The following is a 57,671-nucleotide window of genomic DNA, read 5'->3' as shown; positions in this document are numbered from 1 at the left end:
CATCTTTACCAACATTTATATTTATAGAATAGAAATCTCCTTTTAAATAGCCTCCACCAGAATTCATAATATAGTAATATGCTCTACCATACTCGTCCAAATATATTGGCTGCGTTACTTTTAAGGCATCTTTATGATAAACCTTAATAGGTACGGTTTTATGTCTCTTTTCCATCACATCAATATTTAAGACACCTGTAGGGGATTTCATTTTTTCAATCCTTCTAACATAATGTTTTGTCGCATCCAATTTATTAATTCTTGTAAACCTTCCTCATCCTTCAAATTTGTAAAAAAGTATGGTTTATTATGTCGGTAATTTTTCGTATCCTGCTCCATAACTCCAAGATCAGCCCCTACATAAGGTGCCAAATCCGTTTTATTAATCACAAATACATCAGATTTGATCATTCCTTGTCCACCTTTACGCGGAATCTTTTCTCCCTGTGCCACATCAATAATATAAATTGAAAAATCCACTAGCTCCGGACTAAATGTGGCAGCTAAATTATCACCCCCACTTTCAATAAAAATAATATCTAAATTATTATGTCTCATCATAAGTTCTTCAATTGCTTCAAAATTCATAGAAGCGTCCTCTCGAATTGCTGTATGCGGGCACCCTCCTGTCTCTACACCAATAATTCTATCTTCTGGTAAAACACCTGTTTTCAATAAAATTTTTGCATCTTCTTTCGTATAAATATCGTTTGTAATTGCTGCAATTTCATAATCTGTATTTAGATGTTTTGTTAACTTTTCAACTAACATTGTTTTCCCAGCACCTACTGGGCCACCGATACCAATTCTAATAGGCTTTATCATTTTATTTTTTCCTCCCTATGACATGAAGACCCTTACATTTACATCTTCATGTTGCATTTGATTTATTTCGAATTCAGGATCATTCAATCCAAAATCCTCTAATGAAAGTATTTGAATTCTATCAATAGATTCACAGATTAATTCATGGCATTCTTGTAATAGTTTTTGACCATCTGTTTGTCCAAGAGGAATGGCTCTCACACCGTTTTGAATTATACTTCCAACACTTGAGTATAAGAAAACTAAGAGCGTTTCTTCTATTGTCATTTTCAATTCCGCCCCTAATATTCCGTATACGATACTCGGATGACCTTGTAATTTATTACCCATAATATTTTCTTTATATATATTTAAATTTACAAATGAGAACAATTCACACAATAATTTAGAAGTACTTTTACTAATCATTCTATTTGCTTTTCTACATTCAAAAGGCAGTGTTTGTGCTGTTATTAAATCATCTAAAAATGTAATTTGTTCTCTCTCATTAGTCTTAATTGCTTCGTAAGTATATTTGCAAATTAAGCCATCCGTGTATGTTAATTGGACTTTTATATATCGATTAACCCATTTGAAAAATTCGGCTTTATTTGTAACTTGTCCCTCTTGAATAAACGTTTCTAATCCAAAAGAGTGACTAAAACTTCCTGTTGGGAAGTTCGAATCACTAATTTGGAGTAGGTTAAGTAAGTTAAATATGTTTGTGTGAAGCATGCTTGAATGGTTTTGGTAATACTCTATTTTCTTTTTGATAAGGAACACCTTCCTTTTTAAGTAAATCTTCTACTAAGTAGTCATTTGCCAAAATCATGCACCCTTCATCGAATTGTGCCGGTAAATGTCTATTTCCTAAGTTATGAGCAATAATTCCCATTTCTTTTATTGATGTTGGAGTAATTACAATCACCTCTTCTGGTAATACTTCAATATATACAATTCGATTTTCATCTTCATATAAAATATCACCGTTCTTTAATGTTTCTCCACTATCTAAAGACACCCCAATTTCAAAACCAGATTCTGAATATAATTTCTGAACCCTCTTCAGTAAAAGCTCACTAGAAATCGATATTTTATCAAGATGCTTTTTTGTATTTGAGAAATCATTCATATTACATACGTTGTTATTAATTTTTTCAATAATCATTTTATCTCCCCCGTTATATCAAAATAAAAAATATCTTTGAGCCATAGGTAGTATATCTACTGCTTCACACGTGATTACTTGTCCATCAACTTTAACTTCATATGTCTGCGGATCTACTTCAATTTTTGGTGTTGCATTATTTAGTTTCATATCTCGCTTCGAAATCTCTCTCGTGTTTTTAACAGGTAATACAACTTTATTTAAACCTAATTTTTCTTTAATATTATTCTCATAAGCTACTTTCGATACAAATGTAATCGAACTTGACTGTACTGCTTTTCCATATGCACCAAACATCTTTTTTTCATAATATGGTTGTGGGGTAGGAATCGAAGCATTCTCGTCTCCCATTAATGCCATCACTACCATCCCGTTTTTCAAAACCATATCTGGCTTAACACCGAAAAATTGTGGATCCCATATTACAAGGTCTGCATACTTTCCTACTTCAATAGAGCCAACATATTCTGAAATCCCATGTGTAATAGCTGGATTAATTGTATACTTAGCTATATAACGTTGAATTCTATTATTATCGTTATATTCTTTATCTCCCTCTAAACTACCAATCTGCTTTTTCATTTTATCGGCGGTTTGCCAATTGCGAATAATAACCTCTCCAACCCTTCCCATCGCCTGTGAGTCAGAGCTAATCATGCTGAAAATCCCTAAATCTTGCAAAATATCCTCTGCCGCGATTGTTTCTTTTCGAATCCTTGAATCTGCAAACATTACATCTTCTGGAATATTCGCTTTTAAATGATGACATACCATGAGCATATCTAAATGTTCATCCAGCGTATTCACTGTATATGGCAAGGTCGGGTTCGTTGAAGATGGTAAAATATTATTCAGCGCAGCAATCTTTATAATATCTGGTGCATGCCCACCTCCAGCTCCTTCAGTGTGGTACGTATGAATAACACGATTATCAATAGCTTTTATCGTTTCTTCCACAAAACCACATTCATTTAAAGTATCCGTATGAATAGCGACTTGAATATCATATTTATCAGCAATCTGTAACGAGTGATTAATTGCTGAAGAAGTCGCTCCCCAATCTTCATGGATTTTCAATCCGATAGCCCCTGCAAATATTTGTTCTTCCAGGGCAGGTAGACTTGAACTATTTCCTTTCCCTAAAAACCCAAGGTTTACAGGAAAAGCTTCTGCCGCTTCTAGCATTTTTCTTAAGTTCCAAGATCCAGGTGTTATTGTAGTTGCCTTAGTCCCTTCTGCCGGTCCTGTTCCCCCACCAATTAAAGTTGTTATACCTGAAGCTAATGCTGTATCAATTTGTTGTGGGGATATGAAATGCACATGTGTATCAATACCTCCAGCTGTAACGATTTTCCGCTCACCCGAAATTACTTCCGTTGATGTTCCAATGATGATATCAATGTTATCCATAACTGAAGGATTACCACTCTTACCTATTGCTGAAATCTTTCCATCTTTTATACCAATATCCGCTTTATATACTCCTGTATAATCAATAATAATTGCATTGGTAATAACAACATCCACAACCCCCTGTTCTCTTGTAAGTTGTGAATTTTGTCCCATACCATCCCTAATTGATTTTCCACCACCAAAGACAGCTTCATCACCATATACAGTGGCATTTCGATCAACATGTGCGAATAATTGTGTATCCGCTAAACGTATAGAATCTCCTGTAGTTGGACCATATAAATCAGCATATTGTTTACGTGACATCTTAAAACTCATGCTATCTCCCTCTTTTTGTGTAAGATTGAATATCGCCATCCACTTTATTTTTAAATCCATATACTTCTTGTTCCCCTGAATATGGAACTAATTCAATCGTTTTTTCATCTCCAGGCTCAAATCTTACGGCTGTACCTGCTGGAATATTTAAATGTTGTCCAATTGCTACACTACGATTGAATTTTAACGCCTCATTCACTTCATAAAAGTGGTAATGAGATCCAATTTGAATAGGTCTATCTCCCTGATTTAGCACTTTGACTTTCGTTGCTTTTTTATTTTCATTACATACTATTTCTTCTTTCGCAAGGATATATTGCCCTGGAATCATAACATTCACTTCCTTTAATGAATTGGTTGATGAATAGTTACTAATTTTGTTCCATCAGGAAAAGTTGCCTCAACTTGAATGTCTGATATCATGTCTGCAATACCCTCCATAACATCTTCAGCACTTAAAATGTTTTTTCCAAGCTCCATTAATTCCGCTACATTTTTACCATCTCTTGCTCCTTCCAAAATTTCATACGTAATAATAGCGATACTTTCTGGATAGTTTAACTTAAGTCCCCTCTCCTTTCGTCGATAAGCTAAATCAGCCGCAACAACTACTAGCAGTTTATCAATTTCTCTTGGCGTTAATCTCATTACACTCTTCCTTTTTGAAGTATTTTAAAACTAAGAATATTCTAAAAATAAAAGGTGTATTTTCAATGTCCTTCCCGTGTTTTCTCCATGTTTTTTTGCTATCAATCAAATAAAAAAAAGAGCCCATCGGCTCTTTTTTTATTTTCCTTCATTCTTCTCTAGCACGTATAAATCTTCTTCGATATTCGTTAATTTCTCACTTACAAGCTTTCTTGCATCTCCAATTGCTTGATTGTATGCAAATGGTCCAACTAATTTAATCATTTCTTCTATTAAACGCTCTGCTTGGAAACGTCCAATTTCATCTAAATCTTCTTCCATAAAAAATTGCTGAATTTGTGCTACAAGCTCTTCTTTTTTATCATTTGGTATTTTTATATTCATCATCGTTGTTACTCCTCTATATTTAAGATAGTATCTTCCTTAACTCTATCATAGAAAAACGATTACCAGGACAGCTTTTTGTAACTCCTTCTAACTCCCTATGACCGAGTATATTTTCTTTCTTTACAGCAAATTGCTTCATAAACATTTTACATAAAGAATATAATGCATTCACTTGTGCAGGAGTTGGATCGTATTTATCAAAATTTCCCGTCATACATATTCCAATTGTATGACGGTTATGATTTTTCGCATGCGCTCCAATATGTAAACCTCGTCCTTCCACTACAATTCCGTCCTCTTCGATAAAATAGTTGTAACCAATCCCACTCCACCCTCTTACAGTTTGATGAAATTCATGCGTTTTATACACATCCCATCCATCTTCAGCTGTATGGTGAATAATAAGTTTATTTACTTTTTCTAAAGGAACTAATTCATCTTGAAATGTTAGATTGACACGTTTAATTTCCATTTGAACTGCCTCCTCTTAAAAATTAATCATAATAATCGTTTTATCATCTGGTCTTATTCTCTTTTCCCCTTCCAGCTCTTCGATGATTGCTACATATTCATTTATACTATTCTTTCTTATATATGCAACAGTTTGTTCTAATGACCAATCTGGGTGGAATAACCCGTCTGAACAAATAAAAATCCCACTCACTTCATCTGTATGTAATTCACCATGTTGTAAATAATGTATCGCTTCTTTCATTCCATTTGCAACTGAATAACCATTTGGCATATTTGCAAGATAACGATTGTACTTTAACTGTTCTCGAACATCTTGAAAAACATGTTCTTCTGGCACAGATAAACCTTTCTTACGATCTTCTTCCCTCTTCTTTTTTGCTCGTTTACTAATTCCTTTAACTGTGTCTTTCGTTACTACTTGCATCGTTCCATTTTGAAAAGTTACGACAATCATACAGTCCCCGAGTTGTGCATATTCAATTTTCTCACCATCTATTTGAATTGCCGCAATACATGTACACCACAAATGCTCTTTCTTTCCCGTATCTACTTTATATTCCAACATTTTGCTTTGCAGTGCTTCATTTGCTTTTGCAACTGAAGCTTGTAAACTATGATTTTCGCGTAATGAAGTAAAATAACTTGCAAATAAATGCGAAGCGATGTATGCTCCATTATGTCCCTTTTCATCACGAAACGGGACAAGTGGTGTTGCACCGTCACATACACCATAAATCTTTTTATCTTTATTACAAAAATAAGAATCCTCACATTCTTGCTTCAACGGGCTTTTCTGTTGATATGTTTTTATCTTCACAACTGTATCCCCTTTCAAATGATAAAATACTCAAATTCTTTTGATTAATCTAATTTACCAAAATAAACTGTTTTTACCCAAAACTTTCAATATCATATATAATCTTGAAATAATATGAATTTTTCAGTGAAGGACGGGAAAGAAATGGTCAGATTCCTTGGTGTTATTATCGGTTCTATTATTATTGCGGTTGCCTTTAATCTTTTCCTTATCCCCCACAAAATTTTAAGTAGTGGAATTGGCGGAATTGCTATTATTTTAGGGATTGTAACCCCTGTAAACACAGGTATTATTAACTTTGTATTAAACTTACCTATCCTTATTTTAGGGTACATAGGTCTTGGAAAAAAAGTAATTTTCAACACAGTTGTCTCTGTAGTTGTCTTATCTGTTGCCTTATACTACGTTCCAGTAAAAGTCGTAGCAACAGACCCACTTTTATCTTCTATCTTCGGAGGTGTCATCGCCGGAGCTGGTATTGGTCTTGTTTTTAACTGTAATGGATCCACTGGTGGATTTGATATTATCGGTATGCTATTATCCCGCAAGCGAGACATTAAACTTGGCGGATTTCTTATTGTTTTAAATACAGTCGTTGTAATAATCGCAGGATTCTTCTTCACTTGGGATGTTGCACTTACAAGCTTACTTTCTATTTATGTAACTGGTAAAGTAATTGATGCTGTTCATACAAAACATCGTAAAGTTACACTTATGATTGTAACAAATGAAGCAGAAAAAATGAAAAAACAGCTTCTTTCAACTGTTGTACGTGGAATCACATTACTTGATGGCGAAGGCGCTTATTCAAGCGAGAAAAAGCGTGTACTTATGACAGTCGTTTCTCGTGAAGAATTAGCAAGTATGAAACTAACAATTTCTGAAATCGACCCGAATGCATTCGTTAATATTACAGAAACTGTAGAAGTGTTAGGACTTTTCAGAAGAGGCTAAAGACTAGGTGGGAATCCACCTAGTCTTTATTTTGCATGAATTCAATTCGATTTCCAAATGGATCTGACACGTAAAATCGAATTACATCTGGCCGTGCATAATCATCAATCACTTCAACACCTTGCTCTATCAATGTTTGCTTAAATTCATTAATTTCATTCACATAAAAAGCTGGATGAGCCTTTTTAGCTGCTGTAAAGTTCTGCTCGACACCAATATGAATTTCTTGATTTCCACACTTAAACCAACATCCACCTCGTTTTTTCAGCTCTTCTGGCTTTGGAATTTCTTCCATACCTATTTTATTCCCATAAAAATCACGCGCCTCTTCTTCACACCCTACAGGCGCAGCTACTTGCACGTGATCAATCCCTTGAATATAATTTTTCATTTTCTCTCCCCCTCCTCTACCCTAATGTTATACGGAAAACAGCCGTCTGTAACTTACAAAAGGTTTATAAAACAATATAAGCTCTCCTTATTACCATCCTGCATTCACCTTGCAAAAAATAAAAAAAAACAAAATTTATTCTATAACTTCCATTTTTTATAGAAATACACATTACATCTATATTATAGTTATGAATAGACAAATCTTTTTAGATGCTATTTGTACGGAGGAACTATTATGAGTCGTAAAAAATATTCACCAACTCAAAAAAAACGTCATCCGAACATTTCTAGACGTTTGCAAAACCATATACAAGATCGTTCATTAACAGAAATGTACGCATCTCTGTTCGAACACAATCCTGATAGTATTATTTCATTAAATTTAGAAGGAGTTATTCTACATATAAATCCTTCTGCCGAAAGAATATTAGGTTACACTTCTTTAGAATTAGAACAGAAAAATATTACCTCTATTTTAGAAGCCCATATTTCTGAGCAAGTATTACAAAATATAAAGAATACTGAAGCGGATAATCAACAAGAGTATATCTTATCTATTTATCATAAAAATGGATTCTTATTAGATGTTGTGACAAAACTAGTTCCTATTTTTGTTCAAAATCGTCTTACTGGCGTATATGCTATTATGAAGCCGCTTGAAAAATCAGAAAGAATTGAGAATATGCTAAAAGAAAGTGAGAAGAGATTACGTACATTAGTAAACTCCATGCCTGCGTTTGTTATATTTAAAGATCATGAAGGGCGCTGGCTTGAGGCAAATGATTACGCACTTTCTTGCTTCAATTTCCATCATGTACCTTACCACGGGAAAAAAGATAGCGAACTCATTCAATATAATGAAGCATACCGAGAAGCTTTTTTACATTGTGAAGAAATCGATGAACTAGCATGGCAACAAAGACAAATTCTTCATGGCGAGGAATTTATTATACATAGAGATGATTTCGATCTAATCTTAAGTATATCAAAAGTTCCGCTTTATCATCCTGATGGTTCTCGCAAAGGTCTTATCGTGATGGGGAGAGATGTTACTGAGCTAAAAGAAACTGAAAAGTTACTACGAAAATCAGAGAAGCTCGCAGTAGTCGGACAACTGACAGCTGGAATTGCCCATGAAATTCGAAATCCACTCACTTCTCTAAAAGGTTTTCTAACGTTGCTCCTCCCTGAAATAAGTGAGGAGCAGAAATGGTATATCGATGTTATGTTAAGTGAGATTTCACAAATGGAATCCATCACGAGTCAATTTATGGCGATGTCTAAGCCACAAGTATTATCTATCCAAACTTGTAACATACAAACTTTAATTGAAGAGGTAGTTACATTTATTTTACCGACTGCAATTATGCATAGCGTTCATATCATCATGGATCATTTTGATTACGTATATGATATTCAATGTGACGGTAACCAATTAAAACAAGTGTTTATAAACATATTAAAAAATGCGATAGAAGCAATGCCAAATGGCGGAAATATTTTCATCCAAACAAAACCATTAGAGGATAATTTCATCTTAATACGAATTATCGATGAAGGTTGCGGCATTCCTGAAGATCGTATCTCCCGTCTAGGCGAACCTTTTTATAGTTTAAAAGAAAAAGGCACAGGACTAGGATTAATGATGTGTTACAAAATAATTGAAGAACATCATGGTAGATTACACATTTCAAGCGAATTAAATAAAGGTACGATTGTTGATATTGAGCTACCACTTTCTTCATCTCATCTTGCAATCCAGTCTTAAATAAAAAAGAAGCATCTGCTAATCGTTAGCAGATGCTTCTTTTTTTAAAATGCTTTGTCATACCACTCTTTTGCTTTTTCTACTTCACCCATCGTTAATTGATGCCCTCGATTTTCCCAATGCATTGTTACATTCGCATTTGCATTTTCTAATAGTACCTTCAATTCCTCTGACTCTGCTGATGAACAAATTGGGTCATTTGTCCCAGCAGCAATAAACACAGATTTCCCTGCTAAATTTGCTAATTGCATTCCTCTTCTTGGTACCATTGGGTGATGAAGCACAGCACCTTTTAATGCATTTTCGTAATGGAATAATAAGCTTGCTGCGATATTTGCCCCATTCGAATAACCGATAGCTACAATGTTATTTCTATCGAATTTATATTCTTTAGCCGCTTCATCTAAAAATTCATTTAATTCCTTCGTACGGAAAATTAAATCCTCTTCATCAAAAATGCCCTCTGCTAATCGGCGGAAGAAACGCGGCATCCCATTCTCTAACACATTTCCCCTAACGCTTAATACCGACGCTTCCGGATCAATTATTTCTGCAAGTGGTAGTAAATCTACTTCATTACCACCTGTGCCATGAAGTAATAACAACACTGGTTTTGACGTATCTTTTCCTTTTTGAAAAACATGTTTCATCATAATCCTGTTCCCCCTTCAATCACTTTAATCTAAATTTCTCACTTCAAATGGTAAAAGCGTTTGTTCAATCTGTTTTCTATGTTGTTCATATTGTTCCGGTAACTTTAATTCCTCACCCATCGTCTCTAACGATTCATCATGAGCGAAACCAGGAGGATCTGTTGCAATTTCAAATAAGATTTCACCATGTTCTCTAAAATAAATCGCGTTAAAATAATTTCGATCTTGTACAGGAGTTACGTGATATCCAAAACGCGACACATGCTCTTTCCAGTCTAGCTGATCAGCATCGTCAATCGCTCTCCAAGCTATATGATGAACTGTACCAACGCCCATTTGGCCACGACCGATTGTTGATAATTTCAAATCAATAATATTTCCAATATCAGCAGAAGAACGGAATCGAACAAATTCACCCTCTTCTCCAATTTTCTCAAGACCCATAATATGTTCTAACAATTCAGCTGTTTTTTGAGGCTGTGCAGATAAAAGAACAGCACCTCCAAACCCTTTAATTGCTACTTCTGGTGTAACTTCTCCAAAACTCCAATTATTTAATTCGCCTGCTTCTCTTTCAACTAATTCTATATGCAAACCATGCGGATCATCAAATTCTAAATACTGCTCTCCAAAACGAGTCATTTTCGTATACGAAACATCGAATTTTTCTAATCTATTTTCCCAAAACTCCATTGCACCTTTTGGTACAACGTAAGACGTAATTCCTACTTGACCATCACCAATAATACCTTGACGAGCACCTGCCCATGGGAAAAACGTAATAATTGTTCCAGGTTTTCCTCCTTCATTTCCAAAATAAAGATGGTACGTACCTGGATCATCAAAATTCACTGTTTGTTTCACTAAACGTAACCCTAATACACCAGCATAAAAGTCTACATTTTCTTGTGGATGCCCTACAATCGCTGTAATATGATGGATCCCCATTGTTTTCTTTTCCATTTCTTCCACTCCTTTTTTATTTCATTATAAAAATTGTTTTACATTCAAATTCACTATTCATTTTGTCCATACTGCAAAGTAAAATCCGTCATTATAATTTATCTCGAATTCGAGATACTAATTATAAAATCACATATTAGTTATCTAACCTATAGAAATTATCTCGAATTCGAGATAATACTCAAAAAAATATTTGTTCAATCTATAATCATAATAAACCTTGATTTAAAATGTTATTTATCTCGAACTTAATATTTATTATAAGTTACTTATTTTTCATTGTCAATAAGTTACTCATTTCATTTTAAATTAAAAAAGCCATACAAATGTATGACTTTTAGCTTATTGGCATCGCAAATTTCTCTTTCTCTACATATACTTTCCGAAATTTCATATAGCACCCAATACGCCAAGGTACTATATAACAAACCGCAAGAGTGTAGAAAAGAATGCCGATTGACTTTGGATCTAAACCTTGTAAATGTCTTCTAAAATAAGCACGTAAAAGAACGATAACTAAAAATGTAGCAATAAAAGCGATACTTTTTTTTGCATAAATTTGCCCATCTTCTCTGACTTCATACCCACTTAAAATAATAAGTGGAATTGACAATAACAGTCCGATCCCAGCAGCTATACCAATTTGCCAACCAGCAAGTTGTATCGGTGCTGCGTATAAAGAAAAACCTGGTAATAAGAAGAATAATGGCAATAGTAGTCGTCTTCCTTTATTATTAATTGGTCGATTCATAGAGCGCATGCGTCTAAATATAACGAGCCCTATGACGAGTAAAAAAATTGTAATACTGTACGAACCTTGCTGCAAGTGAATCTCTCCCTAAAAATAGTCATTTTCAAAAATACTCCCCTATTATACTCCTAATTTTTCCAAAAATATAATTATTCCTCTAAAAAATCTTACACATCAAATATACTTTTAGGTTTGATTTACTATAGGAAACAATTCCGAAAGAGGAACTACTCTCCCCACCTCGTCTTTAAACACAATATGCTCTCTAGTTAAATGGCGCGGGCTCTTCACTCCCGCCGCTGCCGCTAATGAAAATAAACTATATCTCATACTAATAATATAATTCATGACTCGCCACTTCTTCTCATACGGATCTAACGCTTTTTGATAATGCGGATTCGTCGTGGCTACACCAGATGGACATTGACCAGAATTACATTGAAGGGCCATAATACAGCCACTTGCCATCATAAACCCACGGGCTGAACTTACAGCATCCGCCCCAATCGCTAAAGCAATCGCCACTTTATCTGGTGTGATTAATTTACCCGCTGCAAATACTTTAAACTTGTTACGGACACCATAATGGTTTGCTGTATCGATAAATGTAAGTAATGCTGGAATAAGCGGCAGTCCCATACAATCTGCCATCGATTTATACGTTGCCCCTGACCCGCCTTCTGAACCGTCGATTGTAATAAAATCTGGGTAAATGTTTAGTTCTTTCATTGTTTTTATTAAATCTTCCAAAGGCTCCTGCTGACCAATTACAATTTTCATTCCAACTGGTTTACCGCTGTTTTCTTGCAACTGTTGAATAAAACAAAGTGTATCCGCTGCATTCTTTAAAAATGAAAATCGATTCGGTGAATTAATCGTCTCTCCCTTTCGGACGTTGCGAACAAAAGCAATTTTCTCATTTACTTTTTGTCCCTCTAAATGACCACCACGTATTTTAGCACCTTGCCCAAATTTCAATTCGAATGCTCTAATATTACTTTCTTTCGCTTTCTCCATAAATTTTCCCATTGAAAAATTACCGTCTTCATCACGGTATCCAAATAACCCTGGACCAATTTGCGCAACGATATTCGCTCCTGTATGTAAATGTTCTGGAATAACGCCACCTTCACCCGTATTAATCCACGATCCGCCTGCCATTTTTGCTCCAAAACCACTCGCTAAAATATAATTTTCTCCAATCGCACCGTAAGAAGTCGCAGATGCACCAAACATGCCATGTAGCTTCCACGGATATTTACGGTTCTCACCGACTATAATTGCATCATCTTCTTCGTACAGCCAAAGATTCGTTGTATCCGCTGTCAATTTTTCTCTTCTTGAAAATAACCCTTCTTTATGAATCACGTACTTTTTACCTTCCCGCTCTTGCGTGAGATTCACACTTAATTCCTCAGTTAATATCGGAAATAATGTATTAGCAATATAATATCCAGAAGCTTCAAAATCTCGTTTTGATCCAAAACCAAGTATTTCAGAGCGATATTTCGCTAAAAACATAACACTTTGAAAATCATAACGTGAGAAAGGCTTTCCATCCGTATCATGATCAAACCAATATTGTCGAAATTCAGGCCCTATCTTTTCCAGTAAGTAGCGCATTCTTCCTAAGTACGGATGTAATTTTAAAATAGAATGGTGTGTTCGTTTTTTTATAAAAAATGTAATGATAAAAAAGACGATTAAAAGCAACATTAAAAATAGTAATATACTAATAATAACGAGTAGCGTTTCACTCATCCCGCTTCCCCCTATGAAATTCCATAATAAAAGGAGAACACTCGATGTGCTCTCCTTTTATCTTTATTCATACTAACGTAGCAAGATGCTCTTTCGCGTCATATTCAACTAAACTTTCAGCGTGTTTAATTCGATGAACAAAGTCTGGATTAGCAATTAACGGTCTTCCGAATGCCGCTACATCAATCGTTCCTTCTTGCAACGCTTCTTCGGCCTCTTTCGGATTTAAATTACCAACCCCAACAATCGTACCATCCCAATATTTTCTTACTAGTTGATGAAAATTCTTTCCATCAGCAATCTCTTGCGTATAATTCATCGTTGAAGGATGGATCATCGTTAACCCAACCTCTTTAAACATATTTATGAACGTTTCAATTGCAAACTCAGGATTTTCCCACATATAAGTAGGATTATCACCTTTGAAAGCAGAGAAACGAAGAAGTGTTTTATTAGCTCCAACAGCTTCTATTACAGCCGCCGTTACTTCTTTCATAAACGTTAACCTTTGTTTTAAATCACCACCATATTTATCTGTTCGCTTATTCGCAAACTCATACGTAAATTGATCGATTAAATATCCGTGTGCACCGTGAATTTCTACTCCATCAAACCCAGCTTCGATTGCATTTTTCGCAGCTTGTGCGTATTGACCAATAACTTCTTCTATTTCTTCTAACGTCAATGCTTCTGGTGTATCAAACGGTTTACGAAAACGCGGAACATTCCCTTCTGCAGCAATAGCAGACGGTGCTTGTGGCAATTGACCACCAATTATTTCATGATGACTCATACGCCCAACATGCCATATTTGGGCAATAATCGTCCCGCCTTCTTTATGTACTGCCTCTGTAACTGGCTTCCACGAATCGATTTGTTCTTGCGTATAAATCCCTGGTACTCCTGGATTCCCTTTCGCTCTCCGGCTAATGACAATTCCTTCTGTAATAATTAGTCCAACTCCATCCGCAGCACGCTTTCTATAGTACTCAACTACATCAGCACCAACTACACCAGTCTCATTATTTGCAAAGCATCTCGTCATCGGCGCCATCACTATGCGATTCTGAAGAGACCAAGACCCAATTTGAATCGGATTAAACAACTTCGTTTCTTCAATGTTTTCAAAAGATCCCCCAGCGTTTACATTTGTTCCCTCATAAATACTTGCCGCTTTATTATTTGAACTTGCCATTTTTCTTCCCCCTTAAAAATTCTAACTATATTCGCATCATACTTACTTTTAAATAGTAACGTCAATTTATACGACTTTGCCATAAAACATTCGAATATCAAAAAAATAGAATGCTATAAATAAAATTAAAAAGGTTTCCTTAGTAGAAAACCTTTTTTAGTTAATCATATATGGCTGTCAATTTGTTTATCTCTTTAATATAAAGAATCCCTTATCAATAGAAGTGAAAATGGTTCAGTATTCTTCTAAAAATAATAACTTATATACCTAAAACAATGAAAGCCCTACCTCTCTTTCATCCTTACGGCTCCTCGTCCGTGCCAGTGTGAATCAGGATTGCAAAAATCAAGTAACTATTTTATCGAAGTATTGAATTAAACTTCGAACATTCGTAAAAGAAATTTAAAATAAAAATGGATTTGATTGTAGTAATAACAAAAGAGGTTAATGCTTTAAAAGTGGTTTGAAAGAGTTGAATGTCTTTGAAATGATTGATTGCCTATAATTATGTTCCCAAAAAATTCAAGATCTTTTTTGGGATGCAATACATTATTTGTAATGAACCTTAACAAAAGCTTTTTATTTGATTTTCTGTGATACCTTCAATTAATCCAAGTTCACTAATCAAAAATTCATGTGCGTTATCTAACATTTTCTTTTCGCTTGCATTAAGTGCTTTTTCTTTCTGTATACGCATTAAATCACGCACAACTTCAGCACCTTCTTGCATTTTACCCGTTTTTATTTTATCAGTGTTCACTTTATACCTTTGTTTCCACGTAAGTAATCTATCTGATTCCCCATGCAAAAAAATATCTATTATGTGTAGTAATGCCTTGATATCTGTAACTGGTCGTATATTTGAGTTCAATATTTTGCCTTCAGGAATCATTATTTCCATATTATTAGCCGACATTTTTATAACATAATATTGTTGTTTTTTTCCTGCGATTTCTTTCTCTTCTATGGCTTTAATTATACCTGCTCCTTGCATTGGATAAACAATGTTATCGCCAATTTGAAACAAATAATCCACCTCCATATATGGTAACCTTCTTAAGCTTAACACACATTCATTTTTTTAGCAAAATTTTTATTTTATCACAAAATTATTTTACACGTCAATACTTCAGAAGCAAGAAATTAAATTTACACAATACACTATAAAAACCGCAATTCCATTAACGGTTCCACACACATTCATTCTCTTTTAACACAAAAACACATCACTACATTTAAGTAGTGATGTGTTTTTGATAAGGCATAAATAAAGATCTACTTTTCCGTCTATATACTAACCTGCTTACGAATCGTCTCCCGCGCTAAAAGAAAACTCATAATCACTTGCGCAGCTACTCTACTCGTCATATCCCTAAAATCAAGAGTTGGATCAATTTCTACTATATCCATCCCTTGAACGAGTGGCTCTTTACCAAGAAATTCAATTGCATCAAGTAAAGTAGTACTATCCATCCCACCAGGGCCAATTGCTGGACAACCTGGTGCAAACGCTTGGTCTAGTACATCCATATCAAGAGAAATATAAATAGAAGTCACACCTTGTTTTCTTAGTACTTCAATACTTTCCGTGATAATATCTTTTATTTCTCGCTCTCGTACGTCTTTCATTGTATACACTGTTATGCCATGTTCTTTTGCATATTCATGGTACGCACGTGCATTTGAAAAATTACGAATGCCGATTTGAACGAGTTGTTTTCCTGTTATGACATCATTTTCTAGCAAACTACGGAACGGTGTACCATTTGATGGACCACCATCATCTAAATTACGTAAATCATGATGAGCATCAAATTGAATAATACCGATTTTCCCTTTACTATTTGCAAATCCTGTTATACTCGGAAAACTAATTGAGTGGTCACCACCAAGTACGATTGGTATCATGTTCGGATTTACTTTCGTTACATGACCAACTGTTTTCGCAATTCGGCTATGACTTTCTTTTATATCCGTCACATGCATCGTAATATCACCGCAATCATACAGAACACTTTCTTTCATATCGTGTTCTTCTGTAATTGCGTATGTACTATATGCATCTAACATCGCACGAATTGTTTTTGGCGCAAAACATGCACCTGAATGACTAATAGATGGTTTAGAAAGGGGTGCTCCAATTAAGGCAGCACCGAATATTTCTACACCTTCCTCCCAATCTTTAATCATTTCACTCCATTTCGTCACTTCACGATCAATAAACTTTGCATTTTTCTTTAAATAGTGGCCGTGCTCCACGATTGTTCACCTCTTGTATATGCAATATTCCCATTCTTCCATACTGTATTTACATGACTTACGCCATAATGGTACGGTACGTAAGCATAATTGTAAGCATCCCATAACACTAAATCTGCCTTACGACCAACTCTAATTTTCCCAGCTACATCACCACGGTTAATGGCATAAGATGAGTTAACTGTTACGGCATTCCAAACTTCTTCTGGTGTCATTTTCAGTTTTAGCATTGCAATGCTCATAATAAGCTGAATGTTTTCAGTTGGACAGCTACCTGGGTTAAAGTCTGTAGCTAATGCAACTGCAACACCTTCATCAATCATTTTACGACCGCGAGCGAAGCTTTCTTTATTTAAATAGAAAGTCGTTCCTGGTAATAGAGTTGCTACTGTATTCGAGTTTGCAAGCATTTCAATTCCTTTATCAGAAGCGCCAACTAAATGATCTGCTGATGCTGCACCGATTTCAGCAGCAGCTTCCGCACCACCAAGAGGGTCAATTTCATCTGCATGAATTTTCACATCAAAGCCAAGCTCTTTCGCTTTTAGTAAAAACTCTTTTGACTCTTCGACAGAGAACACACCTGTTTCACAGAAAATATCGACGAACTCAGCCAATTGCTTCTCTTTCATTTCTGGCAATAAATCTAACATCCATTGTAAAAACTCTTTTGATCTACCTTTATATTCTTTCGGAACTGCATGAGCACCTAAAAATGTGGAAACTAAATCGATCGGATGCTCTTTTTGTAATTGTGCAGTTGCCTCTAATTGTTTCCATTCCGTCTCATCATCTAATCCGTAACCACTCTTCGCTTCTACAGTTGTAACTCCGAAAGATAACATACGGTCTAAATGGAATTTCGCTTTTTGAACAAGTTCTTCTTTCGATGCTTGTTTCGTTGCATTTACAGTCGAAAGAATGCCTCCGCCTTGTTCTAAAATTTCTAAGTACGGAACTCCTTGTAATTTTAGTGCGATTTCATTTTCACGAGATCCACCAAATACAAGATGAGTATGCGGGTCAACAAGACCAGGAGAAACCATTTTCCCGCCGCAATCAATAACTTCTTTCGCTTGTAATCCTTTCGCTTCTTCCGCTGTTCCAACGAAAGTAATTACATCGTTTTCAATTCCAACCGCACCGTTTTCGATAACAGGAAGCGTGTTCATCGCTTCCCGTCTTAACAAGCCATCTTCTTGATCCATTGTTAGTAATTGACCGATATTTATTAGTAAAGTGTCCAGCATGTTTTCTCCTCCTTATTTCATCATTGGAATGTTAACGCCTTTTTCTTTCGCAGTTTCCACAGCTAAGTCATATCCAGCATCCACGTGACGAACAACACCCATACCAGGGTCAGAAGTTAATACGCGCTCAATACGTTTTGCTGCTGCTTCTGTTCCATCTGCAACGATAACCATTCCAGCGTGAAGTGAATACCCCATACCAACGCCGCCACCGTGGTGAACAGACACCCAGCTTGCACCGTTTACACTGTTAATTAATGCATTTAAAATTGGCCAGTCTGCTACTGCATCACTACCGTCTTTCATCGCTTCTGTTTCACGGTTTGGAGATGCTACTGATCCGCAATCTAAATGGTCACGACCGATTACGATTGGTGCTGATAATTCACCATTTGCCACCATTTCATTAATGATGCGACCAAATTTTGCACGCTCACCGTAACCTAACCAACAAATACGTGATGGAAGGCCTTGGAATTCAACTTGCTGACGAGCCATACGAATCCAGTTACATAAATGTTCATTATCAGCGAACTCGCGTAAAATTACTTCGTCTGTTTTATAAATATCTTCTGGATCACCAGAAAGTGCTACCCAGCGGAACGGTCCTTTTCCTTCACAGAATAATGGACGGATAAATGCTGGAACGAATCCTGGGAAATCGAATGCATTTTTCAAGCCTTCATCGAAAGCAACTTGGCGAATGTTATTTCCATAATCAAATGTAATTGCGCCTTTTTCTTGCATTACAAGCATTGCTTCTACATGTTTTGTCATACTTTCTTTTGATAATTGTACGTAACGTTCTGGATCTTCTTCACGAAGTTTCGCTGCCTCTTCTAACGTATAACCTACTGGAATATAACCGTTTAATGGGTCATGAGCAGATGTTTGATCCGTAACTAAGTCAGGGATAATATTACGATTTACTAACTCAGGTAAAATCTCTGCTGCATTGCCTAATAATCCAATTGAAATAGGCTCTTTCTTCTCTTTATACTCGTTTGCAATAGCCAATGCTTCTTCTAATGATTCTGTATACTTATCACAATATCTCTTTTCAATACGACGATCGATACTACGCTTATCTACATCAATAGCAATGACAACACCGCCATTCATCGTTACAGCAAGAGGTTGTGCACCACCCATACCACCTAAACCAGCAGTAAGTGTTAATGTACCTTTTAATGAACCTTCAAAATGTTGACGAGCTGCTTCACCAAATGTTTCATATGTTCCTTGTAGAATCCCTTGTGTTCCAATGTAAATCCAGCTACCAGCTGTCATTTGTCCGTACATCATAAGACCTTTTTTCTCTAGTTCTCGGAAGTGATCCCAATTCGCCCATTTTGGTACTAAGTTTGAATTCGCTAACAGAACACGCGGCGCGTCTTCATGTGATTTAAAAATGGCAACTGGTTTTCCTGATTGAACAAGTAACGTTTCATCGCTTTCTAACGTTTTTAATGAATCTACGATTGCATTGTAGCTTTCCCAGTTACGAGCTGCACGGCCAATTCCACCATATACAACTAATTCTTCTGGTTTTTCAGCTACCTCAGGATCTAAATTGTTCATTAACATTCGAAGTGCTGCTTCTTGCACCCAACCTTTCGTTTGTAACTCTGTACCTCTTGGCGCGCGAATTGTTTGTTGTACTTTTTCCATTTCAATCTCTCCCTTTTCTCATTTTATAGTGCTGCGTTTACATCTAATCTTTCTTTTATCGAATAATTCGTTTTTAACCAATGCGCAATATTTTCAATATCCGTTGAGAATATACGGTCATTTTTAATAGATGGCACTTGCTGACGACCTTGATGGTAGAAGCTCTTCGTCACTGTACTCATGTTTTCAATACCACGATATTCTGCTGCTTGCATTGCACAAATCATCTCAATTGAAAGAACACGTCTTGCATTTTGAATGATCTGATGAGCATGGCGTGAAGCAATTGTTCCCATACTTACATGATCTTCTTGGTTAGCAGAAGACGGAATTGAATCTACACTCGCCGGATGTGCTAACGTTTTATTTTCAGAAACAAGTGACGCTGCAGCATACTGCATAATCATTGCACCTGACTGCAGTCCTGGTTCTGGACTTAAAAATGGTGGTAAATCATTTAATTGCGGATTTACTAAACGCTCAATACGGCGCTCCGAAATATTTGCAAGTTCCGCCATTCCTACTTTTAAGAAGTCCATCGCAAACGCAATCGGTTGACCGTGGAAATTACCACCTGAAATTACTTTTTCCCCGCCATCAAAGATTAGCGGATTATCTGTTGCGGCATTCATTTCAATTTCTAATTTTTCTTTCACATAATTCAAAACTTGCCAAGAAGCACCGTGTACTTGCGGGATACAACGAAGTGAATAGGCATCCTGTACACGTAGTTCTCCTTGTTTTGTTGTTAACTTACTATCATGAAGAATGTCACGAATTCTGCTTGCTACATCCACTTGCTCTTTATAACCACGTGCTTTATGAACATTTTCATCAAATGCATCAATAATGCCTTGTAACCCTTCAATTGTCATCGAAGCAATTAGTTCAGCTTGATACGCCGTTGCTTCTGCTTCTATATAAGAAAGAACTCCTTGCGCTGTCATCGCCTGCGTACCATTAATTAATGCAAGACCTTCTTTCGCTTCAAGTTCAATTGGCTCAAGCCCTTCTTCTGTAAGAGCAACCATTGCATGAACTCTTTTCCCTTTATAGAACACTTCACCTTCGCCTAATAATACGAGCGCAAGATGAGATAAAGGTGCCAAATCTCCACTCGCACCAAGTGAACCTTGTTGCGGAACGACTGGGTGGATTTTACGATTTACAAACTCAAGAAGCATATTTACAACGAGCGGCCTTACGCCTGATACTCCTTTAAGCATCGTGTTTGCTCGTAAAATTAACATTCCGCGCGATACTTCTTCAGGGAATGGATCACCAATCCCGCATGCATGTGACTGAATTAAATTATGTTGAAGTGCCTTTACATCATCTTTTTGGATAAGCACATCACTAAACTTTCCAAATCCAGTTGTAATACCGTAAACGACTTTTCCGTCTTCTACGATTTTCTCAACTACTTCGCGGCATTCTGCTACCTTTTGCATACTAGTTGGACAAGCTGTTACACCTTCTCCTTCAAGTAATAACCTCTTCATTTCTTCAACTGTCAATGTATGTCCTGTTAACGTAATCATCATTTTTCCTCCTTAAAAAGGCAAAAGGGGACCTTATCTTTTTAAGACAGACTTCTGTCCTAAAAAAGTAAGGCCCCCTTCTAACTAATAGACTATGGGCAAATCATATGTGATTAATTCCTAAACCAATCGCCTCATGCTCAGATCCTTTTACAGGTGCACCAATCGTTCCATATAATGCAACAGCAACCCATTCGCCTTCTTTTTTTCCGTCGTATGGTGTACCGCGCACAATCGCAAAACGAAGTCCTACTGTACGAAGAACGTCTGCTAACTGAATTTGACCTCTCGTCACTCCGTACAAAGCTTCCATAATTGCATGATAAAGTGCATGTGTTTCTCTGTAAACGTCTGTTTCAATAACTTGGTTGCTCTTAGCCGCTGTTTCCATTGCTGCGACAACCTTTTGCGAATTCATCGAACCCACTTTCCCCGTACAATACTTCCAACCTTTTGGAATGGATAATACAGGGCTTTCATTCTCATCCGCAAGTGCCAACAGCATGGCCATACGACCAATTCGATGTGTTCCTTGAAGAAGCATGTGACTCTCTCATTTCTTTTGAATTATTTGAATATTACTTAATTTAAGAATATATGAAAACGGTTAAATCGTCAATAGTTTAAACTCACATTCAAACAATTTTTTCATCCCCTCCATATTGTGTACACAAATTATTTACACAATTTTTCCAATCGTGCTATAGTCTCACTAACAGATGCAAAGGGGCGAGATTTCAATGACGAAGCGAAAAGATATTCATTTTCGAATTGAAGAAAAATTACTTGAAAGGTTTGAAGCTGCACTCCATTACGAAGGTTTAAAGAAAACCGACGTATTAACACATGCGATTCAGCAATTTTGCACGAAGGTGGAATGTGAAAAAATGAATGATGTAAAACGTCAATATAACGTTAGCAACCATTTACAAACACGCATAGACACACATGTACATTACGAAGAAAAACACGTAGATTTAGATACGATTGTCATTAAACATTTACAACTTCAAGGGGAAGAAAACATATTAGAGGTTGGATGTGCTAGTGGAAAATTCCTTTCCCTTTTACAAACAAATGGTCATAAAGGCCCATTAACCGGATTGGATCAATCCGAAGCTATGCTTGCTGAGGCTGCTAAGACAAATAACTTAATAGAATGGAAACGAGGGGATGCTAGTAAACTCCCTTTCGAAACAAATTATTATGACCTAATAATCGCAAGACATATGTTATATCACATGAAAGATGTTGAAAAAACAGTTCAAGGATTCCATAAAGTAATTCGTCCCGGCGGCTCACTTTTAGCTACAACAAATTCTAGCGTTACACTACCTCGTATAGTTGAAATGTGTAACCGCATGTTAGACGCATTTGATTTACCGAAAACAACATCATCAGTCACTCCATTTTGTTTAGAAAACGGTAAAGAGATATTACAATCTGTTTTTCCAACTGTTGAAGAAACAGTTATTCATAATGCTCTCGTTTTTCATCATGCTACTCCGATTGTAAACTATATTTCTAGCATGTTTCCGTCGCTAAATATACCTGATCATACATACCTTCACGCGGAAATGAAGGTATGGCTAAAAGAAGAAGTAGAAAATGAATTGTCACTTCATAACGGTATATGGCGTGACCCAAAAACGTTAGCCATTTATCGATGTCAAAAAGAAAAAAGCTAGCATTTGCTAGCTTTTACACGTTTTCTCGTAAAAGTTTCTCCATTACTACATTGCCTTTACCACCATAAAAATTGGTATTATGTTCGTCTGCCACTCCAAAATAAGAGGCAATTGCTATTCCGAATGGTACAAATGCATGCCCTTGTGCTGTAATGATATTTGAGTGTTGCACAACTTCTTTATACACGAAATTTTCTATTGGAAAACAATCGAACTTTTGATAATCTATAGTCGCGGTATAAGAAATCCCCTTAAATAAGCCCGCTTTTGCTAGCGCAAACGGTCCAGCGCAAATTGCCGCCACTAATTTTTCTTGTTCATGAAATTGACGAATAATTGAAAAAAGAGATTTTGCATCTTCCAACTGTACTTCTTCTCCACCTGGAATAAGTATCCCCTCATACTCATCTACACGTACTTCACTTACTTCTATATGCGGCTGCACTTGCAACCCAGTTTCACTTATAATCAATTCTTTTGTTAAGCCCGCTGTTATGATTTCATACTTCGTTTTCAGCAATGCCGTTGCTACTGTTATTTCAAACTCTGCAAATGTTGGGTATACAAATAAAAGTATTTTTTTCATAGCTCTCTCTCCTTTAACCAGTCCATAAAATATACCTCTAAATCGGCCACTGTTAATCTATTCGTGTCCACATAAGTTACTGGAAATTGTTTATACCAGTCTTTTTCAGTTTCTACTAATTTAAATTGCTCCTCAAACGTACTTCTGTTTCTTGTTCTATCATTATTTTTTCTATCATATACATTCTTCTTCGTAACATCTAAGTAAAAAATCGCATCCGAACGGCATTCTCTTAATTTATATAATTCATCTTTCAATTCAGTTTCTATATCCCACTCTTTCCCTATAATCATTGGATAAAAAAGTGTATAAAATTCAATATCTTCAGGTCCACGATCAAAAATAACGACTGAACCTTTCACATTTTGAAACTCCTTTATTTTTGCTTCGATAAACATTTTTTGATTTATGATAAACCCTTCTTTTGAATTCATATCCAAATTTAATTGCTTTCGCTTTTCTACAATTGGATAAGGATTTTCATATATAACCGAAAGCCCACATCTCTCTAACCTTTTAGCCAATGTTGTTTTTCCGCTAGCCATCGGCCCTTGCAGTGAAATTACGTATACCATACCTCTCATTCCCTTACACTTTAGTACACCTATAATATACAGAATTTTTAAAACTCTCAACATTATATATATCATCTTGTTTCTTATTCCTATCTAACTTATAATAAAAAATAGAGATTATGACGGACGCATCAATAATGTAAGCTTGGAAATCCAAGCTTACATTATTTTTTGCTTTCCCTTTTCGAATAAAAAGAGTATACTAGATTAGAACGTATGTTCTTAATGATTACATACAGTAAGGAGATAGAACAATGGTATACGACACAAAAGCAATTTCTTGGAATGAGTCTTTAAAACAACTTCAACGCCGCTATACAAACAAACAAGTTGACCGAAAAGAATTTGAGGATATTGAACTGATGGAATTCTTCCGCGATAACGACTACATTTCTTTACCTACACATATAAGCGGCCTATCAAAAACACGTTTTACTTCTTACTCTATTTTCACAACTGAAGATAAAGATCGTAAAGTTGGCACACTTATTATTGAGTATGTTGAAGACGATAATAATAATTTATGTGTTGAACAACTATACTTCGTTTAAACTATAACGCTTGGTCAAAATGACCAAGCGTTCTTGCTTTCTATGAATCTCACTGTATATAATATGAATAAAAGAAAACCGCTATCATTAAGGGGGGATATGCTTGCTCGAAGGATGGTTCAGTTGGTTCATTGTATTATGGACGATTATTTTATTAGGGCTTATGTCTATCGGTGGATACTTTATGTTCAGAAAATTTTTGAAACGATTACCGAAAGAAGACGGCATGTCCATTTTAGATTGGGAAGAACACTACATAAATAAAACGAGACATTTATGGGCTGACGAACAAAAACAATTGCTAGAAGAGCTTGTAAGTCCTGTTCCAGAACTATTTCGCGATGTTGCAAAATCAAAGATCGCTGGAAAAATCGGGGAACTTGCATTACAAGAAAATGCCTCTCAAATTACACAAGACTTAATTATTAAAGGATATATCATTGCCACACCAAAGCGTGATCATAAATTTTTAATTAAAAAACTACAAGAAAAAAAGATTGATTATTCTAACTATCAATCTTTACTCGCAAAGTAACTTCATATTATTTTCGATAAAAAAGACAGCGCCTTTGACGCTGTCTTTTTATTTGGTACATATACAGTTTTTAAGTTAGCTTCATATCTTTTTCATTATAAAAACCATCTTCTTTTTCCATTTCCTTCTGTAATTTCGTAAAGGAACGATACATTGCAATTCTCCATGACACAATCATCGCAAACGCAAGTAAGAAGAACATGCCACTAAGTTGTCCTAAATCAAGAGATTGGCTTAAGTATGTTTTAAATACAATCCGCACGACAAGTAATCCAATTAATATAAAAACAAAGGCTTTTGAACGCTTCAAATAAATCTCTTGTCCTCTAATTTCAAACTTAGATGTTTTAATAAGAAAAATAGAGAAAATCAAACCGACACCAATTGCTTCTAACATTTCTGCTGGAGTTAATCGAAATTCAGGAAAAACATACATCAATGCGCCCGTACTCATAAAAAATGGTGGAAGTATAATTTTTTTCAATGTTGCAGGTTTCTTAGCTGCTTTTAAACGAATAAACATCGCACCGACAGCCATACAAACAGCAACGATACTGGATAAAACAACTATGTTCATATTTTCTCATCCTTTTTTGTGGCTATATGCAAAATATACTTTCATTATATGCTTTTCCGTTAGTATTTCCAACATTTTCGCAGAATAATACTAAAAACCGGTAAAACCACCAAATAAACTTGAGAAATATACGATAATTTTCGTCATCCAGTTAAAGTATAAGAAGACACCCATAACAATCATAATGTATCCTCCGACTTTCATGAAGGCCATACTATTTCTTTTAATCCAAGACATTTTCGTAATAAAGAATGACAGTACGAAAAACGGGATTGCAAATCCAAGTATGTAAGCAATCATGTATATCATTGCTGATTCTGGATTTGTTGCTGCTAATCCAATTACGGACACTAGAATTGGTCCGGTACATGGCGTCCACCCTGCTGCAAAAGCTAATCCAATTAGTACTGATCCAAAATAGCCACTTGGACGATTTTTAAATGTAAATTTACGGTCTTGCATTAAAAATTTCGGCTTAAACACCCCGACAATAATTAAACCGAACACGATGATAAAGATACCACCTAACTGTCTGATTAAATCTTTATAGTCAGTAAAGATTCCTCCAATAAAACTTGTACCAAATCCAATTGCAATAAATATAATTGAAAATCCAAGTAAGAAAAACGCTGTATGTATCATACTTCTTTTGCGAAGCATTGCATTTTCTTCTTTCAATTCAGAAACCGACATACCTGTTATGTACGATAAAAATGCCGGATAAAGCGGTAAGCAACATGGGGAAATAAATGATAAGAACCCGGCGCCAAACGCTAAAAAAATACTAATATCTTGCATCATTCCACTCCTCTCCCTAAATATTGTAACAAAAACACATAAAAATACTATGAACAATTCGTGAAATCACTTTTACAACGTGGTAATAAGAAAAACCATACTTCCTCACAGTTTCTAATAAAACGTTTTCATTTCCTTCTATTATATAGAAAAAAATCAAATGCATTATGAAACTTCTTTAATTGTTATTAACATAACAAAGGTAACATAGTTTCTCAAATAATTAGCACGCTACTAGTACGTCTATATACATATTGGTTTAAAAAATATTTTTTTCAAATGCTGTCTCTATACAATGCAAAGTTGATTTTATAATACTTCTACTATTAATAATTTCAAGATTATGCATAAATATCATACTTTTATTATTATTCTATAAAATGTCATACTTTTCTTTCATTTGACCCTTTATTTCTAATTTTGTATACTTCCCTCTAGTTATATATTTTCGATACGGAACAACTTCATATAGATGGGAGGAATTTTTCATGCTTCGTTATTCTCTTTTAGTTTTATTAGGAGCGTGTAGTTATGGAATTTTAGCTATTTTTGTTAAGCTTGCATATGCAGAAGGATTTTCACTTGGAGAGGTAATTGGCAGCCAATATTTGTTCGGTTGGATTATTTTGCTTGCTATTACACTTCTATTTTCTAGACATCGCGTTCCTTTAAAGCAAGCATTACTTTTATTCGTTGCAGGAACATCTGCAAGTTTTACCGGAATTTTTTATTATGCTTCATTAAAAACTGTACCAGCTTCTATTGCAATTATTCTTTTATTCCAATTCGTTTGGGTCGGAATTATCATTGAAGCAGTCGCAACAAAAATATTACCTTCAAGAGAAAAAGTTATTTCTGTTATTTTCTTACTTGTAGGGACATTTTTATCAAGTGGTTTACTAGAACAATCAGCAGGTGCTTTCGATACGACTGGAATCATTTTAGGTTTATTATCTGCTGTTACATTCGCAACATACATTTTCGTGAGCGGAAAAGTTGCTGTTGAAGTACCTTCATTACCGCGCGGTGTTCTCTTAATGACTGGTGCTTTAACTTTAGTCATGATTGTATTTCCACCAACATTTATTTTTAATGGTGCGATTTCTCAAGGTCTTTGGAAATACGGTTTAGGATTAGGAACATTTAGTATCGTAATTCCATCTATTGCCTTTACAATCGGGATTCCAAAAATCGGTTCTGGCTTAGCGACTATTCTTGGTGCAGCGGAACTACCAGTTACAACAATTATGTCAGTATTCGTTTTAAAAGAGGCTGTACTATCTTCACAATGGTTCGGTGTATCACTTATATTAATTGGGATTGCAATCCCGCAAATTGCATACGCAATGCGTGGACGTTATCGCAAACATCATACGCATAAAAAAGTCGCAGCATAAAGTGAAACTTTAATTAGTTGAACCAATCGGGCTTTTATGGGATAAACGAGAGAGGATTTTCATTTGAGAATCCTCTCTTTTATTGTTGTATACTTATGGTAAATATTTTGCTGAAGAAAGAAGGCATACTACATGGTATCTATTTCAAATCAACTAAAAGAAAAACTTATTTCCATCCGTCGACATTTACATGAGTATCCAGAACTATCATATGAAGAGTTCGAAACAACAAAGGCAATAAAAAATTGGTTAGAAGAAAAAAACATTACTATCATTGATTCCAATTTAGAAACAGGAATTATCGCTGAAGTGTCTGGTAATAAAAACGGGCCAATTGTAGCAGTTCGTGCTGATATTGATGCCCTTCCTATTCAAGAAGAAACACATTTGTCCTATGCATCTAAAGTACGAGGGAAAATGCATGCTTGTGGACACGATTTTCATACAGCTGCTATTTTAGGTACTGCTTTCTTATTAAAAGAAAGAGAATCTTCCCTAAATGGAACGGTTCGCTTCATATTCCAACCAGCTGAAGAAAGTAGTAATGGCGCTTGCAAAGTTATTGATGCTGGACATTTACGTAATGTGCAAGCGATTTTCGGCATGCATAATAAACCTGATTTACCAGTAGGTACAATTGGCATTAAAGATGGTCCACTGATGGCCGGAGTTGATCGATTTGAAATTGAAATTCACGGAGTTGGTACACACGCGGCTGTACCAGATGCTGGTGTAGATCCTATTGTCGCATCCTCTCAAATTGTGATGGCACTGCAAACAATTGTAAGCCGAAATATAAGTTCATCTCATAATGCGGTTGTTAGTGTTACAAATATTCATGCAGGAAATACGTGGAACGTGATTCCTGAAAAAGCTACGTTAGAAGGAACTATTCGCACGTTCCAAGCTGAAACACGTGAAAAGATCCCAGCACTCATGGAGCGTATTATTAAAGGTGTATCTGATGCATTAGGTGTAAAAACGGAATTCCGTTTTTTTTCAGGTCCTCCTGCTGTTCACAACGATAAAGCTCTTACAGACTTATCTACTCAAGTTGCCACAAAGATGAATCTTAATATCATCTTACCTAGTCCGTCAATGGCTGGAGAAGATTTTTCATTTTACCAACAGGAAATACCAGGTTCATTCGTCTTTATGGGAACGAGCGGTACACATGAATGGCATCATCCTGCTTTTACAATTAATGAAGAGGCACTGCCTATAAGTGCAGAATACTTTGCTTTACTAGCCGAAAGAGCACTTAAACAATTCTCATAAAACAAGCCGTTCAAAGTGCACCTCAGCACCCTGAACGGCTTTTCTAATTAAGTTAAATCACGTTTTAAAAACACAGTATATGAAATACATAAAAATACGAACAAATAAAGTAGTAACATACATGATGCAAACGGGAATGTTACTCCATCAATAAAACTTCCATTCTTTGAAATACTATATAAATCTGTGTTTGCTGGCAATAAATATTTCGCCCAGTTATATCTAGTGGCTGCTAATAACGCAATATTGCCTGATAAAGCAAGGAATAGTGAAATACCAATTGCACCTCCACTAGATCTCGTTAACACAGAAATCATAAATGCAAACGATGCATACACAACCGTTGGTAACCACGATAAAACATAATATTTACTTGCTTCTACAAAAATATTTTGTTTTATTATATTTCCATCTTGGAAAATAAACTCACTCCATGCAGGCTGTTGGAATTTATAAATAACAAGTCCACATAAAGCGGAGAAAATCATATTAAATATAAATAATAAAGCTGCAAATATAACAATTGCTAAAAACTTTGCTGTTAAAATTTTAAATCGACTCGCCGGACGGATTGTTAAAAATTTATATGTTCCCCAGCTATATTCATTCGCAAAAATTGTACTTGCATACACGAGGATAAATGGAAGCAAAATTGGAAATACGATAAAACCTGTATCTCTCATGAAAGAAAGTGGAGAACTGCTTGCCGGTGCTGTATCCGTATCTAAATGCTTCATCTTAAGCTGGTATTCTTTTACAAGCTCATCCCCTGATTTTTCTGCTAAAATAGCTTCTTTTTTCATACCAAGCTTTTTCTCAATTTCTACAGTACGTTCTGTATAATCTACTTTCCATCCTTTTGTTTCCGGTTCAAAATACTTTACCGTAACCCATCCTAATCCGATTATTAATACTGCAATAACTGCAAATGGAATAATCGTTCGCTTCCGCTTAAATATTTTATACAGTTCGTTATATACTAAATTAAACAATATCTTTTCCCCCTGTTAATTCTAAAAATTGCTCTTCTAACGTTTTTCTTTCTTCATATACACGATACACTTGAATATTTTTCTCAAGCAATGTACGAATAACATTTGGGATTTCTTCATCTTTTACGTTAATAATTAATTCATTATCCTTTACTAAAACATCATGCCCTAACATTTCCGCTGCTTTATTCGCATCATCTACACGTATACGGATCGTCTCCATCTCTTCACTTTGACTATGCTGAATATTTTGCGTAGTCACATATTCCCCGTGCTGAATAATGATAACTCTGTCACACATTAATTCAACTTCTGAAAGTAAGTGACTCGATACAAGTACAGCTTTTCCTTGTTCGTGTGCAATTTTTTTTATGTACATTCTCATTTCATGTATTCCACTAGGATCTAATCCATTCGTCGGTTCATCTAGTACCAACACATCCGGATCGTGAATAAGCGCCTGAGCGATTCCTAAACGTTGTCTCATGCCGAGTGAATATGCTTTTACTTTACGATTAATTACTTGTCCCATTCCTAACAATTTCACTACTTCATCGATACGCTCTTCGGTCACATTACCATTCATTCGTCCGAAATATGTTAAATTTTCATACCCGCTCAAAAAAGGATAAAATTCGGGTGTCTCAATTACCGCCCCAATTTTCGCAGCGGTTTTTTCAAATTGCTGTTTCACAGATTGACCATCAATCCATACTTCACCTTCTGTCATACGGATCATACCAACCATCATTCTCATTAAAGTCGTTTTTCCAGCACCGTTTGGTCCGAGTAAACCGACAACCTCGCCTTTTTTCACTTCAAAACTAATATTTTGTACAAGTGTCTTTGAGCCGATTCGCTTCGTTAACCGATCGACTTTTACAATTGATTGTTCATTTGTCATTCTATACAACCTTTCCTTCCCATTCTTTGTCAGGTCTTTTCACTGTAACATGATTATTTTTATGTGTAAAATAGAAAAAAGCATGATTTCTCATGCCCTTTCTTTTAATCGCAACGAATTTTCATCTTTTAAACTTCGAACAAATCGATAACATTGCATCATCGTTATTAAAACGACAGTCATCATAATTATACTAATAATTACAACTGCATATATTGTAATTGGCGCACTATTTACTCCTTGTATCCCTGCGATTTTCATAAAGATAACCGTGAATAATTTCAAAAATAGCATCCCATTAATTAATCCGAAAACAAATGCTGCTCCATAAATGAATAATTGCTCCTGACATAATAAACATAGTACTTCTTTTCTTTTTATATTTTCTGCTACATAAGATGTAAACTCCTCCCTCCTCACTAGCAAAAGGGAGTACATCATTTTATATGTAGTAAAAATACATATGAAAATTAGTACAATAAACAGTGTGTAAAAATACATTCGAAATACAAATGTATCCCCTACTTTCCAAATGGCTCCTTCATTAAATTGTAACGATATCATAAAAAACAAAATCATAGTACTCATAGCAATCCACATAAATTGCTTCATCCTTTTGGTAGCAAATGTTCTAATATTTTTTCTCGCTAACCGACATAAAGACATAAAATTCTTCCCCTACCTTATTACATACGCATTCTATACTACTAGTGTATAAAAATGTGACATTTTAAACATCGCACTACAATCGGAATTTCTTCTAAGTCTTTAGTCCTAGAAAACGAAATGATAAAAAAATCACATCTAAAATATAATTGTAAAAAGGAGGAGATTGCATGCGTATAAAATTACTATCAATCTTGTCTTTATTATTACTCACAAGTTGTAGCCAACTAAAAAACAATGAAGTTGCCATTGTTGAGCCATACAAATTAACAAAAGAGCAAGCTTCTATTTTACAAATGACTCCTTTTCAAGAAGGAAATAGCATGTTTTATAACGTTACGCTTAAAAATGATAAAGATGAAATAAATGCTACAATTGATTATTATAACAATGGTAAAAAAACAAAAGAAATCGCTTACATTTCTACCTCACATTTTCTAGAAAAGAAAATAAAACTCTCTTTCATATCGCCATACCCCCACTTTAATGAAGATGTACAAGAAAAAGGGGAATGGTATATTAATATTAATGGTGGTTCAACACTTGTTCCTGAAGAAGCGCCACCAAGCGTAAATAGCTCTGCAATTACTACAATCCAATCTATAAAAAATTTAAAATACAATCAAAAAACAATTTTAGCTGCTGTAATCCAAACCAGTAAAGAAACTGTAAGCGTTCCTATCATTGATGAAGAAACAGGTATTGATCTACTCTTAAAAGAAAATGAACACGTTTATCTATTTAGTATCGAGCTAAAAAAAGAACAATAAAGCGGAAATGCAACTTAAGTTGCATTTCTGCTTTATTGTTTAATAAGGTGTACTTTTATGGATTTGAATTAAATCCATATTCTGTTACTACTATTATTCATCTTCTACTTCTATTCTTTTCTTCTCTCTTGCAATTTTTAAAAACTCTAGCAGCTCTGGATTACTATTCATTTTTTTGTAAGCCACTGACATTTCTGCAACAAAATTAGAATCATATAACTCTTTATATACAACTTCTGTTTTATATAACTTATTTGCCGACACGGGTATTACTGTAATTCCAATCCCTGCTGCTACAAGCCCCATAACTGTTTGATACTCTGTTGCTTCTTGTACAATACGCGGACTAAATCCAACTTCTCTGCAAAGAGATAAAATTGTATCATACAAAGCTGGCCATACTGGTCTCGTAATAAATACAAACGGCTCATCTCGTAAATCTTCTATATGTATTTCATCTTTCTCTGCAAGTGGATGTGCCTTTGGTAAACATAAGGTGCATGATAACCTTTGAATTGGCTCTAATTCTAATAATTGCGTTGGAATTGGTGGACGTAAAAAGCCAATATCGATACGGTTATCATGAAGTGCATGAACTTGATCTGGTGTTGACAATTCATGTAATGCAACAGACACTCTCGGAAATTTTTTTCTATATTCCCTAACAATTGATGGTAAAATATCATATATCGCCGCACCTACAAAACCAATTGAAAGTGATCCTACTTCTCCCCTTTGCGCACTTTGTGCAACTTCTACTGCTTTTTCAATTTGTTCAAACGCCTTTTTTACTTCTTTTAAAAACATTTCTCCTGCTTCTGTTAGTTCAACCTTTCTTTTCGTTCTTGAAAATAATGTAACTCCCATTTCTTTTTCTAATTGCTGTATTTGTTGACTAAGTGGTGGTTGTGTCATTTGTAAACGAGCAGCCGCCCGTCCAAAGTGTAACTCTTCTGCCACAACAACAAAATATTGCAAATGCCGTAATTCCATTTTTGGACACCCTTTTCACTTTCGATTAATATGTCTTATATATTAATAACATATAATTTATATATTAGACAAATATTTTGAATGAACGTATAGTAGAAATTGTTAATTCTTTTTTACAATTTTTATGTAAAAAAAGAAAGAGGTGGTTACTGTATGAAATGGTGGAAGTTAAGCGGACAAATTTTATTACTATTTTGTTTCGCTTGGACAGGTGAATGGATTGCAAAACAGGCACACCTCCCAGTTCCAGGAAGTATAATCGGTATTTTTTTATTATTAATTTCATTAAAATTTAACCTAGTTAAAAAAGAATGGATACAGGACGGAGCAGATTTTTTATTAAAAGAACTTATTTTATTTTTCATCCCTTCTGCAGTCGCTGTCATACGTTACAGAGATACACTAACACAATATGGAATCGATCTCATTTTAATTATTATGATTAGCACTCTTTGCGTTACCTTAGTTACAGGACTTTTAACAGAATTGCTACTAAAGCGGAAAGGATCAACGCAATGATCGGATTTTTTTGTTTACTATTAACACTATTCACATATTGGCTATCAAAAAAAATGTATCAACGCTGGAATTGGAGCCTACTTTCTCCTCTTCTCGTCTGTCCCATTATTTTAATTGCTTTATTGCTCGGATTAGATACACCTTATGAAACATATGAATCTGGTGGTCACTGGTTAACTGAATTATTAAAACCCGCAACAGTTGCTTTTGCATGGCCAATCTATAAATACTTTGATTTATTAAAGAAACATGGAATGGCTATCTTACTTAATGTCATTGTCGGTTCGTTTTTATCAGTCATTACTTCAGCACTACTAGCAAATTATTTTCAAATTGATTCATCACTAGAACATAGTTTAGCGCCACATATCGTAACAACACCAATCGCAATGGCTATTTCAGAAATGATTGGTGGTATGTCACAATTAACTGCTGTATTTGTCGTTTTAACTGCCTTAACAGGAGCATTGCTCGGCCCTTCTCTCATACGTATTTGCCGTATTAAAACAGCAATTGCAAAAGGTATTATGTTAGGAACGAGCGCAAATGGAACCGGTACATCAAAAGCATTCGAAATCGGTCCTGTGGAAGGAACAATTGCAAGTTTATCCATGCTTTTAACAGCAGGCGCTAGTTTAGTTATCGTTCCGCTTTTCTTGTCTTGGATACATTAAAGAAGCAAGTATTTACATGCTTGCTTCTTTATTTATATATTGGCACAGCAATTCATAATCCTCTGGAAAAGCTAAACACAATTGTTCAACTTCATATATCCCTTTCCAAGCAATTTCATGTATTAACTCATCAGGATCTTGGATTTTCATATTACCGCCTATTTGTTTAACAAAATAATAATGGACATACACTGGAACACCGTATGTAATACCCTCTTTTTCATATATTTTATTTACAACTTCCACATTGTAACCTGTTTCTTCCCAAACTTCCCTGATACAACATTCTTCTAGTGTCTCTCCCTTTTCAAGTCCTCCACTTGGGACAGACCACCTTTTTTCTTCTCCCTCTTTGCCCTGCAATACCATTAAAACTTCATTTTTTTCATTTACACATACCGCTGCACTACCTATCCATCTCTCCATAAACATCCCTCCCCTACTAAAATTCGCCTTCTTTATTATTTTCCCCTTGAAAAAAAGAGGAAAATAATAAAACAATGACGAAAAGTTACATCAACTTCATAGACAATCCCTTCTTAGAAATTAAAACTGGAAGGATGAAAATATGATTTCTAATTATGTTGTGGAATGTGTCTTTTGTGAAGAAAATCGAAAACCTCGCCAAGCTATTGTCACAGTTCCCGCCACTACTCAACTACTAGCCCTTGAAAAAGTGCGCGCGGAATGCAAACGTCGCTTCGGAAAAACTGTATTATTGCAAACAGAAATTAAAGAAGAAATAATTTTCGAACAAAAAGAAAGCTGACCATAAATTGGTCAGCTTTCATATCCGATCATATTTTCACATGAAGATTAGGGGCATCCTCTTTAAGGATCGGGATTTTCCCATTATGTACGTTCCATAATGGTCATCGAACAATATATTTCTATGCAATTAACTATTGAATAGAATAGGGCAAAACTTGTTCGCATTTTTAGAAAAGGGATAGGGATATAATTCAAGTAGTACTTCGAATACTCGAACTTTACACTCATAATATTAAAACAAATCCTTTTATATGGGAAATATGAATTACCTATATAATTCATTCGTAAAATATATTAATAGTTTGCTATATTAATTTTATCCCGCTATTTGTAAGCAGTAACCCCCTACTGATTATAATTTCACTTTATTCCATCAATAGCATACATCCAGCTAAAACCGGTGTCATAATCATCGAAAACCTCAAAAGCGTTCGCGGTGCATAATTTGTAAACTTCGCACCAATGTATGCCCCTAACATGGTCCCAATCAATACTTGCAATAACAATATATAATCTAAATATCCTTCCGAACTATATCCTATCCCGCCTCCAATTGCAATCGGTAATATAACAAGCATTGTTGTCCCTACAGATTGCTGAATCGTAAGTCCCAATAGAACCATTAATCCAAGTTGAATAAACGGTGCAGAACCAATCCCAAATGAACCAGCCATCATTCCAGTAACTAATCCAAGGCATACACATTTCAACAAGTAGTTCACGGAAAACTCTTTATGTTTATATAAAGACGACTTTTCTTTGTTTTGGAACATAATTAATTTAATAAACATAAAAATTGCCGATAAAAATAACATCCCAGCTGTAAACCAATGAAGAAGGTGTGCTGGTATAAGTGAACCAAATTTAGAACCAATATAAGAGCCAATTGCGCCAAATCCCCCAACAATCCCGCCTATAATAAGTGCAACATTGCCTTCACGGTAATGACTTACAACACCTGATAATGTCGTAAATGCCATTGCAGTTAAAGATGTTGCAAGAGCAACATGAATAGGAATTTGGAATACTAAAGTGAGTATCGCGATAATAAACCCAGCTCCTCCAGCTCCAACAAATCCTAATAAAATACCCATTACTAACATTGTTATAATAATTGCCACAGACTTTCCCTCCAGTAACACAATTATCCATCATATTTATCCTTACATACAAATAAAAAGCATCCTAGATGGATGCTTTTTATTTCAATGATATGTACTTAATCTTGATTAATCAAAATAACTGCTGGACCAGCGACCACCACTCCAGCTACTTCTATCTTTTCAAATTCCTTTACTGTAATAGAGATAACTCCTTCTCTTTCCATCAATTCTTTACTCAGGACATCAGTCGGGATTGCTTTCACCGTCTTACCTCCTTTTCATTTATACAATATGATAAAGTGAAACTTTAATGAGTGGGGTTTTTGTCCGTATTTATTAATTATTACCCCTCACCAATCGGACTAATAATCACCCAATGCATCTATATATATGCATCACCTCCGTTTTCATTCCTTATTCCACTCAAAAACCTTCTCCCCCTTCCGTGACATATTGAAAAATAAAAAAGAAGCTATAACATATAGCTTCTCTCTACGTTTCTTTAATCTTTATGCACCGTATATTCCATGACTTTTCCATCTCTATCAAATTGGAAAACAAGCTGTTCGCTATCTATTGGAATAAAGCCACGTTCAGTCCCAAGATAATACAAAGTGGTAACTCCTTCTTCCCCACTTCTCGTTTCCGTTGGAGCTCCTAACAATTGTATAATTTCTTCATTTGATTTCCCTATTAATTTATATTTTTGTAATAGATCATCTATCATATATACCCGCTTATCTGCATGATTTAACCATCTATTTTGATTAAACTTTGATGTATATTCATTTACACTTAGTTGTACAGTACACACTATTAATGGTATGAGTGCTACTATTAAAACCCCCAACATTTGCTTCTTTTCTTCATTACGATTTTTAGAAACATATAAAATAGCCCTTTGAATCATGACTAATAAAACAAATGGTATGAATACTACAAAAATGCTCCTTACACTTAAGGGTATATGGACCATATCAATGACGAATATAAATAGAATGTACATTACTATATACAAACAAAAATAGACATACAAAATGCCACGTAGCATAGCGTTCAGAAAGATCTCCCCTTTTAACTCACTATATAATTCATCCGGCTAATCATTTCTCGAATCTGTTCTAATTCTTGCACTGTATATACTACTTTCCCTGCTAAGATTTCATTTCTGAAGAACGTTACAATTTGCTCCCGATTTTTTAATCTAGGTGTTTCCTCACTAGAAAGATCTATTATTTCTTTTCCATTTTCATTATAAAAATATACAACTGGTTTTACCTTTTCTTTTATACTATTAGCCTGCATTTCTTTCAAACAATTGTATAAAATTTGAGATAGTTTCTTCGCCTTATATACTGGATTTCCTTCATTTTTCACTTGTATAGTTGACGAATCTTTACCTACTATATATTCAAATGTCTCTTCTTTTTCAACTTCTTGTTGATACTTACCCATTTCATCAATCATAAATGAATATATACCAGCATTTTCTTTCGTTAAACCATGAATTAATTTCTCTTCCCATTCTTTCGTCTCAAGTAGATAAATACCAGTTTTGCACAAGATGAGATGATGGATTCGATTATCGTTTATTTCACTATTATTTTTAATAAAAACATTCGGCATGATTTGAATTTCAGCATCTAATATGATGCCTTGCTCTATGAATCCTCGCTTCATATAATGTAATGTTTCGTACGTATTCATTTCAGCGCCGTTTTTAGTATATTCTCGTAAATTTGCAATTAATTTTTGAAACATATGTATTTCGTTATTATGTTTATTTTGTATTTCACTACGTTCTTTACTATGCTGCATAGCTAATTGATTTTTCATCATACGCATATTTTCAATTTCTCTATTTGCACTTACTTGTAAATCATTGTATTTTTTCTGTTCCATATTTTTTAAATTATTTTGTTGTTCTTTATGCTCTATCACCGTAGCTGCAATTTCGTTTTCATACGTTTCAATTGCTTGTTTCTTTTCAAATTCTACTTGCTCACTCTCTGATTCTAACTGTTTATTTTTATAAAACAGCACAAATACTACAGCTAATAATATTAAAACCGCACCTATTAGCACATAATTCATATTTTTACCCCTTTATTTCATTTTCTATTATTTTTTTAAAATATATCTACTATAGTATACTATGGTTTCGATATAGACTTTGTAAAAGTTGTATATTTTTAATAAAAGGCACCTCTGACGGGGCACCTTTTATTTTCACTCTATTGTACACCATACTGAATATAACTTGGATCGTAGTATATCCATTGATTTGTCCCTAAGCAAAGCCATCCATCTTGCTTACTCCATACTCGATACGATTCACCATGATGTAACTGTCTTATAACATTTCCTTTTAATGATGGAGCATCACGCAAATTTACATTATCACCAGTAATAGTCGCCACATAATGTTTATACTGAATATAACTCGGATCATTATATACCCACTGATTTGTCCCTAAACAAAGCCATCCATCTTGTTCTCCCCAAACTTCATATGTTTCGCCACGATTCAATTGGCGAATTACACTAGACTGCAAAGATGGTCCACTTCTCAAATTCACATTATCTCCATTAATTATAGCAATCCCGTACACTGGAGTTGCATTATTAGGCGGAGAAACATTCCCTCCACCACTTGCTCCATTCCCTTGTAAAGCTTCTAGTGAAACTGCAGCTGATACATCACAATTTCCTACACCTGAAATTTGTCCAGAATCTGTGTACTGCCATGCTGTCCACGCTGTCCATCCACCAGCATCAGCAGGCGGTGTACTCGAGTATTTAGCAATCCAAAGTGGAATATCACTTAATCCGCTGATTCCGAACTCATTAATATACCAAACTCCTGTATATAACATTACATCTTTTCCAGTAGCCTGTTTCACATAATTTATGAAGCTTCTTGCCCAATTCGATATAGCGCTACCAGTTAAATTACTATTACTCGGATCTGTTGGTGATTCTAAATCCAGAACTGGCATTAAGTCTGTCTGGTTACTTTGTAATATACTCACAAAATATTTTGCCTCTGAAATTGCATCATTTTGTTCTGGGCGTGCAAAATGGTATGCACCAATTAATACATTCTCACTTCGGGCTGCTTGTACATTTTTAGTAAAAGTAGGATCAATGTAATTTACACCTTCTGTCGCTTTTGCATACGCTGCTGGAATTCCAGATGCCTTCACTGCATTCCAATCAATATTCCCTTCCCAATGAGACACATCAATAAACGTAACATTTGAACTCGATCTGTTTTGCATATAAAATCTCCTATCAATTTTTTTACTTCGTATACATACAATATGTACAAGTTTCATAAGAGGACACGACATTTATGCTATAGAAACAAAGAGTAAATATATTTTGTATACAAAATAAAAAAGACCTTGTATTTACAAGGCCTTTTGCAAACTCCCTTTATTTTGTAACAAGTACATATTATAATACAAACCTTGCTCACTTAGTAATTCTTGATGTGTTCCTCTTTCTACTATCTCTCCATCATGCATCACAAAAATTTGATCTGCATCTTGAATTGTAGATAACCTATGCGCAATGGCTATCGTCGTTCTACCTTTTCGCATTTGTTGCAACGCTGTTTGAATAGCCTCTTCTGTTTCTGTATCGATATTAGCTGTTGCTTCATCTAATACTAATACTTTCGGATTCGTTGCTATCGTTCTAGCAAAAGCAATTAATTGTCGTTGACCGCTTGAAAATGCTGCACCTCTTTCTACTACTTCTGTTTCATACTGCTCTGGTAACTTTTCAATAAACGTATTCGCTTGCACAAATCGAGCAGCTTCTTTTACTTCTTCATCCGTAATTTCTTCATTATACATTCGAATATTTTGCTTTACATTTCCAGCAAATAAAAATGCATCTTGCAATACGAGTCCTATTTTCTTTCTAATTTCTCGTTCTTCAAATTTTTCTAAATCTACACCGTCTATTACAATATTTCCCGACTTAATATTATAAAATCGCATTAACAAATTCATAATCGTACTTTTTCCGCTACCAGTATGCCCAACAAAAGCAACCGTTTGCCCTTGTTTCACGTGAAATGATACATTTTTTAAAACGTCACGCTTTCCATCATACGAAAAAGTAACATTTTTAAATTCAATATCTCCATCAACAACTTGAGGATTCTCATTGCCTTTTTGAACCGGTGCTAAATCTTTCTCGTCCATTAAATGAAATACACGTGATGACGAAACAAGTGCCTGTTGGAAAAAGGACAATTTCATCATCATCTCATTTACAGGTTGGAAGAAACGATGTATATAGTTAACAAAAGCATATAAAACTCCTACTTCAACAGGGCTCTTTAAAGCATCAATCCCAAATAAACCTAGTACTAACGCAATAGCTACAATATGTACTAAATCCGTAGCTGGTCGTAAAAGTAATGCGTCTAACTTCAAAGTACGTCGCCCTGCACTATAATGTTTATTATTCACTTCTTCAAACTCTTTTCTCATACGTTTTTCTTGTCTGAACACTTGAACAATATTCATTCCTTGTATGGACTCGTTCAATTTTGCATTTAACACGCTTAGTTGATTACGTACTTCTAAATAAAAAGCTACACTTTTCCGGCGATATAATACCATAATCGCGAACATTATCGGAATTAATACGAGAGAAAATAACGCTAATTTTACATCTAATAAAAACATCGCTATTAAAATACCTACTAAAAAGACTACATTTTTCACAAATGTTGATAATACACTGACATAAAAATCTTTAATCGCTTCCGTATCATTCGTTATACGAGATACGAGCGTACCAATTGGCGTACGATCAAAGAAACTTAATGACAGCTTTTGAACATGTTCATATACTTCAACTCGCATATCTTGAACAATCTTAAAAGCAATGTTCTGAAAGTACAATAGATTTAAATACGTAAATAATACTTTTAATAAATGAGCAACTATGTAAATTACAAATAAAGTAACGAGTGCTGATTGTTCAAAATCCCGCGGTACTAGGTGTTCATCAAGGAATTGTTTAATTAAAAATGGCCCCATCATTTCCGTTACTGTCGCACCAACTAAAAAGATAAATGCTAAAGATAGCAACCCTTTATATGGCTTCATATAAGAAAGCAATCTACTTAAATCACTTCGCTTCTTCTCTACCATCATACGCCTCCTTTCTCAACTAAAGCTTCTAATTGCTGACTTTCATACATTTCTTTATACCAGCCGTTTTCCTTCATTAATTCCTCATGTGTACCTCTTTGTACAATTCTACCTTCATCAACAACAAGAATAAGATTGGCATGCTGAATTGCACTTAATCGGTGTGCAGTAATAATCGTCGTTTTCCCTGCTCTTTCCCTCTTTAAGGCACTTAAAATTGTCTCTTCTGTTTTTGCATCTACCGCTGATAAACAATCATCCAAAATTAAAATTTCAGCATTTGTTAATAAAGCACGAGCAATAGAGATTCGCTGTTTTTGACCACCAGATAACGAAACGCCTCTTTCCCCTACTACTGTTTCATATCCTTCTGAAAATTGGAGGATATCATTATGAATACAAGCAATATCTGCAGCTTGGGTAATTTCATTATATGTAGCATCCGCCTTTCCAAAGGCAATATTCTCACCAATACTTGCTGAAAATAAAAAATGATCTTGTGGCACATATGAAATAGCAGAACGGACACCATGAAGTGTTAAATCTCGAATATCTCGCCCCCCAACTTTTAATTCACCATTAAAATGATCATACTCGCGGATTAAACATTTTAATAAAGTCGTTTTCCCTGCACCTGTACGTCCTACAACTCCTAGCGTTTCGCCCTTCTTCAAATCAAAGTGAATATCGTTTAAATGTAACAGTTCATTTTTCTTATACGAAAATGAATCAACGGCAAACGAAACATTACCGCTCGCTATCGTATGTACAGCATTTTCTCTATTTACTACATCTGATTTTTGTGAAAGAATTTTTTCTACACGGTCATATGAAGCACGCCCACGCTCCATAATATTGAACAACCATCCAAACGCTAACATTGGCCAAACGAGGGTACCTAAATATGTCGTAAATGTAACGAGATCACCTACTGTTAATTCACCTCTTACAACTAATACTGATCCGTAACATACTGCAATTAAAAAAGAAAATCCAACGATAAGAGCGATTGTCGGATCAAATAACGAATCAATACGTGCAACTAACACATTTTTATGCACAACATCTTCTGATTTTTTTCGAAACGCCTGCAAATCTTCTTTCTCTTGTCCAAGCGATCGAATCACTTTCATTCCACTCATACTCTCTTGCACTTTATCATTAATTTCCGAAAACGATTGCTGTGCTTTATGAAACCTTTTATGTAATAACGTTCCATAATAATTTGTCGAAATGGCTACAATCGGCATCGGAATTAAACTTAACAATGTTAACTTCCAACTAATTGTAAAACCCATCGCTACGAGTACACATCCCCCAACAGCTAATGAATCAACAAGCGTTAAAACACCCGCTCCAGCAGTTTGCTGGATCGCTTGAATATCATTGGTCGCATGTGCCATTAAATCACCTGTTCGATTTGACTGATAGAAAGATGGACTCATCTTTGTAAAATGTTCATATAAATTTTTTCGTAATTGGCGAGCTAATTTTAACGAAGACCCGAAAATCATAATACGCCATATGTAACGTAATATATACATCGTAATACCTACAATTACTAATAGTACAACCCAATTTAGTAACTTATTGGTCGTCAATGTTCCATCATTAATTTCATCTACAACGATTCCAATTACTTTTGGTGCTACAAGTTCTAAAAGTGCAACGCCAAATAATAAAATAATTCCGGTTATGTATGCTCGTTTTTCTTGTTTAAAAAACCACGCTAAATTCATAAACACTTTCATTTTTTTCCTCCTCCCTTAAAATGAGCGATGTTTTCAGTTTATCAAAAATACAGAATTTTTAAAAGTTTTAAAAACTGTAACTAACAAAAAGAAAGACACTCTTAGCGAGTGTCTTTTAGCGCTTATTTCATTTGTTGCTTGTTCATTGCGCTCATCATTTGATTGATTTTCTTTTGGGAAGGTTTTTGTCCCATTTGCATCATCATCATTTTTAACATTTGTTCGTTAATTGGTGGATTTTTTTGTAAGTAATTCATCATGTATTTGCGGGCAATGAAAAATCCTAACGCCACGCCTGCTACTAGTGCTACTACGCCCACTAGAATACCTAACCAAATTGGCATATATTTTCCTCCTTCATGTTGTCTACCTTACAGTGTACTAAAACCTTTTCAATAAGACAAGATACAATTCGACATTTTTTACACATATGTTCGTACTTGTTTTAGAGGATTCAGCCATCCGTACTTTGTATTTTCATAATCCATAGCTAAAAATGTTAATTCACACTTTCTTAACACCTCAAAGAAAGTCGTTTCCATAGAGACATTTCCAGAGGTATTCATACGAATATAGTGCGGTTTCACCATTATTTCACCGTACTCCGCTCCCGTATAAAGTGTATGTGTATGATGTGTTCTATCATATTTACCAAGAACGCGCAAAGCTTGTTCTAATTTATGATGAATTTTCATTACTTGCAATGGTTTTGTTATATACATCATTTGTTTATATAACACTTTTTTCTCCGAAAGGGACCCAGATTCTGAAAATCGAGCAAATAAATCAAAAAACAAATATTCACGACCAAAATAAGATTTCGCAATATCCTCTTGAATTAAATACAATTCATACGTTTTCATTTTTCCCCTCCCAATCTGGACAACCTTTTCTCTTCATTATATATAAGAAAATTTGCAATGATTGTCTGACTGCGGAGAGATAAAAAACTTTTTCTGTCGAAAAAACTCATTTACATAGAAAAATCTCTCCATGCCGGAGAGATTTTTCTGAAATCATTAAAGCATTTCTTTTACTTTACGAACAACGTTCTCTACAGTAAATCCATACTCTTCCATAATCTTCTCACCAGGAGCAGAAGCACCGAATGTATCGATACCTAACACATCTCCTTCAAGACCTACGTAACGGTGCCATCCGAATGTAGCACCCATTTCGATTGCGAAACGTTTTGTTACTGCTTTTGGTAATACAGATTCTTTGTACTCTGCAGTTTGAGCTTCAAAACGATCCATAGATGGCATGCTGACAACAGCTGCGTCAACACCGTCTGCTGCTAATGCTTTTTGAGCTTCAACAGCTAGGCTTACTTCAGATCCAGTTGCAAGTAAGATAACATCAGCCGTTTCTTTCTTGCTTGAAGAAACTACATATGCACCTTTTGCTACTTTTTCATACGTATCATCTTTTGCACCTTCTAATGTTGGAAGGTCTTGACGAGTTAATACTAAAGCAGTTGGTTTGTTTGTAGATTCTAAAGCCAGTCTCCAAGCTGCAACAGATTCGTTACCATCAGCTGGACGGATAACAGAAACGTTCGGCATTGCACGAAGCGCTGCTAATTGCTCGACTGGTTCATGTGTTGGACCATCTTCACCAACAGCGATACTGTCATGTGTGAATACATACGTTACTGGCAATTGCATTAATGCTGCAAGGCGAATTGCTGGACGTAAGTAATCAGAGAATACGAAGAACGTACCACCGTAAGTTTTTAAACCGCCATGTAATGCAATACCGTTCATTGCTGCACCCATTGCGAACTCACGTACACCGTACCAAATGTTTTTACCGCTGTAATCATCTCTTGTAAAGTCTTTTTCGTTATTCATGTATGTTTTGTTAGAACCAGCAAGGTCAGCAGATCCACCGAAGAATGATGGTACAGACTCTGCAATTGCATTAATTACAGCACCAGAAGAATTACGAGTTGCTGCTTTTGATCCTAATTCATAAGTTGGTAAGTTTTGCTCCCAACCTTCTGGAAGTTGACCGTTCATTGCTGCTTGGAATTCGTTTGCTAATTCTGGGTATGCTTGTGCATATTCACCTAGCATAGTGTTCCACTCTGCTTGCGTAGTTTCACCAACATCTTGTACTGTTTTACGGAAGTTGTCGTATACCTCTTCTGCTACGTGGAAATCTTGCTCAGCAGTCCAAGCATATGCTTCTTTCGTTAATTTTGTTTCTTCTACACCAAGTGGAGAACCATGTGAAGCTGATTTTCCTGATTTGTTTGGAGAACCGAAACCAATTGTCGTTCTTACTTCAATTAGCGTTGGGCGTTTTTCGTCAGCTTTCGCTTCTTCAATTGCTTTCGCGATTGCTTCAATATCGTTTCCATCCTCAACACGGATTACTTGCCATCCGTATGCTTTGTAACGATCTTCTACACTTTCAGAGAATGAACGATTTAAATCGCCATCTAATGAAATATCGTTTGAATCATAAAGCACAACAAGGCGACCTAATTGTAAATGAGCAGCTAATGAAGATGCTTCAGCAGAAACGCCTTCCATTAAATCTCCATCACCACAAATAGCGTATGTATAATGATCTACTACATTATACGCATCACGGTTATATTTAGCAGCTAAATGTCTTTCAGCCATTGCCATACCTACAGCAGTTGCAATACCTTGTCCAAGTGGACCAGTCGTTGCATCTACACCAGCTGTATGACCGTACTCAGGATGCCCTGGAGTTTTGCTTCCCCATTGACGGAAGTTCTTTAAGTCATCCATTGTTACATCATAACCAGATAGGTGAAGTAGGCTGTATAATAACATTGAACCATGACCTGCAGATAATACGAAACGATCACGGTTAAACCACGTTGGGTTATTTGGATTGTGTTTCATAAATTGAGTCCATAATGTATAAGCCATTGGTGCTGCACCCATTGGCATTCCTGGGTGACCAGAGTTTGCTTTTTCAATCGCATCGATGGATAATGTGCGAATCGTGTTGATAGAAAGTTGTTCGATTGAATGTGACATGCTATTCTTCCCTTCGCTTATATTAGTAAACGTTTTATACATTTATATGATAGCTTCCCACGCAAGATTATACAACATGTATCGACAAATATGTTGATATTTTTTTGATTTTTTATAAAAAAATCAATGTTTCCGGGAATGTATGGGCATTCAATATGACATACTTTTTCATTATTTTTATTTTAAAAAGAAAGAGAATTATCTGTATATTTATACAAATTTCTTCTATACTTACTTTTTTAAATACGTTTTTAAAAACATAAAAAAGCATCTAACTTCGATGCTTTTCAAATAAGTTAAACAATCCGTTTCCGAATCGAACTTGAAATCAAATCAATTATAATTACCATTAAAATAATACCTAATAAAATAATCCCAACACGAGACCAATTCCGTGAACCCAGCGCAAAAATTAAAGGTGTACCAATCCCTCCTGCTCCAATAACCCCTAAAATCGCAGCGGATCGTACATTAATTTCAAATCTGTATAACGTATACGATAGAAAATCTGGTAACACTTGTGGTAACACTGCATACCAAAGTATTTGAAAACGGTTTGCTCCTGTTGCTAGCAACGCTTCCGTCGGTCCTTTATCTATGTTTTCAATTCCTTCTGAATATAGTTTCCCTAACATTCCAATAGAATGTAATCCTAAAGCTAATACTCCTGCAAAAGAGCCTGGACCAACAGCTTTTATAAATAAAAGAGCCATAACTAATTCAGGAAACGTACGAACAAAACTAAGTACAAATTTCCCAGATCCTGAAGTTAATTTTCCACTACTCATATTCGTTGCCGCCCAAAAGGCAAACGGAACAGATAAAAATGCAGAAATAAATGTACCTAATATCGCAATTGCCAACGTATCAATTAATCCATGTAATAAATCTTCACCATCTGGCAAAGATACATACGACCAGTCTGGATTTAATATCCCTGTCATAATTGCTTTCGTGATTTCACCTGCTGTGTCCTTTATCCCTTCTAATGGTACTCCAGAAAAGGCCCATACATATACAACTGTAAGTGCTATTAAAATAATCCAGCGATATATACTCGGTTTCTTCGGTTTTGGCACAATCATCGTCGTTCTATTCATTATAGTTTCTCCCGCAACAATGTACTAATGTAGTCAATTAACAAAACAACAATAAGGGTATAGATAATTATAGAAGCAGTTTGTTGATATTGTAAAAATCCAAGTGTACGATCATAATATAGTCCAATACCACCTGCTCCTACTAAACCTAGGACAGCCGCTGCACGTACATTCACCTCAAATGTATATAGTACATAGGAAACAAAGTGTGCTTTTACTTGTGGAATGACTCCATAAACAATCCATTGTACCTTAGTAGCCCCTACAGCTGTCATCGCTTCTAGTGGGCCAGGGTCAATTGATTCAATTGATTCATACAACAATTTCGCTACAAGTCCAATTGAAAAAAAAGTAAGAGCCAAAATACCTGGAAGTGGCCCAATTCCAAAAATCGCTACGAAAATAGCCGCCAATAATAAATCTGGTATTGTTCGTATAAAATTTAAAATCATTCGAGCTAGACTGTATAAAAATGTGTTAGTAAACACATTACTTGCTGCAAACAATGCAAGTGGAATAGCTAAAATCGCTCCTAAGGTCGTCCCAATAATCGCCATACGTATTGTATCTAACATCGCTGTTGTAATAACTTGAAAATAACTCCAATCAGGTGGCACCATTTCTTTCAATAGATCTACCATATTTGGAAAACCGTCTACCAGTTTTGAAAATGATGCATCTACTTGTACACTACTACTCCACAGCATTAAAATAACTAAAATAAACGTTAACATATGTTTCAATTTACTCGGCGGCTTCGGTATTTCATTTGAATATATCGTCACGTCATTCATTTTACTGCCACCTTTAATAATTCGCTTTTCTGAGCAACGTCCCCATAAATTTCAGCAAATTTTTCATCCGTTGCTTCTTCTACTAAACCGTCAAAAACAATTTCTCCTGCATGTAATCCGATAATGCGTGTCGCATATTGTCTAGCCAAATCAATAGAATGTAAATTTACAATTGTCGTGATTCCAAAATCTTCATTAATTTTTTTCAAATCATCTAGCACTTGCTTTGTCGTAAGTGGATCTAACGATGCAACAGGCTCATCTGCCAATATGATTTTTGCTTCTTGCGCCAATGCTCTAGCTATCGATACACGTTGCTGTTGTCCTCCTGATAATTCATCAGCACGCGCATATGCTTTTTCTAAAATATTCACTCTTTTTAATGCTTGAAATGCGAGCTCCACATCTTCTTTCGGAAACAAACCTAACGTTGTACGTAATGTGGAATGATATCCAACACGACCAGCTAATACATTTTTTAATACTGTTGATCGCTTTACAAGGTTAAAACTTTGGAAGATCATACCGATATCCCGGCGCATACGCCTTAATCCTTTTCCTTTCGCAGAAGTAATAGACTCACCTTCAATAATGATTTCTCCTTCGGTAATCTCATGAAGACGATTTACGGATCTGAGAAGTGTAGATTTTCCAGCTCCGGATAATCCGACCATTACAATAAACTCACCTTTTTGAATCTTTAAATTTATATTATTCAATCCCTTTGTGCCATTCGGATACATTTTGGAAACATTTCGAAACTCTATCACACATCTTACCTACTTTCAATGTATTATCAATAACTAAAAAACGGCAAACTAACTGAAATCTCACACCTTCCAGCTAGCCGCCATTTCACTATGTATTATTGCGTCTTCACTGTCTTTCCATATTCACGAACAATATCAAATTTACTATCATCAGATTTAATATATCCTTCATGAGAATATACTTCTTTAATGATTTTACGACCTTCCTCATTTTTTCCAATTTCAATGAAAGCATCTTGTAATTTCTTGCTCCACTCTGCATCTAAATCCGAGCGTACAGAAATTGTATCGTTCGGAATTTTCTCAGTAAATTTCACTATTTTCGTTTGATCAAATATATTCGGATAATCCTTTTTTACAATATTACGAGCATCTTGGAATACAACAGCTGCATCTACATCACCATTTAAAAGAGCAATAAGTGACTGATCATGCCCTTTTAATGTAACAGGTTTCACATCCTTTAGCGGATCAATTCCCTCTTTTAATAGAACAGCTGCAGGCCATACATATCCTGCTGATGATGTTACATCTTGATAACCAATTTTTTTACCTTTTAAATCTTTTACACTATTTATATTAGAGTCTTTTTTAACAACAAACTCAGATTTATAATAATCTACTAAATCTTTTGTAGGAGCTCCTGTTTCATCCTCTACTCCAAAACGTTGTGCTTGCAAAATTACATTTGCAGCCTTCTTTTCATGTGCTAATACGTACGCTGTTGGCGGTAAAAATCCTACATCTACTTGTTTAGATGCCATCGCTTCTACAATTGTATTGTAGTTAGTTGAAATACTAACTTTTACCGGAATATTTAATTTATCGCTTAATAGCTTTTCCAATGGTTTTGCCTTTGCCTCTAACGTATCCGCATTTTGAGAAGGAACAAATTGAACATTTAAGGTCTTTGGTACATAACCTTTTTTCGTATCTTCATTTTTACTTGCACTGGACTCTTTCGTCCCGCAGCCACTTAATAATCCGGCCGCTAGTACAACTGTTGTACTCATTGCAAAAACTTTTTTCAACATATTAATGCCTCCATTTTTCTTGTTATAAAATAACCTTCCTTAAACATGAAGAAATATATCACATATTTTGATACACAATTGGTTATTTACAGAATCTTTACACATTCTATACATTCACATCAAAATTCACTTCACATATTTGATATGATTAATTGGAAGATAACAATAGAAAAGGTGAGTCATATTGGAACAAAATCAAACTGTAACTTTAAACATCTTATTAACAAGCGATATACATGGCACTGTTTATCCCATTCACTACCAAGATAACTCCCCAGCAGAACTTGGTTTAGCTAAAATTTCTACTCTTATAAAAAAAGAACGTTCCCAAAATACAAACGTTCTTTTAATTGATAATGGCGACTTTATTCAAGGAACACCATTTACTTATCATTACGTTACATACGAAAAAAACAAAAAAAATCCAATGTCCTTATTAGCGAATTACTTACAGTATGACGCTGCAATTATCGGCAATCATGAATTTAATTACGGGATGAATATATTAAATAATGCTGTGACTACTGCGAACTTCCCGTACCTATCAGCAAACATATTAGATAAAAACATAAACAAACCCTATTTCGGAAAACCTTATTTAATCAAACAGATTGAATCCAATATAAAAATCGCTATTTTAGGGGTAACAACACATTACATCCCAAATTGGGAACAGGCCCATCACATTAAAGATTTACTATTTGAAGATGCATTAAAGACTACAAAAAAATGGGTTTCTTATATTCGCGAACATGAGAAACCCGATTTATTAGTCGTAGCCTATCACGGTGGATTTGAAAGAGATTTACAAACCGGGGAACCTACTGAAGTGTTAACAGGTGAAAACCAAGGATATGCAATGTGCCATGAAATTGAAGGCATAGATCTTTTACTAACAGGTCATCAACACCGAGAAATTTCTCACACAATGGCTAACGGTGTAACAATTTTACAGCCCGGATGCAATGGACACTCAGTCGGAAAAGTAAAAGTAACATTCGAAAAAACGAAACATAAATGGGTGAAAAAAGAGAGCTCTTCTGAATTATTATCTGTACAAGGAATTGAAGCGGACCAAGATGTACTTTCATTGGTAGCCGATTACGAAGAGAAAACACAAAAGTGGCTTGATCAACCTATTGGAATCATTCAGGGGGACATGCAAATTTCAGATGCTATGCAAACTCGTTTGCACGATCATCCTTTTATCGAATTCATAAATAAAATACAGATGGATATAGCTAAGGTATCAATTTCTTGTACAAGTTTGTTCCATAATACATCTCCAGGTTTCCCGGAACATGTAACAATGCGTGACATCGTTTCTAATTATATTTATCCAAACACATTAAAAGTAATTAGAATAACTGGAGCTGATATAAAAGACGCTCTTGAACTCTCTGCTTCTTATTTCACATTAAAAACAGATGGATCCATCATCGTAAGTCCTACCTACATAGAACCAAAACCACAACATTATAATTATGATATGTGGGAAGGGATTTCATATGTATTAAACATTTCAAAACCAATTGGTGAAAGAGTAGAATCTTTACAGCATAACAGTGCTCCTCTTAATATGAATGAAGAATATGAAGTTGTAATGAATAATTATCGTGCAAGTGGCGGGGGAAATTTCTTTATGTTTCAAAACAAACCGGTAGTAAAAGATATACCCACAGATATGTCTGAACTTATCTCTAATTATATATTGGAACATAAAACGATAGAAGCAACCGTTAATAACAACTGGAAAGTTATTAAATAACGATTTTTACAAATAAAAAAAGATGGGCTTCGCCCATCTTTTAATTTAATTTTGCATTATCTTGCTTTTTTAAAGCTTTTAATTTCGTCGGTGTAACATCTGTACCTTCTTCGTTAACAACTTTAATTCCTTTAAGTTCGTTTAACATATTTTGACGAAATCCTTTTAAATATTGTTCACGTAGCGATTGACGCTCACGTTGCTCTTCTTCAGTTAAACCTTCAGCTTTTGCTTTTTTCGCTAAGAAGTTAATGCGTTCAACGAGTTCGTGATTAATCATCTCGAATCCCCCTTCTAATCAAAACTGATTATTATCATACAATAGTTACTCTTCTTTATCAAGCAATTGCTTCGTATACTCTACATATCTACGATGTACAGTCGCCTTTGAAACATTATGACCAAATCCACGTAATGTTGCTGCGATTTCTTCAAACGTGAGTTCACTTTTTCGCAAACGTACAATTTCCTCAATTGGCACTTCTTTTTTCTCTCTTCCTACACTTAAATGACGATTTTTTAAATTATTTTCTGGACGATAACCTTTTTCTACTGCACGTTGCATACCTCGTTTAATTTTCAAATTATGAATCTTTCTTTGATATTCTTCAACAATACCAATAATATCTAATACCATCGAATCAGAATCCGACAATTGTAATTCACCATTATGTGTATGCGTATATACTTTTATGCCTTCTTTATGTAAACAATGCATTAATGCGATCTTCGCATTTCCTCTACCAAGGCGCGTTTCATCTTGTATAAGTAACACATCAATTTGTTCGTCTCGAATTGTATCCAACACCTCTAATATACCGTCACGTTCAATTGTATATCCACTAGCCTGCTCTTCAATCACCTTAGTAACATTCATTTGATAGCGCTCAGCTAAATGCAATAATTCATCTTTTTGACGTAATAATGATGTTTCTTGCGCTTCTTTCGTTGTACTCACACGTGCATAAATAATTGCATTCATTTTGAACCCCTCTTTCTCCCTATTATTTCCCTATAGTGTAACATAAATCCGCCATTTGTTCGAACTTATGTTTGTAGAATGTTTTTTCACATGTTATACTTATTAATAAGAAAAATGAAAGAAAACGAGGTGTTAGAAAACATGGAAAAGTTAACGAAACGCCAGCAAGACATTCTCGACTTTATTAAGCTAAAAGTACAAGAAAAAGGATATCCACCTTCCGTACGTGAAATTGGTCAAGCAGTCGGCCTCGCTTCTAGTTCTACAGTGCACGGACATTTATCACGTTTAGAAGAAAAAGGATACATTCGACGCGATCCAACAAAACCACGTGCCATTGAAATTTTAGGTGAAGACCGAATGGATACGGAAACACAATCTGTTATTCAAGTTCCAATTGTCGGAAAAGTTACTGCTGGTTTACCAATTACAGCAGTCGAAAGCGTAGAGGAACATTTCCCACTTCCAGCTAGCATTGTTGCTGGAGCAGACCAAGTGTTCATGTTACGTATTTCTGGAGATAGTATGATTGAAGCTGGTATTTTCGATGGAGATTTAGTTGTTGTTCGCCAACAACAGTCTGCATATAATGGTGAAATTGTAGTCGCTTTAACAGAAGATAACGAAGCAACTGTTAAACGTTTCTATAAAGAAAAAGACCATTTCCGTCTACAACCAGAAAACTCTTCATTAGAACCTATCATTTTAAAACAAGTGTCAGTTATCGGGAAAGTAATTGGCGTATATCGTGATTTACATTAAAAATAATAAAAAGAAGATAATTACCTTATTTATATACGGTAATTATCTTCTTTTTTTGTATTTTGATAGATTTCCATACATTCTATTTCTTATTAACGAGTTTCAATCGTCACATCTCCCGCAGCCGTTTTACCGCTAATCTTTTTACTACCATTACCAATTGTTATATTTTTATTTTCTTCATTAAAAATCATCACGTCTCCAGCAGCACTTTGTCCAGTTATAACTGCATCTTGCGGCTTTTCTAATAAAGTAATATCTACATCTCCAGCAGTTGAGCTTGCCTCTAAATCATATTTAGCATCATGCTCAATAACACTTACACTACCACTAGCCGTTTTCGCTATTACTTTCCCTATAACCTTCTGAAAGTTCACCTCACCAGCTTGTGAAGATCCCTCCACACTCTTAGCTGTGACATGTTTCAAATCTACTTCTCCAGCAAGTGTCCTAACACTTACGCGATCACTTTTCACATCACTCATTTCGATTTGTCCAGCTGATGAATTTACCTTTATCTCTTGGTAAGAACGTTCCGGTACAAATATAGTCAATGTAGACGTTTGAAACCTAAAATCGTAAAAGGAAAAATCAAATGAAGCGCCTTTTTCTCTTTCCCCTACAATTTTTAATGTGTCTCCATCTTCAGCAATACGAATCTTTTGTTTACGTGCGTCTCCTGTTTGCTTTACATAAAAAGAAGAGTCCGGAGATTTTTGGACAACGATATCTCCAGCATCTAACTTAACTTCTATATTTTTTAATGTTTCATTTTTAATTACATCTTCTTTATCGCCTTTTTCGGCAGTTTGTACTGCTTTTTCATATGTTTGGGAAATTCCTATTACTCCAATAATGATACAAGCGATAGCGATTAAAAATAGTTTTTTCATCATTTACTCTCCTTTTATCATTTTGAAGTTCCATATTACATATCGTACGCATAATCTCTTAAACCACTTTGTACTATAAAAAGCGATAATACATAACAACAAACCTACTCCAACAAACGTTATACTAACGAAAAGATCCAACCATATAAAGGTACCCATGAATATTTTTCCAATCACGAAAAATGGCGTTACTACACTAGCAATACCACCGAGCCAAAAAGAAAATATAAAAGCAATAATTGCAACTAACGGACCTAACACAATAATAAAATTAAACAAACTAAGTCCAACCACTGCCATGACAGCTCTTGTCACATTTGAAGTCGATGGATTTTTTTTCATCTCATCGAAGCGATACATAGCAAGTAATTCTTTCGAAATTACTTTCGGAGAACCAAGGCCCTTTATTATTTCTGATTCAGTTTTCCCCTCTTCTATCCCAAACTGAAAGTGCTCTTCATAATCCAATAAAATATCTTGTCTCTCTTCTTCCGGTAACTTTCTAAGATAACTTGATAATTCTTTAAGAAACCCTTCTTTACTCATTCCATTCCACCCCTTCAATAATTTCTTGTACCCCTTTCGCAAAATCACGCCATTCTGTTACTAACAAATGAAATTGTGTCTCCCCTTGCTCTGTTAATTGATAATATTTACGAGGTGGCCCTTCCGTAGATTCCTTTAAATACGTTTGAAAATACCCTTCTTTCGTCAAACGACGTAACAAAGGATATACTGACCCTTCCGATATTAAAAATTTATTAGAAATTTGCTGAACAAGTTCATAACCGTAACTATCTTTACGTTTTACAAGTGCTAATACACAAAGTTCAAGCACACCTTTTTTAAACTGAACGTTCAAGTGCCATCCTCCTTTCCTATCTTAGTACTGTTCAATACACGGTACCTGTTTTATCCATAATATACCACTTGGTATTGTTTATTGCAAGGTACTAAGCTATATTTATTCCCTAAATTTAGAAAATGAACTAACGAACCCCTGAATAAGACTGCGTTATAACTAAGTATCATTCAAGGTTTCATTTCATTTACATTAACATTAGACTTCATTCACTCTTTCCTCTTGAAGAATCCACCACAACCTTATTCACTATAGCTAATAAGAAAAAGCCCCAATACTTATCGGTATTAGGGCTTTTTTCTCATTATTATATATTAATCGCATTCCTATTTGAGAACCTGCATACGCGACAAATACTTTAATATCATATTTTATTTTTCATCCCCATTTCCCAAGATTTTTTGCTTAACATCTGATAAATCCTTCGACAACGAACTAAATGCTTTTGCTTGTTCTTCAATGACCTGTTGATTTTTTTCAATGACTTTTTGATATTGTTCTTCGCGCTGTTCATTCTTTTTTTGCGTAGTAAACAGCATCCATACAAATAAAGCTGCGAATGCTCCTTGTTGAATCATTGAATTGAAGATTTGTTCTTCCATCGTTCTCATCTCCTTTTCAAAAATTAAAGAGAATCACACGAGTGATCCTACTCTCATATCCTTATCTCACATTAAAATGTTCTTCTTTTACCCATGTGTTTTGCCCAATATCGATATAACCATCTTTTCTTGCAAAAATCCCATAAGGCACAGACCCATCTACATTACCAGTCCATTCACCATTCGGCCCTTTATATGTGTTAATACCATAACCTGCTGGATATTTTGAATATGCATAAAACCACTGGACATCAAGATGTTCTTGCTTCGCCCATTGCTGCCATCCTAGGCACAGCATGTTTTCATTCCCACCATACCAAGCACCATCTAAAATTAAATATGGAGTTTTTGTATTAATTACTTCACCAGTGAACCAAGCATCTTTGTTACCACTACTATATAAGTTAATACCCCATCCTTCTGGATATTTAGATGTCGCAATTCCAAGGCCTTTTGGTTGTATCGGTTTATTATCGTTATTACCGTTGTTAAGTGCTTCATTTATCTTCTTAATGAATTGATCCAGCCTTCCTTCATCAAGCATACGATGTGGGCAATGCTTGCCACTCCAGGACTTATGTGTACGTACATTACTAATTGGAATATTGAAGCGTTTCATTAACTGAGCTATAACAATTGCTGCATTATCTTCTGCTTGGTAATATTTATCCCCACCACTTAAAGAGTAGCAAATTTCAACCCCGATAGATTTACGATTACCATTTCCGTTACCATCACCGGCATGCCAAGCATTACGATCGAATGGAATACCTTGTACTGCCTCTTTATCGTCTACTGCAACATGGAACGAAACTGAATTATTATTTCCAATCATATAAGATATTTCGTTTTCAGCTGATGCATCATTGTATGTATTATGCACTGTGATGAATTCCGGTGTCATTGTATTGGGACACTTTATACCATATTTACTTGAGTTAACTAATTTTTGTCTAATTTCCATTGCTGAACATCTCCTTTTTATTCTCTTGTTTTTTCACCTAAAATTTCTACTGTGTTACTAAGTACATCTGATGGCTTAATGCATATACGGCTAGCATTTTCTATAGGTGATTCATTGTTATCACTTTCTTTCAAAAAAAAAAGAGCAACTATGTGTCCGTTGCTCTTGCTCTTCCATTAATTTCTCTCTACTCTTCGCCCACCGGTTTACAGAGATTAACCTCACCTCAAAAAATCATCATATAATGCTTTTTGTTTATCTAATTTAATATTCATGGATTTCGAAATACTACTTTACATCAAAATGTTCTTCTTTTACCCATGCATTATTTCCAATACCCAGGTAACCATCTTTTCGTCCTAAAAGTCTATACGGAACAGACCCATCTACAAAACCTGTATAATTTCCGTTAGGACCATCATACGTGTTAATACCGCCACCTGGTGGATATTTTGAATAAGCACTGAACCATTGCACATCGAAATGTTCCAGAGCAGCCCATGCCTCGTTTCCGAGACAAATCATAGGATTTTCAAACCATGCTGCATCTATAATAAGGTACGGTGTTTTATCATAAATTACTCTCGTAAAATGTCCACCTTGTGGTTGGCTATATAGATTAATACC

Annotated in this window: 66 protein-coding genes and 1 pseudogene (1 of these 67 running past the window's edge); 13 read left to right on the top strand and 54 right to left on the bottom strand. The window is 35.2% G+C overall.

Annotated features, from left to right (window positions below; translation table 11 throughout):
• The 10 genes from ACTJJY_RS26050 to ACTJJY_RS26005 all read right to left on the bottom strand — a co-directional run.
• On the bottom strand, positions 1–211 hold the start of the coding sequence (locus ACTJJY_RS26050) for an urease accessory protein UreD (RefSeq protein WP_048655779.1). The gene continues 611 nt to the left of window position 1, outside the view; only the first 211 of its 822 coding nucleotides appear in the window; its start codon is at positions 209–211; its stop codon lies off the left edge, out of view.
• The gene (gene ureG / locus ACTJJY_RS26045; RefSeq protein ID WP_016080654.1) at positions 208–825 is read right to left on the bottom strand and encodes an urease accessory protein UreG; all 618 of its coding nucleotides are present in this window, start codon (positions 823–825) and stop codon (positions 208–210) included. The genes ACTJJY_RS26050 and ureG overlap by 4 nt, the downstream gene beginning before the upstream one ends.
• 15 nt (positions 826–840) lie before the next feature.
• The gene (locus ACTJJY_RS26040; protein ID WP_048655781.1) at positions 841–1,539 is read right to left on the bottom strand and encodes an urease accessory protein UreF; all 699 of its coding nucleotides are present in this window, start codon (positions 1,537–1,539) and stop codon (positions 841–843) included.
• Positions 1,517–1,972: an urease accessory protein UreE gene (locus ACTJJY_RS26035; protein ID WP_048655782.1), complete on the bottom strand. Its 456-nt coding sequence runs from the start codon at positions 1,970–1,972 to the stop codon at positions 1,517–1,519. Before ACTJJY_RS26035 ends, ACTJJY_RS26040 begins: the two co-directional genes overlap by 23 nt.
• Positions 1,973–1,990: 18 nt before the next feature.
• Entirely contained in the window at positions 1,991–3,703 is a 1,713-nt protein-coding gene (gene ureC, locus ACTJJY_RS26030) for an urease subunit alpha (protein WP_440606956.1), read from the bottom strand.
• 1 nt (position 3,704) lies between these two features.
• Positions 3,705–4,034, bottom strand: a complete 330-nt coding sequence (locus tag ACTJJY_RS26025) for an urease subunit beta (RefSeq protein ID WP_440606955.1) — start codon at positions 4,032–4,034, stop codon at positions 3,705–3,707.
• A gap of 14 nt (positions 4,035–4,048) precedes the next feature.
• Positions 4,049–4,351 (bottom strand): urease subunit gamma, encoded by a 303-nt coding sequence (locus ACTJJY_RS26020; protein ID WP_440606954.1) that lies wholly within the window; start codon positions 4,349–4,351, stop codon positions 4,049–4,051.
• 138 nt (positions 4,352–4,489) lie between these two features.
• Complete coding sequence (locus ACTJJY_RS26015) at positions 4,490–4,738, bottom strand: DUF2164 domain-containing protein (protein ID WP_000981064.1); 249 nt, start codon at positions 4,736–4,738, stop codon at positions 4,490–4,492.
• Between the two features lie 19 nt (positions 4,739–4,757).
• Entirely contained in the window at positions 4,758–5,210 is a 453-nt protein-coding gene (locus tag ACTJJY_RS26010; RefSeq protein ID WP_377820990.1) for a peptidoglycan recognition protein family protein, read from the bottom strand.
• Positions 5,211–5,225: 15 nt separating this feature from the next.
• Positions 5,226–6,047 carry a protein phosphatase 2C domain-containing protein gene (locus tag ACTJJY_RS26005; protein WP_440606953.1) on the bottom strand — a complete coding sequence of 274 codons (822 nt, stop codon included), beginning with the start codon at positions 6,045–6,047 and terminating at the stop codon, positions 5,226–5,228.
• Between the two features lie 126 nt (positions 6,048–6,173).
• Here ACTJJY_RS26005 and ACTJJY_RS26000 point away from each other — a divergent pair, with 126 nt between their 5' ends.
• Positions 6,174–6,983 carry a YitT family protein gene (locus ACTJJY_RS26000; RefSeq protein ID WP_098226593.1) on the top strand — a complete coding sequence of 270 codons (810 nt, stop codon included), beginning with the start codon at positions 6,174–6,176 and terminating at the stop codon, positions 6,981–6,983.
• A gap of 19 nt (positions 6,984–7,002) precedes the next feature.
• Here ACTJJY_RS26000 and ACTJJY_RS25995 read toward each other — a convergent pair whose 3' ends face one another.
• Complete coding sequence (locus tag ACTJJY_RS25995; protein ID WP_440606952.1) at positions 7,003–7,374, bottom strand: VOC family protein; 372 nt, start codon at positions 7,372–7,374, stop codon at positions 7,003–7,005.
• Between the two features lie 237 nt (positions 7,375–7,611).
• On the opposite strand from ACTJJY_RS25995, the gene ACTJJY_RS25990 reads away from it, so the two are divergent.
• The gene (locus tag ACTJJY_RS25990) at positions 7,612–9,144 is read left to right on the top strand and encodes a BA3702 family sensor histidine kinase (protein ID WP_440606951.1); all 1,533 of its coding nucleotides are present in this window, start codon (positions 7,612–7,614) and stop codon (positions 9,142–9,144) included.
• A 44-nt stretch (positions 9,145–9,188) separates the two neighbouring features.
• On the opposite strand, the gene ACTJJY_RS25985 is transcribed toward ACTJJY_RS25990, so the two are convergent.
• From ACTJJY_RS25985 to hutP, 11 genes are all read right to left on the bottom strand, one after another.
• Positions 9,189–9,797 (bottom strand): alpha/beta hydrolase, encoded by a 609-nt coding sequence (locus ACTJJY_RS25985; RefSeq protein ID WP_327641357.1) that lies wholly within the window; start codon positions 9,795–9,797, stop codon positions 9,189–9,191.
• Between the two features lie 24 nt (positions 9,798–9,821).
• On the bottom strand, positions 9,822–10,760 hold the full coding sequence (locus tag ACTJJY_RS25980) for a ring-cleaving dioxygenase (protein ID WP_000412727.1): 939 nt from the start codon (positions 10,758–10,760) through the stop codon (positions 9,822–9,824).
• 337 nt (positions 10,761–11,097) lie between these two features.
• Positions 11,098–11,586: a CcdC protein domain-containing protein gene (locus ACTJJY_RS25975; protein ID WP_440606950.1), complete on the bottom strand. Its 489-nt coding sequence runs from the start codon at positions 11,584–11,586 to the stop codon at positions 11,098–11,100.
• Positions 11,587–11,697: 111 nt separating this feature from the next.
• Positions 11,698–13,272, bottom strand: coding sequence for a glutamate synthase-related protein (locus ACTJJY_RS25970; RefSeq protein ID WP_440606949.1), 1,575 nt, complete (start codon positions 13,270–13,272; stop codon positions 11,698–11,700).
• A gap of 67 nt (positions 13,273–13,339) precedes the next feature.
• The gene (locus ACTJJY_RS25965) at positions 13,340–14,467 is read right to left on the bottom strand and encodes an alkene reductase (protein ID WP_440606948.1); all 1,128 of its coding nucleotides are present in this window, start codon (positions 14,465–14,467) and stop codon (positions 13,340–13,342) included.
• Between the two features lie 565 nt (positions 14,468–15,032).
• On the bottom strand, positions 15,033–15,494 hold the full coding sequence (locus tag ACTJJY_RS25960; RefSeq protein WP_175056340.1) for a CarD family transcriptional regulator: 462 nt from the start codon (positions 15,492–15,494) through the stop codon (positions 15,033–15,035).
• Positions 15,495–15,754: 260 nt separating this feature from the next.
• The gene (gene hutG / locus ACTJJY_RS25955) at positions 15,755–16,726 is read right to left on the bottom strand and encodes a formimidoylglutamase (protein WP_440606947.1); all 972 of its coding nucleotides are present in this window, start codon (positions 16,724–16,726) and stop codon (positions 15,755–15,757) included.
• The gene (hutI, locus tag ACTJJY_RS25950; protein WP_071714694.1) at positions 16,705–17,976 is read right to left on the bottom strand and encodes an imidazolonepropionase; all 1,272 of its coding nucleotides are present in this window, start codon (positions 17,974–17,976) and stop codon (positions 16,705–16,707) included. The genes hutG and hutI overlap by 22 nt, the downstream gene beginning before the upstream one ends.
• A gap of 12 nt (positions 17,977–17,988) precedes the next feature.
• Entirely contained in the window at positions 17,989–19,647 is a 1,659-nt protein-coding gene (hutU, locus tag ACTJJY_RS25945) for a urocanate hydratase (RefSeq protein WP_023522768.1), read from the bottom strand.
• Positions 19,648–19,670: 23 nt separating this feature from the next.
• Positions 19,671–21,188 carry a histidine ammonia-lyase gene (hutH, locus tag ACTJJY_RS25940; RefSeq protein WP_100910069.1) on the bottom strand — a complete coding sequence of 506 codons (1,518 nt, stop codon included), beginning with the start codon at positions 21,186–21,188 and terminating at the stop codon, positions 19,671–19,673.
• 103 nt (positions 21,189–21,291) lie between these two features.
• Positions 21,292–21,732 (bottom strand): hut operon transcriptional regulator HutP, encoded by a 441-nt coding sequence (hutP, locus tag ACTJJY_RS25935; RefSeq protein ID WP_000926516.1) that lies wholly within the window; start codon positions 21,730–21,732, stop codon positions 21,292–21,294.
• 196 nt (positions 21,733–21,928) lie between these two features.
• Here hutP and ACTJJY_RS25930 point away from each other — a divergent pair, with 196 nt between their 5' ends.
• Positions 21,929–22,876 carry a class I SAM-dependent methyltransferase gene (locus tag ACTJJY_RS25930; protein ID WP_440606946.1) on the top strand — a complete coding sequence of 316 codons (948 nt, stop codon included), beginning with the start codon at positions 21,929–21,931 and terminating at the stop codon, positions 22,874–22,876.
• 13 nt (positions 22,877–22,889) lie between these two features.
• Here the strand turns inward: ACTJJY_RS25930 and ACTJJY_RS25925 are convergent, their stop codons facing one another.
• Both ACTJJY_RS25925 and ACTJJY_RS25920 read right to left on the bottom strand, forming a co-directional pair.
• Positions 22,890–23,462 carry a DJ-1/PfpI family protein gene (locus tag ACTJJY_RS25925; protein ID WP_440606945.1) on the bottom strand — a complete coding sequence of 191 codons (573 nt, stop codon included), beginning with the start codon at positions 23,460–23,462 and terminating at the stop codon, positions 22,890–22,892.
• Entirely contained in the window at positions 23,459–24,037 is a 579-nt protein-coding gene (locus tag ACTJJY_RS25920; RefSeq protein WP_440606944.1) for an AAA family ATPase, read from the bottom strand. Before ACTJJY_RS25920 ends, ACTJJY_RS25925 begins: the two co-directional genes overlap by 4 nt.
• 254 nt (positions 24,038–24,291) lie before the next feature.
• Here ACTJJY_RS25920 and ACTJJY_RS25915 point away from each other — a divergent pair, with 254 nt between their 5' ends.
• Together ACTJJY_RS25915 and ACTJJY_RS25910 are read left to right on the top strand one after the other, a co-directional pair.
• Positions 24,292–24,588, top strand: coding sequence for a hypothetical protein (locus tag ACTJJY_RS25915; RefSeq protein ID WP_000262400.1), 297 nt, complete (start codon positions 24,292–24,294; stop codon positions 24,586–24,588).
• A 103-nt stretch (positions 24,589–24,691) separates the two neighbouring features.
• Complete coding sequence (locus ACTJJY_RS25910; RefSeq protein ID WP_213747024.1) at positions 24,692–25,123, top strand: DUF2621 domain-containing protein; 432 nt, start codon at positions 24,692–24,694, stop codon at positions 25,121–25,123.
• A gap of 70 nt (positions 25,124–25,193) precedes the next feature.
• Here the strand turns inward: ACTJJY_RS25910 and ACTJJY_RS25905 are convergent, their stop codons facing one another.
• From ACTJJY_RS25905 to ACTJJY_RS25895, 3 genes are all read right to left on the bottom strand, one after another.
• Positions 25,194–25,700, bottom strand: a complete 507-nt coding sequence (locus ACTJJY_RS25905; RefSeq protein WP_001028640.1) for a CcdC family protein — start codon at positions 25,698–25,700, stop codon at positions 25,194–25,196.
• A 90-nt stretch (positions 25,701–25,790) separates the two neighbouring features.
• A complete protein-coding gene (ccdA, locus tag ACTJJY_RS25900; RefSeq protein WP_001152676.1) occupies positions 25,791–26,498 on the bottom strand; it encodes a cytochrome c-type biogenesis protein CcdA in 708 nt (235 codons plus the stop codon).
• A 16-nt stretch (positions 26,499–26,514) separates the two neighbouring features.
• Positions 26,515–26,664, bottom strand: a complete 150-nt coding sequence (locus tag ACTJJY_RS25895) for a peptidase T (RefSeq protein ID WP_071731654.1) — start codon at positions 26,662–26,664, stop codon at positions 26,515–26,517.
• A gap of 322 nt (positions 26,665–26,986) precedes the next feature.
• Here ACTJJY_RS25895 and ACTJJY_RS25890 point away from each other — a divergent pair, with 322 nt between their 5' ends.
• Both ACTJJY_RS25890 and ACTJJY_RS25885 read left to right on the top strand, forming a co-directional pair.
• Positions 26,987–27,895 carry an EamA family transporter gene (locus ACTJJY_RS25890; RefSeq protein ID WP_440606943.1) on the top strand — a complete coding sequence of 303 codons (909 nt, stop codon included), beginning with the start codon at positions 26,987–26,989 and terminating at the stop codon, positions 27,893–27,895.
• 132 nt (positions 27,896–28,027) lie between these two features.
• Positions 28,028–29,173, top strand: a complete 1,146-nt coding sequence (locus tag ACTJJY_RS25885; protein WP_440606942.1) for a M20 peptidase aminoacylase family protein — start codon at positions 28,028–28,030, stop codon at positions 29,171–29,173.
• 47 nt (positions 29,174–29,220) lie between these two features.
• On the opposite strand, the gene ACTJJY_RS25880 is transcribed toward ACTJJY_RS25885, so the two are convergent.
• The 3 genes from ACTJJY_RS25880 to ACTJJY_RS25870 all read right to left on the bottom strand — a co-directional run bounded on the left by ACTJJY_RS25880 (position 29,221) and on the right by ACTJJY_RS25870 (position 31,735).
• Positions 29,221–30,165 (bottom strand): ABC transporter permease, encoded by a 945-nt coding sequence (locus tag ACTJJY_RS25880; RefSeq protein ID WP_000482759.1) that lies wholly within the window; start codon positions 30,163–30,165, stop codon positions 29,221–29,223.
• Positions 30,158–31,069 (bottom strand): ATP-binding cassette domain-containing protein, encoded by a 912-nt coding sequence (locus tag ACTJJY_RS25875; protein WP_440606941.1) that lies wholly within the window; start codon positions 31,067–31,069, stop codon positions 30,158–30,160. The genes ACTJJY_RS25880 and ACTJJY_RS25875 overlap by 8 nt, the downstream gene beginning before the upstream one ends.
• Positions 31,070–31,159: 90 nt before the next feature.
• Positions 31,160–31,735 carry an ABC transporter permease gene (locus ACTJJY_RS25870; protein WP_440606940.1) on the bottom strand — a complete coding sequence of 192 codons (576 nt, stop codon included), beginning with the start codon at positions 31,733–31,735 and terminating at the stop codon, positions 31,160–31,162.
• 170 nt (positions 31,736–31,905) lie between these two features.
• Between ACTJJY_RS25870 and ACTJJY_RS25865 the strand changes: the two genes are divergently transcribed.
• On the top strand, positions 31,906–32,505 hold the full coding sequence (locus tag ACTJJY_RS25865) for a histidine kinase (protein ID WP_440606939.1): 600 nt from the start codon (positions 31,906–31,908) through the stop codon (positions 32,503–32,505).
• A gap of 93 nt (positions 32,506–32,598) precedes the next feature.
• Here ACTJJY_RS25865 and alsR read toward each other — a convergent pair whose 3' ends face one another.
• Positions 32,599–33,498 carry an acetoin biosynthesis transcriptional regulator AlsR gene (gene alsR / locus ACTJJY_RS25860; RefSeq protein ID WP_000423234.1) on the bottom strand — a complete coding sequence of 300 codons (900 nt, stop codon included), beginning with the start codon at positions 33,496–33,498 and terminating at the stop codon, positions 32,599–32,601.
• A 153-nt stretch (positions 33,499–33,651) separates the two neighbouring features.
• Here alsR and ACTJJY_RS25855 point away from each other — a divergent pair, with 153 nt between their 5' ends.
• Together ACTJJY_RS25855 and ACTJJY_RS25850 are read left to right on the top strand one after the other, a co-directional pair.
• Positions 33,652–34,017, top strand: a complete 366-nt coding sequence (locus ACTJJY_RS25855; RefSeq protein ID WP_000872365.1) for a CidA/LrgA family holin-like protein — start codon at positions 33,652–33,654, stop codon at positions 34,015–34,017.
• Positions 34,014–34,691, top strand: a complete 678-nt coding sequence (locus ACTJJY_RS25850; RefSeq protein WP_098286403.1) for an LrgB family protein — start codon at positions 34,014–34,016, stop codon at positions 34,689–34,691. Before ACTJJY_RS25855 ends, ACTJJY_RS25850 begins: the two co-directional genes overlap by 4 nt.
• A 12-nt stretch (positions 34,692–34,703) precedes the next feature.
• On the opposite strand, the gene ACTJJY_RS25845 is transcribed toward ACTJJY_RS25850, so the two are convergent.
• Positions 34,704–35,117: an NUDIX hydrolase gene (locus ACTJJY_RS25845; RefSeq protein ID WP_440606938.1), complete on the bottom strand. Its 414-nt coding sequence runs from the start codon at positions 35,115–35,117 to the stop codon at positions 34,704–34,706.
• Between the two features lie 142 nt (positions 35,118–35,259).
• Between ACTJJY_RS25845 and ACTJJY_RS25840 the strand changes: the two genes are divergently transcribed.
• Positions 35,260–35,460 (top strand): DUF3903 domain-containing protein, encoded by a 201-nt coding sequence (locus tag ACTJJY_RS25840; protein ID WP_000625226.1) that lies wholly within the window; start codon positions 35,260–35,262, stop codon positions 35,458–35,460.
• Between the two features lie 367 nt (positions 35,461–35,827).
• On the opposite strand, the gene ACTJJY_RS25835 is transcribed toward ACTJJY_RS25840, so the two are convergent.
• The 14 genes from ACTJJY_RS25835 to ACTJJY_RS25770 all read right to left on the bottom strand — a co-directional run bounded on the left by ACTJJY_RS25835 (position 35,828) and on the right by ACTJJY_RS25770 (position 50,211).
• On the bottom strand, positions 35,828–36,583 hold the full coding sequence (locus ACTJJY_RS25835; RefSeq protein ID WP_000974667.1) for a sulfite exporter TauE/SafE family protein: 756 nt from the start codon (positions 36,581–36,583) through the stop codon (positions 35,828–35,830).
• A 98-nt stretch (positions 36,584–36,681) separates the two neighbouring features.
• Positions 36,682–36,828, bottom strand: coding sequence for a BC1881 family protein (locus ACTJJY_RS25830; RefSeq protein ID WP_000644411.1), 147 nt, complete (start codon positions 36,826–36,828; stop codon positions 36,682–36,684).
• Positions 36,829–37,067: 239 nt separating this feature from the next.
• On the bottom strand, positions 37,068–37,616 hold the full coding sequence (locus tag ACTJJY_RS25825) for a hypothetical protein (protein WP_440606937.1): 549 nt from the start codon (positions 37,614–37,616) through the stop codon (positions 37,068–37,070).
• A 23-nt stretch (positions 37,617–37,639) separates the two neighbouring features.
• The gene (locus tag ACTJJY_RS25820) at positions 37,640–38,659 is read right to left on the bottom strand and encodes an NERD domain-containing protein (protein WP_440606936.1); all 1,020 of its coding nucleotides are present in this window, start codon (positions 38,657–38,659) and stop codon (positions 37,640–37,642) included.
• Positions 38,660–38,799: 140 nt separating this feature from the next.
• Positions 38,800–39,846, bottom strand: coding sequence for a GH25 family lysozyme (locus ACTJJY_RS25815; RefSeq protein WP_440606935.1), 1,047 nt, complete (start codon positions 39,844–39,846; stop codon positions 38,800–38,802).
• Positions 39,847–39,978: 132 nt separating this feature from the next.
• On the bottom strand, positions 39,979–41,742 hold the full coding sequence (locus tag ACTJJY_RS25810) for an ABC transporter ATP-binding protein (RefSeq protein ID WP_440606934.1): 1,764 nt from the start codon (positions 41,740–41,742) through the stop codon (positions 39,979–39,981).
• On the bottom strand, positions 41,742–43,493 hold the full coding sequence (locus ACTJJY_RS25805; protein ID WP_440606933.1) for an ABC transporter ATP-binding protein: 1,752 nt from the start codon (positions 43,491–43,493) through the stop codon (positions 41,742–41,744). Before ACTJJY_RS25805 ends, ACTJJY_RS25810 begins: the two co-directional genes overlap by 1 nt.
• A 122-nt stretch (positions 43,494–43,615) precedes the next feature.
• Positions 43,616–43,837 (bottom strand): YneF family protein, encoded by a 222-nt coding sequence (locus ACTJJY_RS25800; RefSeq protein ID WP_001123317.1) that lies wholly within the window; start codon positions 43,835–43,837, stop codon positions 43,616–43,618.
• A gap of 78 nt (positions 43,838–43,915) precedes the next feature.
• Positions 43,916–44,356 (bottom strand): sporulation inhibitor of replication protein SirA, encoded by a 441-nt coding sequence (gene sirA / locus ACTJJY_RS25795; RefSeq protein WP_000860652.1) that lies wholly within the window; start codon positions 44,354–44,356, stop codon positions 43,916–43,918.
• Positions 44,357–44,512: 156 nt separating this feature from the next.
• Positions 44,513–46,513 carry a transketolase gene (tkt, locus tag ACTJJY_RS25790; protein WP_000019776.1) on the bottom strand — a complete coding sequence of 667 codons (2,001 nt, stop codon included), beginning with the start codon at positions 46,511–46,513 and terminating at the stop codon, positions 44,513–44,515.
• 296 nt (positions 46,514–46,809) lie between these two features.
• The gene (phnE, locus tag ACTJJY_RS25785; protein WP_440606932.1) at positions 46,810–47,613 is read right to left on the bottom strand and encodes a phosphonate ABC transporter, permease protein PhnE; all 804 of its coding nucleotides are present in this window, start codon (positions 47,611–47,613) and stop codon (positions 46,810–46,812) included.
• Positions 47,613–48,407 carry a phosphonate ABC transporter, permease protein PhnE gene (gene phnE / locus ACTJJY_RS25780; protein ID WP_001000774.1) on the bottom strand — a complete coding sequence of 265 codons (795 nt, stop codon included), beginning with the start codon at positions 48,405–48,407 and terminating at the stop codon, positions 47,613–47,615. The genes phnE (ACTJJY_RS25785) and phnE (ACTJJY_RS25780) overlap by 1 nt, the downstream gene beginning before the upstream one ends.
• Positions 48,404–49,177, bottom strand: a complete 774-nt coding sequence (phnC, locus tag ACTJJY_RS25775; RefSeq protein WP_440606931.1) for a phosphonate ABC transporter ATP-binding protein — start codon at positions 49,175–49,177, stop codon at positions 48,404–48,406. The genes phnE (ACTJJY_RS25780) and phnC overlap by 4 nt, the downstream gene beginning before the upstream one ends.
• A 95-nt stretch (positions 49,178–49,272) precedes the next feature.
• On the bottom strand, positions 49,273–50,211 hold the full coding sequence (locus ACTJJY_RS25770; protein ID WP_000915063.1) for a phosphate/phosphite/phosphonate ABC transporter substrate-binding protein: 939 nt from the start codon (positions 50,209–50,211) through the stop codon (positions 49,273–49,275).
• 184 nt (positions 50,212–50,395) lie between these two features.
• On the opposite strand from ACTJJY_RS25770, the gene ACTJJY_RS25765 reads away from it, so the two are divergent.
• Positions 50,396–51,979, top strand: a complete 1,584-nt coding sequence (locus ACTJJY_RS25765) for a bifunctional metallophosphatase/5'-nucleotidase (protein WP_440606930.1) — start codon at positions 50,396–50,398, stop codon at positions 51,977–51,979.
• A 40-nt stretch (positions 51,980–52,019) separates the two neighbouring features.
• On the opposite strand, the gene ACTJJY_RS25760 is transcribed toward ACTJJY_RS25765, so the two are convergent.
• Positions 52,020–52,259, bottom strand: a complete 240-nt coding sequence (locus ACTJJY_RS25760) for a DUF896 domain-containing protein (RefSeq protein WP_000607015.1) — start codon at positions 52,257–52,259, stop codon at positions 52,020–52,022.
• Between the two features lie 45 nt (positions 52,260–52,304).
• On the bottom strand, positions 52,305–52,961 hold the full coding sequence (locus ACTJJY_RS25755; RefSeq protein ID WP_000991471.1) for a YneB family resolvase-like protein: 657 nt from the start codon (positions 52,959–52,961) through the stop codon (positions 52,305–52,307).
• A gap of 141 nt (positions 52,962–53,102) precedes the next feature.
• On the opposite strand from ACTJJY_RS25755, the gene lexA reads away from it, so the two are divergent.
• Positions 53,103–53,723 (top strand): transcriptional repressor LexA, encoded by a 621-nt coding sequence (gene lexA, locus ACTJJY_RS25750; protein ID WP_000413738.1) that lies wholly within the window; start codon positions 53,103–53,105, stop codon positions 53,721–53,723.
• 92 nt (positions 53,724–53,815) lie between these two features.
• Here lexA and ACTJJY_RS25745 read toward each other — a convergent pair whose 3' ends face one another.
• From ACTJJY_RS25745 to ACTJJY_RS25720, 6 genes and pseudogenes are all read right to left on the bottom strand, one after another.
• Complete coding sequence (locus ACTJJY_RS25745; protein WP_440606929.1) at positions 53,816–54,619, bottom strand: DUF4097 family beta strand repeat-containing protein; 804 nt, start codon at positions 54,617–54,619, stop codon at positions 53,816–53,818.
• Entirely contained in the window at positions 54,620–55,162 is a 543-nt protein-coding gene (locus ACTJJY_RS25740) for a DUF1700 domain-containing protein (RefSeq protein WP_213747509.1), read from the bottom strand.
• The gene (locus tag ACTJJY_RS25735) at positions 55,155–55,478 is read right to left on the bottom strand and encodes a PadR family transcriptional regulator (RefSeq protein ID WP_098610982.1); all 324 of its coding nucleotides are present in this window, start codon (positions 55,476–55,478) and stop codon (positions 55,155–55,157) included. The genes ACTJJY_RS25740 and ACTJJY_RS25735 overlap by 8 nt, the downstream gene beginning before the upstream one ends.
• 371 nt (positions 55,479–55,849) lie before the next feature.
• The gene (locus ACTJJY_RS25730) at positions 55,850–56,080 is read right to left on the bottom strand and encodes a BhlA/UviB family holin-like peptide (RefSeq protein WP_000392443.1); all 231 of its coding nucleotides are present in this window, start codon (positions 56,078–56,080) and stop codon (positions 55,850–55,852) included.
• A gap of 61 nt (positions 56,081–56,141) precedes the next feature.
• Entirely contained in the window at positions 56,142–57,044 is a 903-nt protein-coding gene (locus ACTJJY_RS25725) for a peptidoglycan recognition protein family protein (RefSeq protein WP_440606928.1), read from the bottom strand.
• Positions 57,045–57,332: 288 nt separating this feature from the next.
• A pseudogene (locus ACTJJY_RS25720) lies at positions 57,333–57,671 on the bottom strand (hypothetical protein); the annotation flags it as partial.

This window comes from Bacillus sp. 22475 (genome assembly GCF_052044835.1).
GTDB classification, from domain to species: Bacteria; Bacillota; Bacilli; order Bacillales; family Bacillaceae_G; genus Bacillus_A; species Bacillus_A cereus.
Note: the sequence above shows the minus strand (reverse complement) of the source record. Positions and strands in the feature narration are given on the sequence as shown.

Bases quoted from the DNA above. Each gene is read 5' to 3' on its own strand.
- ureG (WP_016080654.1), bottom strand. From the start codon at position 825: ATGATAAAGCCTATTAGAATTGGTATCGGTGGCCCAGTAGGTGCTGGG.
- ACTJJY_RS26040 (WP_048655781.1), bottom strand. From the start codon at position 1,539: ATGCTTCACACAAACATATTTAACTTACTTAACCTACTCCAAATTAGT.
- ACTJJY_RS26035 (WP_048655782.1), bottom strand. From the start codon at position 1,972: ATGATTATTGAAAAAATTAATAACAACGTATGTAATATGAATGATTTC.
- ureC (WP_440606956.1), bottom strand. From the start codon at position 3,703: ATGAGTTTTAAGATGTCACGTAAACAATATGCTGATTTATATGGTCCA.
- ACTJJY_RS26025 (WP_440606955.1), bottom strand. From the start codon at position 4,034: ATGATTCCAGGGCAATATATCCTTGCGAAAGAAGAAATAGTATGTAAT.
- ACTJJY_RS26020 (WP_440606954.1), bottom strand. From the start codon at position 4,351: ATGAGATTAACGCCAAGAGAAATTGATAAACTGCTAGTAGTTGTTGCG.
- ACTJJY_RS26015 (WP_000981064.1), bottom strand. From the start codon at position 4,738: ATGATGAATATAAAAATACCAAATGATAAAAAAGAAGAGCTTGTAGCA.
- ACTJJY_RS26010 (WP_377820990.1), bottom strand. From the start codon at position 5,210: ATGGAAATTAAACGTGTCAATCTAACATTTCAAGATGAATTAGTTCCT.
- ACTJJY_RS26000 (WP_098226593.1), top strand. From the start codon at position 6,174: ATGGTCAGATTCCTTGGTGTTATTATCGGTTCTATTATTATTGCGGTT.
- ACTJJY_RS25995 (WP_440606952.1), bottom strand. From the start codon at position 7,374: ATGAAAAATTATATTCAAGGGATTGATCACGTGCAAGTAGCTGCGCCT.
- ACTJJY_RS25990 (WP_440606951.1), top strand. From the start codon at position 7,612: ATGAGTCGTAAAAAATATTCACCAACTCAAAAAAAACGTCATCCGAAC.
- ACTJJY_RS25985 (WP_327641357.1), bottom strand. From the start codon at position 9,797: ATGATGAAACATGTTTTTCAAAAAGGAAAAGATACGTCAAAACCAGTG.
- ACTJJY_RS25980 (WP_000412727.1), bottom strand. From the start codon at position 10,760: ATGGAAAAGAAAACAATGGGGATCCATCATATTACAGCGATTGTAGGG.
- ACTJJY_RS25970 (WP_440606949.1), bottom strand. From the start codon at position 13,272: ATGAGTGAAACGCTACTCGTTATTATTAGTATATTACTATTTTTAATG.
- ACTJJY_RS25965 (WP_440606948.1), bottom strand. From the start codon at position 14,467: ATGGCAAGTTCAAATAATAAAGCGGCAAGTATTTATGAGGGAACAAAT.
- hutI (WP_071714694.1), bottom strand. From the start codon at position 17,976: ATGCTGGACACTTTACTAATAAATATCGGTCAATTACTAACAATGGAT.
- hutU (WP_023522768.1), bottom strand. From the start codon at position 19,647: ATGGAAAAAGTACAACAAACAATTCGCGCGCCAAGAGGTACAGAGTTA.
- hutH (WP_100910069.1), bottom strand. From the start codon at position 21,188: ATGATTACGTTAACAGGACATACATTGACAGTTGAAGAAATGAAGAGG.
- hutP (WP_000926516.1), bottom strand. From the start codon at position 21,732: ATGCTTCTTCAAGGAACACATCGAATTGGTCGTATGGCCATGCTGTTG.
- ACTJJY_RS25930 (WP_440606946.1), top strand. From the start codon at position 21,929: ATGACGAAGCGAAAAGATATTCATTTTCGAATTGAAGAAAAATTACTT.
- ACTJJY_RS25925 (WP_440606945.1), bottom strand. From the start codon at position 23,462: ATGAAAAAAATACTTTTATTTGTATACCCAACATTTGCAGAGTTTGAA.
- ACTJJY_RS25920 (WP_440606944.1), bottom strand. From the start codon at position 24,037: ATGGTATACGTAATTTCACTGCAAGGGCCGATGGCTAGCGGAAAAACA.
- ACTJJY_RS25915 (WP_000262400.1), top strand. From the start codon at position 24,292: ATGGTATACGACACAAAAGCAATTTCTTGGAATGAGTCTTTAAAACAA.
- ACTJJY_RS25905 (WP_001028640.1), bottom strand. From the start codon at position 25,700: ATGAACATAGTTGTTTTATCCAGTATCGTTGCTGTTTGTATGGCTGTC.
- ccdA (WP_001152676.1), bottom strand. From the start codon at position 26,498: ATGCAAGATATTAGTATTTTTTTAGCGTTTGGCGCCGGGTTCTTATCA.
- ACTJJY_RS25895 (WP_071731654.1), bottom strand. From the start codon at position 26,664: ATGCATTTGATTTTTTTCTATATAATAGAAGGAAATGAAAACGTTTTA.
- ACTJJY_RS25890 (WP_440606943.1), top strand. From the start codon at position 26,987: ATGCTTCGTTATTCTCTTTTAGTTTTATTAGGAGCGTGTAGTTATGGA.
- ACTJJY_RS25885 (WP_440606942.1), top strand. From the start codon at position 28,028: ATGGTATCTATTTCAAATCAACTAAAAGAAAAACTTATTTCCATCCGT.
- ACTJJY_RS25875 (WP_440606941.1), bottom strand. From the start codon at position 31,069: ATGACAAATGAACAATCAATTGTAAAAGTCGATCGGTTAACGAAGCGA.
- ACTJJY_RS25870 (WP_440606940.1), bottom strand. From the start codon at position 31,735: ATGTCTTTATGTCGGTTAGCGAGAAAAAATATTAGAACATTTGCTACC.
- ACTJJY_RS25865 (WP_440606939.1), top strand. From the start codon at position 31,906: ATGCGTATAAAATTACTATCAATCTTGTCTTTATTATTACTCACAAGT.
- alsR (WP_000423234.1), bottom strand. From the start codon at position 33,498: ATGGAATTACGGCATTTGCAATATTTTGTTGTTGTGGCAGAAGAGTTA.
- ACTJJY_RS25855 (WP_000872365.1), top strand. From the start codon at position 33,652: ATGAAATGGTGGAAGTTAAGCGGACAAATTTTATTACTATTTTGTTTC.
- ACTJJY_RS25850 (WP_098286403.1), top strand. From the start codon at position 34,014: ATGATCGGATTTTTTTGTTTACTATTAACACTATTCACATATTGGCTA.
- ACTJJY_RS25845 (WP_440606938.1), bottom strand. From the start codon at position 35,117: ATGGAGAGATGGATAGGTAGTGCAGCGGTATGTGTAAATGAAAAAAAT.
- ACTJJY_RS25840 (WP_000625226.1), top strand. From the start codon at position 35,260: ATGATTTCTAATTATGTTGTGGAATGTGTCTTTTGTGAAGAAAATCGA.
- ACTJJY_RS25825 (WP_440606937.1), bottom strand. From the start codon at position 37,616: ATGCTACGTGGCATTTTGTATGTCTATTTTTGTTTGTATATAGTAATG.
- ACTJJY_RS25820 (WP_440606936.1), bottom strand. From the start codon at position 38,659: ATGAATTATGTGCTAATAGGTGCGGTTTTAATATTATTAGCTGTAGTA.
- ACTJJY_RS25815 (WP_440606935.1), bottom strand. From the start codon at position 39,846: ATGCAAAACAGATCGAGTTCAAATGTTACGTTTATTGATGTGTCTCAT.
- ACTJJY_RS25810 (WP_440606934.1), bottom strand. From the start codon at position 41,742: ATGGTAGAGAAGAAGCGAAGTGATTTAAGTAGATTGCTTTCTTATATG.
- ACTJJY_RS25805 (WP_440606933.1), bottom strand. From the start codon at position 43,493: ATGAAAGTGTTTATGAATTTAGCGTGGTTTTTTAAACAAGAAAAACGA.
- ACTJJY_RS25800 (WP_001123317.1), bottom strand. From the start codon at position 43,837: ATGCCAATTTGGTTAGGTATTCTAGTGGGCGTAGTAGCACTAGTAGCA.
- sirA (WP_000860652.1), bottom strand. From the start codon at position 44,356: ATGAAAACGTATGAATTGTATTTAATTCAAGAGGATATTGCGAAATCT.
- tkt (WP_000019776.1), bottom strand. From the start codon at position 46,513: ATGTCACATTCAATCGAACAACTTTCTATCAACACGATTCGCACATTA.
- phnE (WP_440606932.1), bottom strand. From the start codon at position 47,613: ATGAATAGAACGACGATGATTGTGCCAAAACCGAAGAAACCGAGTATA.
- phnE (WP_001000774.1), bottom strand. From the start codon at position 48,407: ATGAATGACGTGACGATATATTCAAATGAAATACCGAAGCCGCCGAGT.
- ACTJJY_RS25770 (WP_000915063.1), bottom strand. From the start codon at position 50,211: ATGTTGAAAAAAGTTTTTGCAATGAGTACAACAGTTGTACTAGCGGCC.
- ACTJJY_RS25760 (WP_000607015.1), bottom strand. From the start codon at position 52,259: ATGATTAATCACGAACTCGTTGAACGCATTAACTTCTTAGCGAAAAAA.
- ACTJJY_RS25755 (WP_000991471.1), bottom strand. From the start codon at position 52,961: ATGAATGCAATTATTTATGCACGTGTGAGTACAACGAAAGAAGCGCAA.
- lexA (WP_000413738.1), top strand. From the start codon at position 53,103: ATGGAAAAGTTAACGAAACGCCAGCAAGACATTCTCGACTTTATTAAG.
- ACTJJY_RS25745 (WP_440606929.1), bottom strand. From the start codon at position 54,619: ATGATGAAAAAACTATTTTTAATCGCTATCGCTTGTATCATTATTGGA.
- ACTJJY_RS25740 (WP_213747509.1), bottom strand. From the start codon at position 55,162: ATGAGTAAAGAAGGGTTTCTTAAAGAATTATCAAGTTATCTTAGAAAG.
- ACTJJY_RS25730 (WP_000392443.1), bottom strand. From the start codon at position 56,080: ATGGAAGAACAAATCTTCAATTCAATGATTCAACAAGGAGCATTCGCA.
- ACTJJY_RS25725 (WP_440606928.1), bottom strand. From the start codon at position 57,044: ATGGAAATTAGACAAAAATTAGTTAACTCAAGTAAATATGGTATAAAG.